At 47.9% G+C, this 55,927-nt stretch carries 60 protein-coding genes (2 of these 60 running past the window's edge); 33 read left to right on the plus strand and 27 right to left on the minus strand.

Features of this window, described 5'->3' with window-relative positions; translation table 11 throughout:
• On the minus strand, positions 1-1,804 hold the 5' portion of the coding sequence (locus tag IEV19_RS04590) for a phosphoenolpyruvate carboxylase (RefSeq protein WP_188369496.1). Its footprint begins 746 nt before the window's first position; 1,804 of the gene's 2,550 nt are visible here — the first part of the coding sequence; the start codon lies at positions 1,802-1,804; the stop codon falls past the left edge of the window.
• 268 nt (positions 1,805-2,072) lie between these two features.
• A complete protein-coding gene (locus tag IEV19_RS04595; protein WP_188369497.1) occupies positions 2,073-2,732 on the minus strand; it encodes a uracil-DNA glycosylase family protein in 660 nt (219 codons plus the stop codon).
• 113 nt (positions 2,733-2,845) lie between these two features.
• Here IEV19_RS04595 and IEV19_RS04600 point away from each other — a divergent pair, with 113 nt between their 5' ends.
• The gene (locus IEV19_RS04600) at positions 2,846-2,974 is read left to right on the plus strand and encodes a 30S ribosomal protein THX (protein ID WP_188369498.1); all 129 of its coding nucleotides are present in this window, start codon (positions 2,846-2,848) and stop codon (positions 2,972-2,974) included.
• Here IEV19_RS04600 and IEV19_RS04605 read toward each other — a convergent pair.
• The 4 genes from IEV19_RS04605 to IEV19_RS04620 form a co-directional block, all read right to left on the minus strand.
• Positions 2,971-3,336, minus strand: coding sequence for a hypothetical protein (locus tag IEV19_RS04605; protein WP_188369499.1), 366 nt, complete (start codon positions 3,334-3,336; stop codon positions 2,971-2,973). The two genes, IEV19_RS04600 and IEV19_RS04605, sit on opposite strands and share 4 nt — an antisense overlap.
• A gap of 49 nt (positions 3,337-3,385) precedes the next feature.
• Positions 3,386-4,147, minus strand: a complete 762-nt coding sequence (gene yaaA / locus IEV19_RS04610) for a peroxide stress protein YaaA (protein WP_188369500.1) — start codon at positions 4,145-4,147, stop codon at positions 3,386-3,388.
• Between the two features lie 93 nt (positions 4,148-4,240).
• Positions 4,241-5,281 (minus strand): RluA family pseudouridine synthase, encoded by a 1,041-nt coding sequence (locus IEV19_RS04615; RefSeq protein ID WP_188369501.1) that lies wholly within the window; start codon positions 5,279-5,281, stop codon positions 4,241-4,243.
• The gene (locus IEV19_RS04620) at positions 5,271-5,858 is read right to left on the minus strand and encodes a PASTA domain-containing protein (RefSeq protein ID WP_188369502.1); all 588 of its coding nucleotides are present in this window, start codon (positions 5,856-5,858) and stop codon (positions 5,271-5,273) included. The genes IEV19_RS04615 and IEV19_RS04620 overlap by 11 nt, the downstream gene beginning before the upstream one ends.
• Positions 5,859-5,965: 107 nt before the next feature.
• Here IEV19_RS04620 and IEV19_RS04625 point away from each other — a divergent pair, with 107 nt between their 5' ends.
• The 4 genes from IEV19_RS04625 to IEV19_RS04640 all read left to right on the plus strand — a co-directional run bounded on the left by IEV19_RS04625 (position 5,966) and on the right by IEV19_RS04640 (position 10,619).
• Positions 5,966-6,946, plus strand: a complete 981-nt coding sequence (locus tag IEV19_RS04625) for a D-alanine--D-alanine ligase (RefSeq protein ID WP_188369503.1) — start codon at positions 5,966-5,968, stop codon at positions 6,944-6,946.
• 26 nt (positions 6,947-6,972) lie between these two features.
• A complete protein-coding gene (gene coaD, locus IEV19_RS04630; RefSeq protein WP_188369504.1) occupies positions 6,973-7,425 on the plus strand; it encodes a pantetheine-phosphate adenylyltransferase in 453 nt (150 codons plus the stop codon).
• A 148-nt stretch (positions 7,426-7,573) separates the two neighbouring features.
• Entirely contained in the window at positions 7,574-10,228 is a 2,655-nt protein-coding gene (locus tag IEV19_RS04635) for a PAS domain S-box protein (RefSeq protein WP_229732482.1), read from the plus strand.
• Positions 10,215-10,619 carry a response regulator gene (locus tag IEV19_RS04640; RefSeq protein ID WP_188369505.1) on the plus strand — a complete coding sequence of 135 codons (405 nt, stop codon included), beginning with the start codon at positions 10,215-10,217 and terminating at the stop codon, positions 10,617-10,619. Before IEV19_RS04635 ends, IEV19_RS04640 begins: the two co-directional genes overlap by 14 nt.
• On the opposite strand, the gene IEV19_RS04645 is transcribed toward IEV19_RS04640, so the two are convergent.
• Positions 10,616-11,215 (minus strand): NUDIX hydrolase, encoded by a 600-nt coding sequence (locus IEV19_RS04645; RefSeq protein WP_188369506.1) that lies wholly within the window; start codon positions 11,213-11,215, stop codon positions 10,616-10,618. The genes IEV19_RS04640 and IEV19_RS04645 overlap by 4 nt on opposite strands.
• Positions 11,216-11,222: 7 nt before the next feature.
• Here IEV19_RS04645 and pyrE point away from each other — a divergent pair, with 7 nt between their 5' ends.
• Together pyrE and IEV19_RS04655 are read left to right on the plus strand one after the other, a co-directional pair.
• Positions 11,223-11,864, plus strand: coding sequence for an orotate phosphoribosyltransferase (gene pyrE / locus IEV19_RS04650; RefSeq protein WP_188369507.1), 642 nt, complete (start codon positions 11,223-11,225; stop codon positions 11,862-11,864).
• 4 nt (positions 11,865-11,868) lie between these two features.
• The gene (locus IEV19_RS04655; RefSeq protein ID WP_188369508.1) at positions 11,869-12,261 is read left to right on the plus strand and encodes an SRPBCC family protein; all 393 of its coding nucleotides are present in this window, start codon (positions 11,869-11,871) and stop codon (positions 12,259-12,261) included.
• Positions 12,262-12,276: 15 nt separating this feature from the next.
• On the opposite strand, the gene IEV19_RS04660 is transcribed toward IEV19_RS04655, so the two are convergent.
• Positions 12,277-12,999, minus strand: a complete 723-nt coding sequence (locus IEV19_RS04660; RefSeq protein WP_188369509.1) for a biotin--[acetyl-CoA-carboxylase] ligase — start codon at positions 12,997-12,999, stop codon at positions 12,277-12,279.
• 96 nt (positions 13,000-13,095) lie between these two features.
• Between IEV19_RS04660 and rsfS the strand changes: the two genes are divergently transcribed.
• Genes rsfS through IEV19_RS04690 form a run of 6 tightly spaced genes read left to right on the plus strand, consistent with a single transcriptional unit; the run spans position 13,096 to position 17,930 of the window.
• Complete coding sequence (gene rsfS, locus IEV19_RS04665) at positions 13,096-13,473, plus strand: ribosome silencing factor (protein WP_188369510.1); 378 nt, start codon at positions 13,096-13,098, stop codon at positions 13,471-13,473.
• A 3-nt stretch (positions 13,474-13,476) separates the two neighbouring features.
• Positions 13,477-15,543, plus strand: a complete 2,067-nt coding sequence (gene ftsH, locus IEV19_RS04670; RefSeq protein ID WP_188369511.1) for an ATP-dependent zinc metalloprotease FtsH — start codon at positions 13,477-13,479, stop codon at positions 15,541-15,543.
• A gap of 53 nt (positions 15,544-15,596) precedes the next feature.
• Entirely contained in the window at positions 15,597-16,211 is a 615-nt protein-coding gene (locus IEV19_RS04675) for an LUD domain-containing protein (protein WP_188369512.1), read from the plus strand.
• Between the two features lies 1 nt (position 16,212).
• Entirely contained in the window at positions 16,213-17,013 is an 801-nt protein-coding gene (locus IEV19_RS04680) for a phosphatidate cytidylyltransferase (protein WP_188369513.1), read from the plus strand.
• Positions 17,003-17,674 (plus strand): phosphatidylserine decarboxylase family protein, encoded by a 672-nt coding sequence (locus tag IEV19_RS04685; protein WP_188369514.1) that lies wholly within the window; start codon positions 17,003-17,005, stop codon positions 17,672-17,674. The genes IEV19_RS04680 and IEV19_RS04685 overlap by 11 nt, the downstream gene beginning before the upstream one ends.
• Positions 17,661-17,930, plus strand: a complete 270-nt coding sequence (locus tag IEV19_RS04690; RefSeq protein WP_188370734.1) for an acyl-CoA-binding protein — start codon at positions 17,661-17,663, stop codon at positions 17,928-17,930. Before IEV19_RS04685 ends, IEV19_RS04690 begins: the two co-directional genes overlap by 14 nt.
• Positions 17,931-17,932: 2 nt before the next feature.
• On the opposite strand, the gene IEV19_RS04695 is transcribed toward IEV19_RS04690, so the two are convergent.
• The 4 genes from IEV19_RS04695 to IEV19_RS04710 form a co-directional block, all read right to left on the minus strand.
• Positions 17,933-18,700 (minus strand): creatininase family protein, encoded by a 768-nt coding sequence (locus tag IEV19_RS04695; protein ID WP_188369515.1) that lies wholly within the window; start codon positions 18,698-18,700, stop codon positions 17,933-17,935.
• 5 nt (positions 18,701-18,705) lie between these two features.
• Positions 18,706-19,974 carry a sterol desaturase family protein gene (locus tag IEV19_RS04700; RefSeq protein ID WP_188369516.1) on the minus strand — a complete coding sequence of 423 codons (1,269 nt, stop codon included), beginning with the start codon at positions 19,972-19,974 and terminating at the stop codon, positions 18,706-18,708.
• A 68-nt stretch (positions 19,975-20,042) separates the two neighbouring features.
• The gene (locus IEV19_RS04705) at positions 20,043-20,759 is read right to left on the minus strand and encodes a response regulator transcription factor (protein ID WP_188369517.1); all 717 of its coding nucleotides are present in this window, start codon (positions 20,757-20,759) and stop codon (positions 20,043-20,045) included.
• A complete protein-coding gene (locus tag IEV19_RS04710) occupies positions 20,752-22,020 on the minus strand; it encodes a sensor histidine kinase (protein ID WP_188369518.1) in 1,269 nt (422 codons plus the stop codon). The genes IEV19_RS04705 and IEV19_RS04710 overlap by 8 nt, the downstream gene beginning before the upstream one ends.
• Positions 22,021-22,280: 260 nt before the next feature.
• On the opposite strand from IEV19_RS04710, the gene IEV19_RS04715 reads away from it, so the two are divergent.
• Positions 22,281-22,724 (plus strand): doxx family protein, encoded by a 444-nt coding sequence (locus IEV19_RS04715; RefSeq protein ID WP_188369519.1) that lies wholly within the window; start codon positions 22,281-22,283, stop codon positions 22,722-22,724.
• Here IEV19_RS04715 and IEV19_RS04720 read toward each other — a convergent pair.
• The 3 genes from IEV19_RS04720 to IEV19_RS04730 form a co-directional block, all read right to left on the minus strand.
• A complete protein-coding gene (locus IEV19_RS04720) occupies positions 22,717-23,307 on the minus strand; it encodes a hypothetical protein (RefSeq protein ID WP_188369520.1) in 591 nt (196 codons plus the stop codon). The two genes, IEV19_RS04715 and IEV19_RS04720, sit on opposite strands and share 8 nt — an antisense overlap.
• A gap of 73 nt (positions 23,308-23,380) precedes the next feature.
• Complete coding sequence (locus IEV19_RS04725; protein WP_188369521.1) at positions 23,381-24,040, minus strand: leucine-rich repeat domain-containing protein; 660 nt, start codon at positions 24,038-24,040, stop codon at positions 23,381-23,383.
• Positions 24,041-24,114: 74 nt separating this feature from the next.
• The gene (locus tag IEV19_RS04730) at positions 24,115-26,751 is read right to left on the minus strand and encodes a valine--tRNA ligase (RefSeq protein ID WP_188369522.1); all 2,637 of its coding nucleotides are present in this window, start codon (positions 26,749-26,751) and stop codon (positions 24,115-24,117) included.
• Between the two features lie 192 nt (positions 26,752-26,943).
• On the opposite strand from IEV19_RS04730, the gene IEV19_RS04735 reads away from it, so the two are divergent.
• Positions 26,944-27,330, plus strand: coding sequence for a DUF1573 domain-containing protein (locus IEV19_RS04735; protein WP_188369523.1), 387 nt, complete (start codon positions 26,944-26,946; stop codon positions 27,328-27,330).
• A 40-nt stretch (positions 27,331-27,370) separates the two neighbouring features.
• On the opposite strand, the gene IEV19_RS04740 is transcribed toward IEV19_RS04735, so the two are convergent.
• Positions 27,371-28,714: an aspartyl protease family protein gene (locus IEV19_RS04740; RefSeq protein ID WP_188369524.1), complete on the minus strand. Its 1,344-nt coding sequence runs from the start codon at positions 28,712-28,714 to the stop codon at positions 27,371-27,373.
• A gap of 147 nt (positions 28,715-28,861) precedes the next feature.
• Between IEV19_RS04740 and IEV19_RS04745 the strand changes: the two genes are divergently transcribed.
• From IEV19_RS04745 to IEV19_RS04785, 9 genes are all read left to right on the plus strand, one after another.
• On the plus strand, positions 28,862-30,055 hold the full coding sequence (locus IEV19_RS04745; RefSeq protein ID WP_188369525.1) for a pyridoxal phosphate-dependent aminotransferase: 1,194 nt from the start codon (positions 28,862-28,864) through the stop codon (positions 30,053-30,055).
• Complete coding sequence (murB, locus tag IEV19_RS04750; RefSeq protein WP_188369526.1) at positions 30,052-31,065, plus strand: UDP-N-acetylmuramate dehydrogenase; 1,014 nt, start codon at positions 30,052-30,054, stop codon at positions 31,063-31,065. The genes IEV19_RS04745 and murB overlap by 4 nt, the downstream gene beginning before the upstream one ends.
• A 228-nt stretch (positions 31,066-31,293) precedes the next feature.
• The gene (locus tag IEV19_RS04755) at positions 31,294-31,860 is read left to right on the plus strand and encodes an RNA polymerase sigma factor (RefSeq protein WP_188369527.1); all 567 of its coding nucleotides are present in this window, start codon (positions 31,294-31,296) and stop codon (positions 31,858-31,860) included.
• A complete protein-coding gene (locus IEV19_RS04760) occupies positions 31,857-32,615 on the plus strand; it encodes an anti-sigma factor (protein WP_188369528.1) in 759 nt (252 codons plus the stop codon). Before IEV19_RS04755 ends, IEV19_RS04760 begins: the two co-directional genes overlap by 4 nt.
• Positions 32,616-32,690: 75 nt before the next feature.
• The gene (locus IEV19_RS04765) at positions 32,691-32,894 is read left to right on the plus strand and encodes a membrane or secreted protein (protein ID WP_188369529.1); all 204 of its coding nucleotides are present in this window, start codon (positions 32,691-32,693) and stop codon (positions 32,892-32,894) included.
• A gap of 45 nt (positions 32,895-32,939) precedes the next feature.
• Positions 32,940-33,503, plus strand: coding sequence for an RNA polymerase sigma factor (locus IEV19_RS04770; protein ID WP_188369530.1), 564 nt, complete (start codon positions 32,940-32,942; stop codon positions 33,501-33,503).
• Between the two features lie 62 nt (positions 33,504-33,565).
• A complete protein-coding gene (gene lipA, locus IEV19_RS04775) occupies positions 33,566-34,441 on the plus strand; it encodes a lipoyl synthase (RefSeq protein ID WP_188369531.1) in 876 nt (291 codons plus the stop codon).
• Positions 34,442-34,495: 54 nt separating this feature from the next.
• On the plus strand, positions 34,496-35,506 hold the full coding sequence (gap, locus tag IEV19_RS04780) for a type I glyceraldehyde-3-phosphate dehydrogenase (protein WP_188369532.1): 1,011 nt from the start codon (positions 34,496-34,498) through the stop codon (positions 35,504-35,506).
• 32 nt (positions 35,507-35,538) lie between these two features.
• A complete protein-coding gene (locus IEV19_RS04785; protein ID WP_188369533.1) occupies positions 35,539-37,728 on the plus strand; it encodes an ATP-binding protein in 2,190 nt (729 codons plus the stop codon).
• Here IEV19_RS04785 and lpxK read toward each other — a convergent pair.
• A complete protein-coding gene (gene lpxK, locus IEV19_RS04790) occupies positions 37,723-38,715 on the minus strand; it encodes a tetraacyldisaccharide 4'-kinase (protein WP_188369534.1) in 993 nt (330 codons plus the stop codon). The genes IEV19_RS04785 and lpxK overlap by 6 nt on opposite strands.
• Before the next feature lie 47 nt (positions 38,716-38,762).
• Between lpxK and IEV19_RS04795 the strand changes: the two genes are divergently transcribed.
• From IEV19_RS04795 to IEV19_RS04805, 3 genes are all read left to right on the plus strand, one after another.
• A complete protein-coding gene (locus IEV19_RS04795; RefSeq protein ID WP_188369535.1) occupies positions 38,763-39,857 on the plus strand; it encodes a Nif3-like dinuclear metal center hexameric protein in 1,095 nt (364 codons plus the stop codon).
• A 3-nt stretch (positions 39,858-39,860) separates the two neighbouring features.
• The gene (locus IEV19_RS04800; protein ID WP_188369536.1) at positions 39,861-40,640 is read left to right on the plus strand and encodes a zinc ribbon domain-containing protein; all 780 of its coding nucleotides are present in this window, start codon (positions 39,861-39,863) and stop codon (positions 40,638-40,640) included.
• 100 nt (positions 40,641-40,740) lie between these two features.
• The gene (locus IEV19_RS04805) at positions 40,741-41,121 is read left to right on the plus strand and encodes a DUF4174 domain-containing protein (protein ID WP_188369537.1); all 381 of its coding nucleotides are present in this window, start codon (positions 40,741-40,743) and stop codon (positions 41,119-41,121) included.
• Here the strand turns inward: IEV19_RS04805 and IEV19_RS04810 are convergent.
• Positions 41,118-42,479: an FAD-dependent oxidoreductase gene (locus IEV19_RS04810; RefSeq protein WP_188369538.1), complete on the minus strand. Its 1,362-nt coding sequence runs from the start codon at positions 42,477-42,479 to the stop codon at positions 41,118-41,120. The two genes, IEV19_RS04805 and IEV19_RS04810, sit on opposite strands and share 4 nt — an antisense overlap.
• A 128-nt stretch (positions 42,480-42,607) precedes the next feature.
• Here IEV19_RS04810 and IEV19_RS04815 point away from each other — a divergent pair, with 128 nt between their 5' ends.
• From IEV19_RS04815 to IEV19_RS04830, 4 genes are read left to right on the plus strand one after another with little or no spacing between them, the layout of a single operon-like run.
• Complete coding sequence (locus IEV19_RS04815) at positions 42,608-43,252, plus strand: flavin reductase family protein (RefSeq protein WP_188369539.1); 645 nt, start codon at positions 42,608-42,610, stop codon at positions 43,250-43,252.
• Complete coding sequence (locus IEV19_RS04820) at positions 43,242-43,397, plus strand: DUF2256 domain-containing protein (protein WP_188369540.1); 156 nt, start codon at positions 43,242-43,244, stop codon at positions 43,395-43,397. Before IEV19_RS04815 ends, IEV19_RS04820 begins: the two co-directional genes overlap by 11 nt.
• Positions 43,394-44,710: a DASH family cryptochrome gene (locus tag IEV19_RS04825; protein WP_188369541.1), complete on the plus strand. Its 1,317-nt coding sequence runs from the start codon at positions 43,394-43,396 to the stop codon at positions 44,708-44,710. The genes IEV19_RS04820 and IEV19_RS04825 overlap by 4 nt, the downstream gene beginning before the upstream one ends.
• A 13-nt stretch (positions 44,711-44,723) precedes the next feature.
• Positions 44,724-46,256: a cryptochrome/photolyase family protein gene (locus tag IEV19_RS04830; protein ID WP_188369542.1), complete on the plus strand. Its 1,533-nt coding sequence runs from the start codon at positions 44,724-44,726 to the stop codon at positions 46,254-46,256.
• A 129-nt stretch (positions 46,257-46,385) separates the two neighbouring features.
• Here the strand turns inward: IEV19_RS04830 and IEV19_RS04835 are convergent, their stop codons facing one another.
• Positions 46,386-46,934: a ClpP family protease gene (locus IEV19_RS04835; RefSeq protein WP_188369543.1), complete on the minus strand. Its 549-nt coding sequence runs from the start codon at positions 46,932-46,934 to the stop codon at positions 46,386-46,388.
• Positions 46,935-47,159: 225 nt separating this feature from the next.
• On the opposite strand from IEV19_RS04835, the gene IEV19_RS04840 reads away from it, so the two are divergent.
• Positions 47,160-47,828, plus strand: a complete 669-nt coding sequence (locus IEV19_RS04840; protein ID WP_188369544.1) for a hypothetical protein — start codon at positions 47,160-47,162, stop codon at positions 47,826-47,828.
• A gap of 2 nt (positions 47,829-47,830) precedes the next feature.
• On the opposite strand, the gene IEV19_RS04845 is transcribed toward IEV19_RS04840, so the two are convergent.
• From IEV19_RS04845 to IEV19_RS04855, 3 genes are read right to left on the minus strand one after another with little or no spacing between them, the layout of a single operon-like run.
• Positions 47,831-48,988 carry an MFS transporter gene (locus tag IEV19_RS04845; RefSeq protein WP_188369545.1) on the minus strand — a complete coding sequence of 386 codons (1,158 nt, stop codon included), beginning with the start codon at positions 48,986-48,988 and terminating at the stop codon, positions 47,831-47,833.
• A gap of 24 nt (positions 48,989-49,012) precedes the next feature.
• Positions 49,013-50,281, minus strand: coding sequence for a kynureninase (kynU, locus tag IEV19_RS04850; protein WP_188369546.1), 1,269 nt, complete (start codon positions 50,279-50,281; stop codon positions 49,013-49,015).
• Positions 50,282-50,330: 49 nt separating this feature from the next.
• Entirely contained in the window at positions 50,331-50,810 is a 480-nt protein-coding gene (locus tag IEV19_RS04855) for a GNAT family N-acetyltransferase (protein ID WP_188369547.1), read from the minus strand.
• Between the two features lie 65 nt (positions 50,811-50,875).
• Between IEV19_RS04855 and IEV19_RS04860 the strand changes: the two genes are divergently transcribed.
• Positions 50,876-51,517: an O-methyltransferase gene (locus tag IEV19_RS04860; protein WP_188369548.1), complete on the plus strand. Its 642-nt coding sequence runs from the start codon at positions 50,876-50,878 to the stop codon at positions 51,515-51,517.
• On the opposite strand, the gene IEV19_RS04865 is transcribed toward IEV19_RS04860, so the two are convergent.
• The 5 genes from IEV19_RS04865 to IEV19_RS04885 form a co-directional block, all read right to left on the minus strand.
• Positions 51,471-52,055: a phosphatase PAP2 family protein gene (locus IEV19_RS04865; protein WP_188369549.1), complete on the minus strand. Its 585-nt coding sequence runs from the start codon at positions 52,053-52,055 to the stop codon at positions 51,471-51,473. The two genes, IEV19_RS04860 and IEV19_RS04865, sit on opposite strands and share 47 nt — an antisense overlap.
• Before the next feature lie 8 nt (positions 52,056-52,063).
• The gene (locus tag IEV19_RS04870; protein ID WP_188369550.1) at positions 52,064-52,345 is read right to left on the minus strand and encodes a Sec-independent protein translocase subunit TatA/TatB; all 282 of its coding nucleotides are present in this window, start codon (positions 52,343-52,345) and stop codon (positions 52,064-52,066) included.
• Positions 52,346-52,438: 93 nt separating this feature from the next.
• On the minus strand, positions 52,439-54,748 hold the full coding sequence (locus tag IEV19_RS04875; protein WP_188369551.1) for a M1 family metallopeptidase: 2,310 nt from the start codon (positions 54,746-54,748) through the stop codon (positions 52,439-52,441).
• Between the two features lie 72 nt (positions 54,749-54,820).
• Complete coding sequence (locus tag IEV19_RS04880) at positions 54,821-55,339, minus strand: DUF6702 family protein (protein ID WP_229732483.1); 519 nt, start codon at positions 55,337-55,339, stop codon at positions 54,821-54,823.
• 25 nt (positions 55,340-55,364) lie between these two features.
• Positions 55,365-55,927, minus strand: the 3' portion of a protein-coding gene (locus tag IEV19_RS04885) for a carboxypeptidase-like regulatory domain-containing protein (protein WP_188369552.1). Its footprint extends 241 nt past the window's final position; 563 of the gene's 804 nt are visible here — the last part of the coding sequence; its start codon lies beyond the right edge, outside the window; it ends in the stop codon at positions 55,365-55,367.

The raw sequence follows: 55,927 nt of genomic DNA on the forward strand, positions 1-55,927 counted from the left end.
CCGAGTTGTGGATAAACTGCTCCTTGGTGCCGTAGGTACTGGTAATGGTCTGCCCCTGTATGGTCAGCTGTATCTCATTGTTGGCGATCTCCCGGGTCTGGGCTGCATAAAACCTGTGGGTTTTACCACCTCCCCTTGCAGGCGGTCCTCCCCTGCCGTCGAAAAAGATGGCCTTATACCCGTGTTTTGAGCACACTTTTGAAAGCGTTTCCTTGGTCTTGAAGATCGACCAGTTGGCCCGCAGATAACCTCCATCCTTGGTCCCGTCAGAGAAGCCCAGCATCATGGTCTGTTTCAGATCCCTTCTTTTCAGGTGAGCTTTGTACTCCGGGAGGGAAAAGAGGGTGGTCATGATCTTTTCGGACCGGTCCATTCCCTTCATGGTCTCGAAAAGGGGCACAATATCAAAGCTTATATCCTCCGGCTTATATCCGCACCAGCGGAAGAGGGCATATACAAAAAGGACGGAAAAGATGTCCTCGGAATTACTGATGATGTATCGGTTGCAGCCCTCATCACCATTTTTCTCTTTGATGGCGCTAAGCTGTTTGATGTTTTTAATGGTGTCCCTGTGGATCTCATCCTCAAAGTCGGCCTCGTTCAGGGCGATTTGCTCTTTAAGCAGGATTCTGGTGAGTTCCTTCTCCGTCAATTCCGACAGGGAGGATGAGATCTTGCCTGCCTTGAACAGGGCTTTTTCCACCAGCTGGTAGTGTTTGCTGTGGTCCTGCCTGATATCGAGTATGGCGAAATGTGTCCTGAAGATCTTCACCTTATCGATCAGCTTCTCCAGATCATTCCCGTAGAGATTCTTGTATTGGGTCCTGATGGTCTCCTGAATCTCTTCCAGGGGGGTGATGATCTCCTCAAAACTCAGCGCCTTTTCCAGGTCGAACATAGCCACATAAAGCTTGTCGAGCAGGGCGTTCAGGGGTTCATTCACTCCTTTGAAGGTGAGTTTTTTGCGCAGCGCTTTCAACTCATTGTAATAACACTTCATCAGGGTCACGCGGAGTTCATCGGCCACGCTGCGGGTGATCTCTGCGGTTACATAGGGGTTCCCGTCCCGGTCACCACCGGGCCAGAATCCCAGTTTCAGGATGTTGTAATTCTCAAATTTTTCCTGGCGGACATGGCGCTTTATATGGGAATACAGATCTCCCACAGCATCGTAATAGATATGTCTGAGGATATAGATTATATTCCTGGCCTCCTCAAGGGGGGTGGGTTTTTTAGCGTTGATCAAAGAGGTAAGTCCCAGCTGCTGCAAGACCAGGTCGATGTCATTGATCTTGTCATCCAGGATCAGCCTTCTCAGCTCGTCTATAATATCCAGAACGGCCGGGGTATAGAATTGCGTGGGATGCGCGGTAAGTACGATACGGGCACTGAAATTCTCCAGTTGTCGCGAAATGGTTTTCCAGTTCCTGGATGTATCGACCATCTGGAAATAATCCCTGATCGTCCTGGAGGTACTGAATTCCTGTAGTCTTGGGAATGCGGCATCCTCCACGCTGTCATACAGGACTACCTGACGTTCCACGTACTGTATGATCTTGAACATGAAGTCGATCCGCTCCTGTTCTGTGGGAAGTTGAGCATAATATTCGAAGAAATGGTCCATGATCTCCCGGGGATTTCTGCCCGAGCTCAATCCCTGCTGGCATTGCTGGAACAGAAGCGGGATCATCACCCCGATGTTCTCCATATTCTGATAGGGAAGGTTCAGGAACAGGCTGTTGTACACGTAGAACTTGTTGGTAACCAGTTTCTTGAACTCCTCTAAACGTTTTGTGTTTGGCATATTGGTTTGCTGTTAATCGATCAACCCTCATTTTTCATGAGGATATCACCCGGTAAAGGTCCGCATTTATCTGTTTGGAGGCGGCCCTAATCGAGCTAAATAACAAAATAACGCATCCTGACAACAAAACCAACAGCCTTCACAACACAAATTATTTTTCTCTCCTATCCTGTTCTATATTGCAGGTGTAAATCAAGAAAACAAATTTTCATTTTCACATAGTGTTCTCGTGAAAGGGCCCTGTTCAAAAAGCAGGGCTCTTTTTTTTTCAGAAAAAGGGTCGGTACTGCATCACCCTGAAATCGATGGTGGTGAATGTCGGATCCTGTGCTTTTCTTTCCTTGTAAGCCGTCATACTGCCTAGAGCCCGGTTGGCTGAGCCGGATGGAGCTGTAAGGGAAACGGTCCTCAGGGTTCTGTCTTGTTTCCCGAGTTTAAATTCATGGATCCTCGGAACTTCCTTGACAATTGGCTTAAGAGCTATTCCATGGGCCTTCAAATGTTTCCGGAAGAGATATTCAGGACCGTTGAGACTGTTCCCTCCTGTAAAGAGTATCGTCCTGATACGGGTGTATTCCTCAAGGTATTCAATCATATCCCGAAGCTCAATGTCTTTCATCCCCAGGTCGGAAGCGTCTATCTTGTCCCGCCTTGCCCTGGCTACCACATCGCATATGGCGATCTTTCGGTCTCTTAAAAACCGCTTGCGTTCTTCAACGGCCTTCTCAGTGGTCTCGAAGGTAAGGCCCAGATCGAAGATCCGGTCGAGGATGGGCCAGAGCTGCCCGTCCCTGCTGCCATAGCAAAAGTCCACATCTCCAGGCAATAATGCCCCCGTAGTAAATCTGGGTGGAGGCAGCGTCCCCACAATTAACTTGGTGGCCTCGGGAAAGAGGAAGGGCGGATACGGATGCGTATGCAAAAACAAGGCAGGGATTTTGAACGGGAAAGGTACTCTTTATCCTTTACCTGTTCAAGTAGAATTCCTTCTGAACTTGTCCTTTAAGCCCGCATTGCTTATCTTAAAGAAAACTTTTTACCATGGGAAAAGGAGATAAAAGCAGTAAGCGAGGAAAGATCGCCAATAAGTCCTACGGCGTAAGAAGGCGCAGAAAAATCAAGAAGCGGCCGACGGTTGAGGAAAAGGTCAGCATCAAAGGGAAGACCTAGTCGATCACAAATTCCAGGGTCACCTCCCCTTCCTCCGTAATGTTGAGGTCATACGTATAGAGGCCGATGGGTAATTCTTCCTCCCCTACAAAGTCGATGGGCTGAAGCACAAAGGTCTCCTCCCCTGAGGTGATCTCGATGTAATTGTATCTATACGCCAATTCGTACTCCTGGTAATCCGAAAAAGCATCTGTTCCCACGTTCTCGTAGACGTGTTCTTCACTTTCCACCAAGACGCGGTCAAATATCCTGGAACTGGAATTCTTAATTCGGATGTTGACAGAGGTGAGATCGTCGTCCCTGTCTGAACAGGAGACTGTCATGACTGCAAAAGTGACCAGTAGAAGGATTGCTTTTCTCATGGGGACGCGATATGATGTTTTATACTAAAACGCAGACTTCCCCTAAATATTACCGGACAAAGACGGGTTGGTTCTCTTTCAGGGTGTGCTCCCTGCTGAACTGGTAACCGTCTTCTGCAAATCCGCGAATGTCATCCAGGGTGCTCGCCCCTGTCTCAAGGATGTACCTCACCATAGAACCCCTGGCCTTTTTGGCAAAGAAGCTGATCACTTTTAGTTTGTCATTCTTCCAATCCTTAAATACAGGTGTGATGATTTCGGCCTTTAGTTTCTTTGAATCCAAGGCTGAGAAATATTCATTGCTCGCCAGGTTCACCAGGATTTCCCCATCTTCCATTTCCTCGTTCAAAGCCGAGGTAAGGGTGCCTTTCCAAAAGTCGTACAGATTTTTCTTCCGACCGATCTTCAGGCTCGTTCCCATTTCAAGGCGGTAGGGCTGGATCAGGTCGAGTGGCTTCAGGATCCCATAGAGCCCCGATAAGATACGAAGCTTATCCTGTGCGGCTGTGAGTTTATCCTCGGGCAGGGTATAGGCATCCAGACCCACGTATACATCCCCGCTGAAGGCATACAGGGCCGGCCGGGCATTTTCAGGGGTAAAGGGAAGACTGAATTGCTGGTTGCGCTCCCAGTTGAGTTCTGCCAGTTGAGTGGAGATATCCATTAGGCTCATCAGGGCTTTGGGTTTTTTCCTGATCAGGACCTTATTTACCTTCTGAGTTTCCTCCAAAAAAGCGGGTATAGTGTATTTCTCTGTAGGCAATTTTGTATCAAAGTCGAGCGACTTCGCCGGTGATATCACGATCTTCATAACAGGCAATTTTAAGCGAAAATAGGAAGGAATCTTCCAATAAAGGAATCTCTTCCTTAGTTGTTTTCAATATTGATATTGAAGGGACTTATACTATTGAGTGTGGCGCGCATACTGTCTCCATTTGTCTATGCAGGCGGCCATATCTTCCGGTATCTCGGAGTCGAATTGCATCCGTTTGCCGGTCACAGGATGGTCAAAACCGAGGGTCTTGGCGTGCAGGGCCTGCCGGGGCAGGATCTTAAAACAGTTCTCCACAAATTGTTTGTACTTGGTGAAGGTCGTCCCTTTCAGAATCTTTTCCCCTCCGTAACGTTCATCGTTAAAGAGGGTGTGCCCGAGGTATTTCATATGTACCCGGATCTGGTGCGTGCGCCCGGTCTCCAGTTCGCAATTCACTAAAGTTACATATCCCAGCCGTTCCAAAACGCGATAGTGTGTAATGGCTTCCTTTCCCTGATCCCCTTCAGGAAAGACCTGCATTTGCAACCTGTTCTTGGGGTTTCTTCCGATATGCCCTTCTATGGTGCCTTCGTCCTCCTCTACGCTGCCCCAAACCAGGGCGACATACTGGCGGTCACTCGTCTTTTCGTAGAACTGCCTGGCCAGATGGGCCATGGCCTCATCCGTCTTGGCAATCACCAGAAGCCCCGAAGTATCCTTGTCAATCCTGTGCACCAGACCGGGTCTGCCGCTCGAATTCTCGGGAAGGTCTTTGATGTGGTAAGCCAGGGCGTTCACCAGGGTACCGGAATAATTTCCATGACCCGGGTGAACAACCATCCCCGCGGGTTTATTTACAACCAGGAGCGCATCGTCCTCGTAGATGATATCCAGGGGTATATCCTCAGGGGTGAGGAGGAATTCGTAAGGGGGATGTTCAAAAAGCACCCGTACCTCGTCCCCTGCCTTCACGCGGTAGTTTTGTTTGACGACTTTGTTGTTGACCCAGATATTCCCTCCTTTGGCGGCTTGCTGTATCTTATTCCGGGTGGCGTTCTCGATAAAATTCATCAGGAATTTGTCGACCCTCAGAGGTTCCTGTCCTTTCCCGGCGACAAATCGGTAGTGTTCAAAGAGGTCGTCTTCTCCCGGATCTGAAGCCGAATTGGGATCTGAAAACTTACTGGGCATCGGCCTTGATCCTTGCCTGTCCGGGGATGTTCCCATTCCCGCAGATCAGTTCTATCTTGGAAGTCTTGGGGAGTTTGTCTCCCGGCTGTATGTTTTTGCCTTTAAACCTGGCGTAATACACCATGTCCTTCCCAAGTTCATTGATGTAGGTTACCCGTTCCACATCGAGCCCGACGGCACGCAACATAGAGGTGGCGTTCCTTTGGGTGACCTGCACAATATTGGGCACCGTGACCTCCTTATAACCAGAGGGGTTGATGGTCACGTAGATCTTCCTGTTCTCCTTCACAAAATTCCCGGCCGGAGGATTCTGCTCTATGACCGAAAATCGGGGATACTCCGGATCGTAATTGGCAGAGTCGAGCACTTCAAAACGAAGATTGGCCTTATCGATGGTTTCCCGCATCTCCATTACCGACATTCGTTTTACATCGGGAACCTCCACCAGTTCACCGTGGTTTGTGGAGACCTTCAGCCACTGCAAGGTGAGCCAGGAGATCACCAACAGGGCGACAAGGGCGAGGCCGAGGTTGATCAGGAAGGTCTTACTGCGGAGAAAACTTAAAAAATTCCTCATAAAGTTTTGGGTAACGCCAGGCAAAGATAGGAAACGGAATGCTTTTTTCTTTACTTTGAGCGGGTTATAAGAACGGTTTACGGAATGCAAAACAACCAATCACCACTATGAAAAGGAATATCGCCATCATCATGGGAGGTTATTCCAGCGAGTACCAGATTTCCATCCTAAGCGGTCAGAATGTTTTTAAGCACCTGGACCGGTCGAGATTCAATCCCTACCGGGTACTCATATCTACGGAGAAATGGGTTTGCCTGGATGACAGGGACGCGGAATATCCGGTAGACCGTTCCGATTTTACTACCACTATTCAAGGCAAGAAAATCAAATTTCACTGTGTTTTCAATGCCATCCACGGTACCCCAGGGGAAGACGGACTAATGCAGGCTTATTTTGAACTGCTGGGCATCCCCCAGACCTCCTGCGACTATTATCAGGCAGCCCTCACCTTCAACAAGAGGGACCTGCTGAGCGTACTCAAACCCTATGGCATTAGGACGGCCGTTTCTTATTATCTCAACGCAGGCGATACTATAGAAGAAGACAAGATCCTTGAAAAGGTGGGACTCCCCTGCTTTGTAAAGGCCAACAGGGCGGGGAGCAGTTTCGGGATTACCAAGGTCATGAAAAAGGAAGAACTGTTGAGGGGAATAGAACACGCCTTTAAGGAAGACGAACAGATCATTATAGAATCCTTCCTCGACGGGACAGAAGTATCTGTTGGCGTAATCACCTACAAAGGGGAAACGCTGGTCCTGCCGATCACCGAGATCGTGAGTGAGAACGACTTTTTTGACTATGAGGCCAAGTATCAGGGGAAGTCCCAGGAGATCACCCCGGCCCGGATCTCCGCAGATGAAAAGTCCCGTGTGGAAGAGACGGCACGTCTCGCCTATGAGGTCCTGGGCATGAAGGGATATTCCCGCAGTGAGTTCATCCTGATCGATGGCGTGCCCCACATGTTGGAGATGAATACGACCCCCGGGCTTACCGAACAAAGTATCCTGCCACAACAGGCCAGGGCTGCCGGTATATCCCTCTCCGATTTATTCGCCAGTGCCGTAGACGAAGCCTTAAAGCAAAATTAAGTACCTTTGATCAAGTACGACGGACTATGAAACGCGCCATTTTTCCGGGTTCTTTTGATCCCATCACCCTGGGTCATTACGACATCATCGAAAGGGGTATCCAACTCTTCGACGAGATCATCATTGCGATCGGCACCAATGCAGATAAATCCTATATGTTCTCCGAGGAACAGAGAAAGGATTTTATAACCAGGGCGTTTGCAGGGCATACAAAGGTAAAGGTGGATACTTACGAGGGACTGACCATCGATTTTTGTAAGCAAGTAAAGGCCCAGTTCATCCTGAGAGGTTTGCGGAATCCGGCCGATTTCGAGTTCGAGAAAGCCATTGCCCATACCAACAGGAAATTATCGGGTATCGAAACCGTCTTTTTACTGACCTCTTCAGGCAAATCCTACATCAGCTCTTCCATCGTCCGTGATGTGATCCGCAATGGTGGCGACTACACTTCCCTGGTTCCGGATACCGTAAGGTTCTGAAACTCCTTTTTTCTTGTGCCGATAGCGAATGGAAAAGGAATTTTCTTTTTGTAAGTTTTTTCTTACTTTAGTGAGGTATTTACCTACTACCATTGAAAAAGTATACACACACAACGAGTTTAGGGGTATTCACAACAATCATTGAGGAATGTTGAATTATACGGATATTTTAGTAGGAAATTACGACAGAATGTTGCGTGGAACCCCTACAGTGACCTTTGACTACCTCGTAAAACAGTTGCCGACGGCAACTGCTTTTATTAATAAAAAATACGAAGTAGTCTATGTCTCTGACAGATGGATCAATGATTTTGACTTTACCCGGAAAGAGGTCATAGGACGTACTCTTAAAGATGTTTTTGGCGAGGTGACCCGCGAATGGGAAAAGGTTCTCAAGGATTGTCTCAAAGGGATTTCCCATGAAGTCAGCCTTCACCAGCATACAGATGAATTCGGTAACCACCGCTGGTTCGAATGGACCAATACCCCCTGGTATGATGAAAAGGAGAATATCATTGGTGTGATCCTGCAGACCGAAGATGTCACCTACCGCATACGCACGGAGATACAGGCCAAAAAACTCGAAAACCTCCTCGACAGCAAGTCGGAGATCACCAATATTGGCAGTTGGGAGTACGATGTGGAACGCAAACACCTGACGTGGTGTGAGATCACCAAGAAACTTCACGAGGTGGTCCCTACCTACGAACCCAATATAGACACGGCCATCAACTTTTACAAAGAAGGATACAGCAGGAATGCCATCGCCCTTGCCGTAGACAAGGCTATTCAGGATGGTGTCCCCTATGAAGTGAATTGCCAGATTATCACTGCCAAGGGTAATGAGATCACAGTGATCACTACGGGCAAACCCATCTTTAAAAAAGGAAAATTAATCGGGCTTATAGGCACCTTCCGTGATATCACCCCCAGCCTGGAGCACGAGAAGAAAGCCAAAAGACAGGAACGTCACTTTAAAAGCATCTTCAATTCTTCCTACCAGTTCACCGGGATATTGGATACGCAGGGCACCTTCCTCGAGATCAATGAAACCGCCCTCACATTCTCCGGTCTGAAGGAGGAAGATGTCATCGGAAAGAAATTCTGGGATGCCTATTGGTGGCCCATACCCGATTATGTTAAGGATGGACTGAAACAAGTGGTGAAGACAGCGGCCGAAGGTGAATTCATGAGGAGTGAGATCGTAGTGCTGGACAAGGATAAGAATCCGATCCCTGTAGATTTCAGCATCAAACCCATCTACGACGAGAATAAAAAGATCTTCTCCCTGCTGGCCGAAGGTAGGATGATTAAGGAAATGGTTGCGGCCAGACGTAAACTCAAGGAAAGCGAGCAAAAGTTCCGCGCGCTTTATGAGCTCTCCCCTATCAGCTATATTCTGAGCGATTTTGACACGGGGGAGATCCTCGACTTTAATACTTCCTTTGAGCAGACTACGGGTTATACCCGCAAATCCCTGGGCTCTCTCAAGGTGCAGGACATCCTCGTTACCGGATCCAAAACTCAGTTACTGAGGATCAGGAAGGAAATAGAATCCAACCAGGCATTCGGACCCGAAGAACAACAGTACATTAAAAAGGACGGTACCAAATTCCCCGTGCTGGTCAGCGGTTCTCTGGTAGGGAACAAAAAGGGCCGGAAATTACTTTGGTCCACTGCCCAGGATATATCGGAGAGCAAACAATCAGAAGCACGGTTGCGGGAAGAAAAGAAACTCCTCAGGACCCTGATCGACAACCTGCCCCTCAATGTCTTTATCAAGGACCTCGAATCCAACAAGGTCCTGGTCAACAAAGCCGAACTCGATTATGTAGGCCTGAAGGAGGAGGACGTTATCGGCAAAAACGATTATGACTTCTATGATGAGGAATCTGCCGAGATCTCGAGAAAAGAGGATTTGGAAGTGATGCGATCCAGGAAGCCCATGCTGAGGAAGGAAACTATCAGTGTGAAGAAGGATGGAAGCATGACCTCTTTCCTGACTTCCAAAATCCCGCTGATGGACGAGGAGAAGAAGGTAAAAGGCCTCATCGGGATCAGCCTGGATATCAGCGATCTCAAGCAGAAAGAGGAAGAGTTACACGACCTGATCAACGTCACCTCGGTACAGAATAAGAAACTGGTCAACTTCGCACATATCGTGTCCCACAATCTGAGATCGCACACGGCCAATTTTTCCATGCTGCTCGACTTCCTCGTAAGTGAGACGGATGTGGAAGAGAAAAACAGGATCATCAAGATGTTGATGGAAGCCTCGGACAACCTCCTGGAGACCCTGGAGAACCTCAACGAAGTTGTAGCGATCAGTACCAACATCAACCTCGATAAAAAGCCGGTCAACCTGTACGAAAAGATCCGTGCCGTGGAACAGAACCTCACGGCCTATCTCAAGAACAACAATGCCCTCATCATCAATGACGTGGATGAAGACCTTATGATTAAAGCCGTCCCTGCTTACGCCGAGAGCATTCTTATGAACTTTATCACCAATGCCATTAAATACAAGAACCCCATGCGCAAGCCGGTAGTCCGGCTGAGTGCGGAAAGGAAGGATGAGTATACTGTCCTGAGCATTAAGGACAACGGCCTGGGAATAGACCTGAAGGAACACGGGGAGAAACTTTTCGGGATGTACAAGACCTTCCACAAAAATCCGGAAGCGAGGGGTATCGGGCTGTATATCACCAAGAATCAGGTCGAAGCCATGAACGGGAAGATAACCGTTGAGAGTGCCGTGGGGAAAGGAACTACTTTTAAAATATTCTTCAATGAGCAAAATTAAAAGTGTATGCATCATTGATGACGATCCCATCACGGTCTTTGGGATCAAGAAAATGTTGAGCATGCTCGACCTGGCAGAAGATATCAAAACCTACGTCAACGGGAAGGAAGCCATAGATGACATCAGCAAGATGGTAGACAGCGGTGAGACCATCCCTCAGGTGATTTTCCTGGACATCAATATGCCCATCATGGACGGGTGGCAATTCCTTGAGAAATTCCTGGACCTGAATGTGGAAGGCAAGGTCAGGATCAACATCGTCACCTCTTCTATAGACGCCTACGACAGACAGCAATGGGAACGATTCAAAGGGCTGACCAGTCACCTGATCGACTTTAAGAACAAACCTATAAGAAAGAATGACATCCTGGAGATCACCAGGGTGGCCTAGTGGAAATTATCGATCTCGAAAAGGCTGCGGATATTCGTATAGGAATTTTCCAGTGCTTTTTTGATCTTTTTAGGCCCTTTCCATTTCACCTTCTCAATATTCTCGCTTTTTTGCCCCACGAGCTTCCCTTTGTAGGAGGTCTTCATAGCATACCAGTGCACTTCCTTAAGCCCGTAGCTGCCTTTCCTTTTGTAGACGTGATAGGTGGTTTTGAGGAAGTTCTCGATTTTCAGGCCCTTGACCCCTGTTTCTTCCGTTACTTCCCTGATCGCGCACTCCTCAATGGTCTCTCCCTTGTCCATCATGCCTTTGGGTAGATCCCATTTATCATTTCGGTAAATGAAAAGGACTTTACCTTCCTTGTTGGTGACCACCCCTCCTGCAGCCACTTCCAGGGGAATTTTCTTGGTGAATTTCTTCAGGATTTCCTCGTGGTTGGGATGGTAGATATAGGCAGCAGGCAGCTTCTTTTTAGCCAGTGCGTCTATTGCCGTATTGATCGCTGTGCCATTCAGGGGAAAGTATTCTCCGTTCACGGTCTCTGATAATTTGTTCGTCAATATCAGAGGAGCGTCATTAACAAAAACTTTATACATTTGTGCAATGATTTTGGATAAGCATACGGCCAGTAAAACGGCTGAACTCCTGTTGCAAATTAATGCAATTAAGTTGAGACCCGAAAATCCTTTCAAATGGGCCTCGGGCTGGAATTCGCCCATCTATTGTGACAACCGTATCCTCCTGTCATTTCCGGTAATTCGAAACTATATCAAGGAGGAGATGGCCAAACAGGTGGAGGAGCTCTATGGAAAACCCGATGTCATTGCGGGCGTAGCTACAGGCGCCATAGGAATAGGAGTGCTGGTCGCAGAATACCTGGGGCTTCCTTTTATCTATGTCAGGCCCGAAGCCAAGTCTCACGGAAGGCAGAATCAGATCGAAGGTTTGCTGGAACCGGACCAGACGGTCGTGGTAATCGAAGATCTCATCAGCACAGGGAAGAGCAGCCTGAATGCGGTGGATGCCCTCTTAAAGGGCGGTGCCAGGGTTAAGGGGATGGTGGCCATTTTTACCTATGGATTCGAAACAGCCCGACTTAATTTCGAGGAAAAAGAAGTAGAACTCCATACTCTGAGTGATTATCAAACCCTCGTGGAACTGGCCTCAGACACTCATTATATCAAAGAAGAACAACTCAACACCCTCATGGAGTGGAGAAAAGACCCCGCTCTGTGGAAACCCTGATCCCATGCATATAGAAACCCCTACAAAGATCATCGCAAAGAGCAAGGAAGAAGTTTACAATTTCCTCACCGACCTGCAGAATTTTGAGAAACTGATGCCGGAATCCATCGACAAATTCGAGATCCTTGATGAGGATACCTTTCTCTTCGCCCTGAGCGGCATGCCTCAGATCGTCCTCAAGAGGAAGGAGCAGATCCCACATGAAAAAGTGGTCCTGGGAGCGGCCAGCGATAAACTTCCGTTTACCCTCAGTGCCCTGATCGAGGAAAAGGATGCGGGGACAAGCGAAGTAACCCTGAGTTTTGAAGGAGAATTCAATGCCATGATGGCCATGATGATCAAAGGCCCCATTACCAATTTTATTGGCACCCTTTCAGAAAACCTGACCAGGATCTGATTTCATTCTACCTTTTTACAGCTTGAAGACAATCTCCTTCATCCCGAAAGAGCACTGACTTCCGTCTATTTCCAAAATAAGCTTCCCGGCTTGGGTTACGCCCCTTATCACGCCCTTCACCAAATTCCCATCGACCTTGAACTCTGCTTCCCTGTCCTTGAGGAAAAGATTAGAATCGTACATCTTTGGGACCTCCTCATCGGTGTCGGACAGCCGAACAAGTCCATCCCTGAGAGAATTCAAAACGACATCCAGTACTGAATCCAGATCGTATTCTGTCCCCGTTATCTGAGAAAAGGAGGCTGCATGAGGAAGACCACTAAACGAAGCCTGGTTGATATTGATCCCGATCCCGATCACTGCCTGGACTATAGAGTTACCTTTGATGGTATTTTCGATAAGGATGCCACAGATCTTTTTATGACCTGACATTATGTCGTTAGGCCATTTAATGGACAGATCAGGTATTCCGAACCTGCCAAAAGCATCGATCAATGCCAGGGATACCGCCTGGGATATCAGAAATCCACGGCTTGCTTCCAGGGCATCAAAATACTTCAATACACTAAAGGTCAGGTTCTTACCCGGTTCAGAAATCCATTGTGCCCCTGCCTGCCCCCTGCCCTTGAGTTGGGCATCCGTCACTAAAACGGTAAGGTCCTCCAGCTCAGTTTCGGCCAGCATCCTCTTTAAATGAAGATTGGTTGAATCCGTGGCACCGACTTTGATGATTATCATAGGAAATATCGTCCCTTTTGGCTCTACAATGTTATGTTAAATACTAGGGTCGAAAAAATAAAAAAATAATAACTTTGTATAAACTAAATCATTTGGATGCAGAAAGGAAAGGCTAGCGCAGATGAGTTAATCGCTTTAATATTACAAGGAATAGAAGAAGTTAAAGGGCTTGAAATCAATCTACTCGACCTCAGAGACATAGAAAATACCGTTTGCGACTACTTTGTCTTATGTAATGGCACCTCCAACACGCATGTCAATGCGATCGTAAATTCAATCCAAAAAACGGTTAGTAAAGGTATACAGGATAAACCCTGGCATGTGGAAGGTTCCGACAATGCCGAATGGGTGCTTTTGGATTACGTCAATGTCGTTGTACACGTGTTTCAGAAACAGGTACGCGAATTCTACGATATTGAGGGACTATGGGGCGACGCGAAGGTGACCATGGTAGAAAGCAGTTTTAATCAATAAAAAATGGCTAAGGAAAATAACAATAACACCCCTCAGAAAAAACCAAAGTTCAGTTCGTGGTGGATCTACGGACTGATCGCGGTTTTGCTGATCGGATTTAATTTTTTTGGAAGCGGAGGTATGGGAACCACCCGTAAAACCACCACTTCCGAATTGCAGCAATACCTCAGGGCTGGCGATATCGCCAAGATCCTGATCATTACCAATACAAATCAGGCCAAGGTGTTCCTGACGGAAGAAGCGCTGACAAAGGACGTTCACAAGGATGTCGCGAATAAACCCTTTTTCCCCACGACGGCTGAGATCCCCCAATACGTGCTGGATTACGGAGACCTTCAGATCTTCCAGAACGAAATCACCGAGATTAAAAAGGAAAATTCCCTGAACACCATTGTGGAGTTCGACAAGGAATCCAACATCTTTTTTGACCTGCTGATCACCATCCTTCCCTTTGTCCTTATCATAGGACTCTGGATCTACCTCATGAGGAGGATGTCCGGAGGAGGGGCCGGTGGAGCCGGTGGGCAGATCTTCAATATCGGTAAGTCCAAGGCAAAACTCTTTGACGAGAAAACAGATACGCGCACTTCCTTCAAGGATGTGGCAGGGCTGGAAGGTGCTAAAGAGGAGATTGAAGAGATCGTGGAATTCCTGAAAAATCCTGACAAATACACTTCCCTGGGAGGTAAGATCCCCAAAGGTGCTCTGTTGGTAGGTCCTCCCGGGACCGGAAAAACTCTCCTGGCCAAAGCGGTGGCAGGGGAAGCCAAGGTACCCTTCTTCTCCCTTTCCGGGTCTGACTTCGTCGAGATGTTCGTCGGTGTGGGAGCGTCCAGGGTAAGAGATCTTTTTAAACAGGCCAAGGATAAAGCTCCGGCTATCATCTTTATAGACGAGATAGACGCCATAGGACGGGCCAGGGGAAAGAACAACTTTACAGGTTCCAATGACGAACGGGAAAACACCCTGAACCAGTTACTCACTGAGATGGATGGTTTTGGGACGAACACCAATGTGATTGTACTCGCAGCCACAAACCGCGCAGATGTGCTCGACAAGGCCCTGATGCGTGCAGGAAGGTTCGATCGGCAGATCTACGTCGACCTGCCAGACATACGGGAGCGAAAAGAGATCTTTGAGGTCCACCTGAGACCCATCAAAACGGCTGAGACACTCGATCTGGACTTCCTCGCCCGTCAGACTCCCGGATTCTCCGGAGCAGATATCGCAAACGTCTGTAATGAAGCTGCTTTGATCGCTGCCAGGAAAGAGAAAAAGGCCGTGACCAAACAGGATTTCCTGGATGCAGTCGACCGTATTGTTGGCGGACTCGAGAAGAAAAATAAGATCATCACCAAAGAAGAGAAAAGAACGATCGCCTACCACGAGGCTGGCCACGCCACGGTAAGCTGGATGCTGGAACACGCGGCACCCCTCGTGAAAGTGACCATCGTTCCAAGGGGACAGTCCCTGGGTTCAGCGTGGTACCTGCCCGAGGAACGCCTGATTGTCCGACCCGAACAGATGAAGGATGAAATGTGTGCCACTCTGGGTGGACGTGCTGCCGAAAAGGTCATTTTTGACAAGATCTCAACCGGGGCCCTCAGCGATCTGGAGAAGGTAACTAAACAGGCTCGTGCCATGGTGACCATTTACGGCCTCAACGATACTATCGGAAATCTCACCTACTACGATTCATCCGGTCAGAGCGAATACGGTTTTACAAAACCCTACAGCGAGGAGACCGCCCAAAAGATCGATGAGGAGATCTCAAAACTCATTGAAGAACAGTACGCCAGGGCTGTGGATGTGTTGGAAAAGAACAAGGACAAGCTAACCGAACTGGCCGAACGACTGCTCGAGAAAGAAGTCATCTTCAAGGAAGATCTCGAAAAGATATTCGGAAAACGGCCTTTCGAAAAAAAGTTCGACAAAAAGGGACAGGAGATCTCCAGCAATGAAGAGAAGCCAGAGGACAAGGATAAACCGGTGAGTGAAAAGGAATCTTCTAAGGAAGGGAAATCCGCCGAGGTGAAGAAGGAGGAAGAACTGACCAAGGATAATAAATAATTCTCGCGTTACGTTCTAGAAATGAGTACATTCGATCAGATTTAAATCGACCTATGGGACTATTTTCCAGTTTATTTGGAGGAGGTAAAAAAAAGAAGGTTTCCAAGGAAACCGTCGAAACCCGTGGTGTCCATATGCCTGATCTCAATCTTCCCGTAGACGAAAAATTCACCATTCATTTCAAAAAGAACGGCGGCAAATTCCTTTACTGTGATTCTTTCGAGGAGGTATCAGAAGCCATGAAGAACATCGTAGAGGAAAATCACTGGGAAGAAACGCCCTTTTTTGTGATGGACCCGAGGCTGGAAGAAAAGTTCTCAAAAGAAAAGATCACCTTTACCAATAAGGCCAGTGCAAGCGAGGTTTTCTTCACCACCTGTGAGCACCTCATCGCCCAGAACGGATCTATTCTGGTGTGTTCCAATCAGCTGAAGGAAAAAAAGCTGAGCGAACTCCCCGAAAATGTCATTGTCTTCGCCACCACAAGTCAGCTCGTTGAAAGCATTGGCGAAGGTTTAAAAGCCATCAAAAAAAAATACAGGCAGGGCATTCCTGCAAATATCACCACCATCAAGCACTTTCAGGCCACCAATGAAAATGCCGATGATTTTCTAACCTACGGAAGCAGTTCCAAGCACTTGTACCTCTTACTTCTGGAAGATTTATAGGATGAAGGAACTTCTCAGGCGTTTACTTACGGGGGTGGTTTATGTAATTCTGCTGCTCTCGGCCGTCTTCCTGAGTTCCGATGCCTTTGATTTCCTTTTTATGGTCTTCGGTCTGGCATGCCTTTACGAGTACAAAAAACTGGTCAGATTAAGAGGGTACTACATTTTTGCAGCTTATCTGGGATTGTGGTGGCTCTTCATCTATATCATCAGGGACGCGGTGCTGATCAACATCCTGATGTTCCTTTCCATAACCGTGAACATCGTCCTGATCTATTTCCTCTTCTCCCAAAAAAAATTCTACCGGGTCTATGAAAAATTTGTGATCGGACTCTTTTATATTGGAGGAGGTTGTATTTTTCTGACCATGATCCCGTATAAGGATGACGCTTTTGCCAAAATGCTGATCATGGGGATCTTTATCCTGATTTGGGTAAACGACTCATTCGCCTACCTGGTGGGTAAATCCATAGGACGCACCAAACTCTTTCCGTCGGTATCTCCCAAAAAGACTATAGAGGGCACCGTGGGTGGATTTATCTTCACTTTGATCGCCGCCTATGTGCTGTCACAGTACGAACCCATCATAAAGCCTGTTGAATGGATAATCCTCGCCTCCGTGATCGTGATCACGGGAAGCCTGGGAGATCTCGTGGAATCCAAACTCAAGAGACTGGCCCAGGTCAAAGACAGCGGTGCCATTTTACCGGGTCACGGAGGGATGCTGGATCGACTGGATAGTCTTATATTTGCAGCACCATTCGCCTATTTGGTACTAAATATTTTTACCTATGTTTCATAGAGAGGGGCAAAAAATCATCCTCCTGACTTTTTTCCTGGTCGTGGTCGCCGTGGTGCTGGCCGACTTTTATGTACTGACAGACTGGATAAGGATCACCGTTCAGATTCTCTCTATACTCATCCTGGTGTCCATCCTTCAATTCTTCAGGAATCCCAAGAGGATTTCCAATAAGAATTTCAATGAGATCCACGCCCCGGTAGATGGAAAAGTGGTGGTGATAGAACGGGTAATGGAAACGGAATATTTTAAGGAGGAAAGGCTGCAAATTTCCATCTTTATGTCTCCGGTAAACGTCCACGTGACGCGCTACCCTGCCAGCGGGGTAATTAAATATTCAAAATACCATCCGGGTAAGTACCTGGTGGCCTGGCACCCGAAGTCGAGTGAGGAGAACGAACGTACAACCGTGGTGATTCGCACCCCCAAATTTGGTGATATCCTCTACCGCCAGATCGCGGGCGCTATGGCAAGGCGTATCGTAAATTACGCTGAAGAAGGCGAAAGCGTACAGCAGGGAGAAGAGAGTGGTTTTATTAAATTCGGTTCCAGAGTGGATGTATTCCTGCCATTAAATGCGCTGGTAGCCGTGAAACTCAACCAGAAAGTGAAAGGAGCCATCACCTGCCTGGCCTCATTAAACACTTATGATGAAGAAGGATGACCTGAAAACAGAATTTCAGAAGGCTGTTTCCTTCATCAGCAATTACACGGACCCCCTGGCTCCGGATCTGTTGCTGAAACTCTATGCCTATTACAAGATCGCCAACCAGAATTTTGACAATCCCGGCAGCAAGACTCCCCTGATCAATGCCTTTAAAGCCAATGCTCTTATCCAGGCCCGGAACCTTCAACCGGAGGAGGCTATGGAAAAATATATCATTCTGGTAAAAAAGGAATTCGGAATCAACTCCTTCTGAGTTCAGGTGTACATATCATCGATATCCGCCTTGCACAACTCATAAAACAGATTTCCCATCTCAGCACTTACATCCCTGAAAAGCCTTTCTCCCTTTTCTTTACTCGCTTTGGAAGGATCGCCCACTCCCGTGTCTTCGGAAATCTGTGACCACCTCCTCTCAGCCCAGGCCCATCCCTCTGAGAACGCTTTGATCCTGAACTTTTTAGCAGCACCCTTTCCCCAGAACTTCTTTTCAAGGACCAGATCCGGCCTGAAATAAAGCATGAGGCTGGTCTCCCTTTCATCTGCATGGTCTCCTTTCTCTTCTATATACTCAGGATCACCGATCACCTTGAACCAATGGGAAACACAGAGAAACATCTCGGGAAATTCAAGGCCCAATTCCCTGACAAGGGCTTTAAAATTATTGCCTCCATGGCTGTTGAAGATCAGCAGTTTGCGAACCCCCTGCCGTTTCAAAACGGTGATCACGTCTCTCAGGATCGCCATCTGGGTAGTAGGATTCAGGTTGATGTCCAGGTAGATATCAGCCTGTCCGGTATTCACCCCAAAGGGGATCACAGGCAGAACAATAGGCCTGGCTCCACGATCCCAGGCAAGCCTGGCCGCTTCTGCCGCCATCAATTCCGCCTCGAAAATATCAGTGCCATAGGGTAAATGGTAATTATGGGCTTCGGTTGCCCCCCAGGGCAACACAGCCAGTTCAAAATCGGCGTCCTTTAAAGAATGCCAGTTCGTCTCCGCCAGGATATAGGGTCTTATCGCCATAGGCTTTACATCGCGATTTGTCGTTTCGTTTCACTTCGCTCCACAAAAGTAAAATAGAAGCCTGCCAAAGCAGTGATACCGAAATAGAAGCCCACCACCGTGCTCCCGTAGGCCCAGTAGGTATCAATTCCGAACCAATCACCAGTGATCCCTATCAGGGCCATTCCGGCGATACTCCTGAACAATTCTACAAGAAAAGCGAACCTCTGTCGGTCCATCAGACTGGTATACCCAAAAATCCCCAGGAAAACAAAAGCTCCGAAAAGCAACAACCCATCGAACCCTATCTCTGAATAATTGTAGAACATAAAAAGGGTCAGGGCAAGGGTACTGAGCATCTGGAAGACAGCGTAACCCTTGAACCAGGGTGAGGCCGGTGTTTCGTAACGTTTGAACGCATAGACATCCTTTATGGTCTCTACAGGGTACCGTTCCCGGACATCGGCCGGCCTCCATCCTGTCGGCATAAACCAGATACGCAATTTATCCTTCAGGCTTCGTGTGTGCCATGCGTCGAGGATCAGCCTCCACAGATGTTGAAAATTGATCAGGATCGGGTTCCACGTATGGGCGGGCTTCAAGACCCCGTATTGGGGTGGTACCTCCTCCAATTCTTCCTGGAACGTGCCAAACCAGCGATCCCAGACACAGAGTACCTGACCGAGATTCTTGTCTATATACTCAGGATTGATGGCATGATGGACCCGGTGTTGAGAAGGGGTTACTATGATATACTCCAGCCATCCCATCTTGCCGATATGCCGGGTGTGATACCAGAACTGGGCGAAGAGGTGAACAGGAGCGATCACTGCTATCACTTCAGCAGGTACGCCGAGGAGAGCGGCCGGAATCAGGAAGAGGGGGAAATAACCGAGCAAATTCGAGATGGATTGTCTGAGCGCACAGGCCAGGTTGAATTCCTCACTGCTGTGGTGGATGACATGCTGGTTCCAGAAAAAATTGACATGGTGACTCAGCCGATGGTTCCAGTAGCCTGCAAAGTCAATAGCCAGGAAGGCTGTCAGCCACACCCCCCAGGTCGCTTTGATCTCGGCAATGGACAGGTTTTCAAGCAGGAACGGATAGCTCACAAGGATCACTCCCAGGCCTAATGAATCCTTAACGATATTGGTAAGGCCTGAACTGATGCTGCTCACCGTATCCATAACCTTGTGCTGTTGGTCCTTGACGAAATGCCCGTACAGGATCTCGATCAGCAGAAGGAGAATGAAGAAAGGAATAGCGTACAGGAGCGCTTTGGCATAGGTTTCCATAGTACTGGCAACAACTGTGATCCGGCCTTAAAGATACTCTATTTCAACGAAATGCTCGTGGGTTTGGGTCAGGTATCCGACTGCCTGATCCGGAGGATAAATCCCTGGCCGTGGACGTTTTCAATGCGGATATCCTCATCTTTCTCCAGGTATTTCCGGAGATGGGTAATGAATACATTGAGGCTTTTCTGTTTAAAATAGTCGTGGCTGCCCCACAGAGCCATGAGTATATCCCGGTGTGCTGCCAGCCTGTTGATGCGGGAAGAAAGAAAGGTGAGCAATTCGTTCTCCCTCGAGGTGAGATGGATGACCTCTTCGTCAAAATGGAGTTCCTGGTTGAGGGGATTAAAGGTGTATTTGCCCAGTCTTCGGACCTCATTGGATATTTCCTCCTGGTCCGGTTCCCCTCCCTTAATGTGTGACAACAGGGCCTCGATCCTGACCACCAGCTCTTCTTCGTCTATGGGCTTTTTGAGATAATCTACAGCGCCCAGGGAAAAACCCTTAAGAACATCTACCTTGAGCGATTTGGCCGTGAGGAAGATAAAGGGGAGGTCGGGGTACTGGCTTTTGATGTTCCGCGCCAGGGAGAACCCGTCCATCTCAGGCATCATGATATCCAGAATCGCAAGATCGTAGACATCCTCGTTCAGTTTTGCAAGAGCCTTCTTCCCGTCTGATGCCCAGAAGACATAAAATCCCTTTAACTGCAAGTACTCAGTCAAAAGATATCCCAGGGAGGTATCATCCTCAACAAGCAGAATCCGTGGTAATTTATCAGCCATGGGTCAGCGGAATTTGGATTGAGACAAGGGTACCTTCCCCCAGTTTGCTCTGCAGATTGATCTTTCCTTTCATGGCATCTATGACTTTTTTGACATAACTAAGTCCAAGGCCGTAACCCTTTACCTTGTGAATATCCCCTTCCCCCACCCGAAAGTATTTCTTAAAGATGCGTTTTTGATCTTCGGGACTTATGCCCCGGCCATTGTCCTGTATCCTGATGACAAGATAGCCATTTTCACGGGTAGCCCGAAGGCTGATCACCGGATCATCCGAATATTTTTTGGCATTGTCCAGCAGGTTGTTGATAGCATTCTCTAGGTGAAAGACCTCCGTCCTGATCACGTAGGCTCCTTCCTCTAATTCATAGGTAAAATCGACGTCTTCCAGAGATACCAGGGTGCTGAAATCCTGACAGAGTTGTTTCAGTGCAGGGCGAAAATCGGTATCTGATAGGTTGAAGATGTCCTTTCCGGATTCCATCCGTGCCAGATCAAGTACACGGTCAATGTGTCCTGAGAGTCGATCTGTCTGTTGCCTGATGATCTCCAGGACGGGTTTCTGATCCTCGGTAGCCTTTTGACTCAGGAGTTTGCTGGCAAGGCCGATAGAGAATACAGGTGTTTTCAGTTCGTGTGTGAGGTTGTTGATAAATTCATTGGTATGGGTGATCAGGTTCCTCTGCCAGTAATAGGTTCTCAGGATCCAGATGATCACCGCCACGATACCGAGCAGGAAGAGGAGGCTCGGCAGGATAAGCCCGTTGAGTTGAAAAAGGAAATACGAGCGCAGATCCCTGAACTTCAATTCAAGGATCAGTCGCTCCCCCAGCAAATCAGGAAGATATCCCTGTAGAAGGATTGGGTATTTCACCTCCCTTGCCCGGTCGGAAAAGGTTCTTGTCGACTTGAGGTAATAGGAGGTGTCCTTGGAGAATAATTCATAACTGAATTCGGCTTCAATCCCGTTCCTCACCAGGCGTTCGGTCAGAAAATCATTTAGAAAGAATCTGGAGGCATCCTGTACGCTGTCTATGCTGAGTGTGAAATAGGTAGAGTCTCGCTGTAAAGCTTTCCCTAGGAGGAAGGTCATCTGATCCCGGTTGGTAAGGTCATCCCGTATCTCGTCTCCTGCCGCCACAAGGTTTTTGCTGAACTGTACCCGCGCCAGGCTCAGACCGATCTCCAGGTACCTGTACTGTACGATGGAGAGGCCGATTACGGAAATTAAAAAAACCCCTATGTAAATGTTCCTCTTATTCAAACTTCCATTAATGAGTTAAAAATATCATTTTACCATGACTACTTTGCCAGTGCTTAAGGCGATTAACCTTTCGTTAATCTTTCTTACCGAACCCTTAATCCCATCAAGGGCTTAAACCTACTACTTTAGCATAAAGGTAAAGAGTTAATACCTTCCATAGTTTAGTTAGTTAAAATTCAAGTTTCTATAAAAAGCTAACCTCCCCGGTTAGCTTTTTTTGTAAGTCACTTATTAGTTAAATAAGTCCTAATCCGGAATTCATGAATAAAATCGGTCTAAAAAAGAGGGTAAAAGGTCGCTTCTCCTTCCTTTCATGTTCACTGGGGATTGTATACCTGTGGTTCGGGGCTCTGAAGTTCTTCCCAGGTGTAAGTCCGGCCGAAGAGCTGGCATCTGAAACCATCGCCCTGTTAACCTTCGATCTGCTGGATACCCGACTGTCGCTCGTACTTCTGGCTATATGGGAATGTGCCCTGGGGTTGTTCCTGCTGTTCAATGTATTGCGCAGGATTACTGTCCCTTTTGCCATGTTTCACATCCTACTGACCTTCTCACCCCTGATTTTACTGCCAGCTGAGGTATTTACGGCAGGCCCGTTAATACTAACCCTGACAGGACAGTATATAATAAAGAATTTCATCATTGTGGCCGTCCTTTTCACCCTGTGGGATACCCGCAAGGTTAATCCCGTAACCACTAGTTGAAGGGGCCCACCATAATGTGAGCCCGGTGCGTGCCGGGATCCATCAACCAGGGCATTCCCGGAGCATGTGGCTTATCAGGAAGCCCTGTGGATTCCGTAGTCGCAAAAGGGGTGTAGATCACGTATCTGAATTTCCCATTTTCAAGTTGCCCGGTCGTCGGGTCATAATCCTCATCCTTCCCAAAATACACATAAAGCATACTGGGTTCCTTAGGCATGGCTAGTTTACCGGAGGCGATCTCCTGCCCCCGTATAGCCGTTCGCTCCTCCTGGGATTTTCCCTCGGCATTGAGTTCCCTGCCGCGGGCCATGAAAGGTTCGAGTCTTTTGCTATAGCAACTTACGCTGATTCCCTCCCTGTTCGGATTGTCGGCTATACAGACCATATTGTTGGTCCCTTCCCTGAGAAGGATGAACTCCCCACCGGCATTGTATCCGTAAACCATGGCACCCGCCCGCTCTTCTTGCGGCAGGGGAAGGGTAGCTGTGATGATCTGGATCTCTACTGGTAAGATCTCCGGCGCTTTTTCTTGGGCAGGAGAAATAAGAGGAAACAAAAGCAGGAAAAGGAAGAGAGTTCTCATGGCCGTATATCTTTCCCTAAAGATAAGAAACTACCTGATATACAGGGAATTCAATCAGCCCTGAATTAAGTGCTTAATTGCAAGTGAGAGCGTATTCATCTTCCGGATCCTTTGTCCACTGAGAAGGGATATCGTTTAGGATCTCCTCGTTCACTTTTATACAGGTAAGGGGATTGTTCTCCACAGCGAACGTATTGAGCTGCAGACTGTTCGGGATAGCAGAAAGGTCGATGGCTCCCAGGGTATTGTCCTTGATGTCGATCAATTGCAGGGCCGGACTGTCTGATATATCGAGTTGGGTCAGGTTATTACCCGGAACCGACAACTTTTCGAGGACGGACAGGTTGCTGATATTGATACTGGTAAGCGCATTATTCTCCACATAGACAAATTTCAGGGCAGTGTTGGAGGATAGGTTCAGGGTGCTGATCTGGTTGTCATTTACCCAAAGGTTATCCAGCATGGCGAAGTCTGCAATGCCATCCAAGCTGGTAATGCCCTTGTCATTCATGACCAGGGAGGTAACAATTTCGACATTCTCGGTGAGAACGGACCCATCAACGACATCATCAATCCCCAGCTCCACAAGTACCTGTTCAAAAGCCGCGTCGGCAATACTCGTCCTGGATTTTACGATGATATTAGGCTCGCCGGACCCGGAATCCCCGTCATTCGAACATGAGATTATAGCAAAACTTAGAAAAAATAGAAGTAAACAAAGGAGCTTTTTCATAACAGCATTTTCGGTAAATATATCACAACCGATTGAAAATGTGCACCTTATTTGGATTTTCTTAGGAAAACAGCTCAGGAAGCCGAAAGGCTGGCCAGGCTTTTCTCAAGGGTCTCAATCTTCTCCCTGGCATCGGAAGCTTTTTTCCTTTCGAGGGCGACCACTGCTTCCGGTGCATTGTTCACAAAGCGCTCGTTAGACAGCTTCTTTTCCACTGATTTTAAAAATCCACGGGTGTAAGTCAGTTCTTCTTGGATTTTCTGAACCTCAGCCTCCAAGTCTACCGCACCGGTCACGGGGATAAAGAATTCATTGCTTTTCACCCTGAAGGAAAGAGCGCCGTCCGGGGCTGACTCCACAGAGGTGATTTTTTTGATATTGCCCAGCTTTTCTATGACCGAATCCCATTTGGCCGAAACCTCCTGAACCCTTATCTGCTGCAGTTCCAGGGCCTCTTTCTGGGGAATGTTCTTTTCCTTTCGGATCGTGCGAATCCCCGATATTACCTCGGTAGTAAAGGAAAATTCTTCCAGGATCTCCTTGTCGACAGCCATAGACTCCGGCCAGGAGGCAATAACCAGAGCTTCCTCAGGAGAGCGCTCGCTCATACACTGCCAGACTTCCTCGGTCAGGAAGGGCATGAAGGGGTGTAATAATTTCAGGTTCTCCTCGAAGAAACCGATGACAGATGCATAGGTTTTCTCGTCTATAGGTTGCTGGTAGGCCGGTTTGACGATCTCCAGAAACCAGGAACAAAAATCATCCCAGATCAGTTTGTAAATGGCCATCAGGGCATCTGAGATGCGGTATTTGGAAAAATGGTCGTTGACTTCCTCAAGGGTTGAGCTCAATTTATTTCCATACCACTGAATTCCTACAGCTGCAGCCTCAGGCTGTGGCAGCTCCTTCACTTCCCATCCCTTGACCAGTCGGAAGGCATTCCAGATCTTATTCGCAAAATTCTTTCCCTGCTGGCAAAGCGACTCGTCAAAGAGGAGGTCGTTTCCTGCCGGGGCACTGAGCAGAAGACCCACACGGACGCCGTCGGCTCCGTAGTTCTCGATGAGTTTAAGGGCGTCAGGAGAATTCCCCAGTTGCTTCGACATCTTTCTCCTTTCCTTGTCCCGCACCAGACCAGTGAAATATACATTCTCAAAGGGTCTCGCATCCCTGAATTCATAGCCCGCCACGATCATACGAGCCACCCAGAAGAAAATGATATCCGGCGCCGTCACCAGGTCGTTGGTAGGGTAATAGTACTTCACCTCTTCATTATCGGGATCCAGGATCCCCCCGAACACACTTATCGGCCATAACCAGGAAGAAAACCAGGTATCGAGGACATCCTCGTCCTGCTTCAGGTCTTCAGGCTTCAGGGCAGGATTGCCGCTTTTCAGTCTGGCCTCCTTCAGCGCCTCTTCCGGTGACTCAGCCACCACAACCTCCCTGTATCCTTCCCCAAAATAGTAGGCAGGGATCTGCTGTCCCCACCACAGTTGACGGGAGATATTCCAGTCGCGGATATTCTCCATCCAGACCTTGTATATATTTTCAAACTTTTTCGGAAAGAATCGCACTTCCCCGGTATCGACCACGGCTTTTAACGCCGGTTTCACCAGTTCCTCCATGCTGAGAAACCACTGGTCCAGCAGACGGGGTTCAATGATAGCCTTGGTTCGCTCAGAAGTGCCCACCTTGTTATTATAGGTCTCCACCTTTTCCAGAGCACCGATCTCCTTGAGTTCTTTTACGATCTCCTTCCGGACCTCAAACCGGTCCTTGCCTTTGTAATGGAGCCCGTAGTCATTGAGAGTGGCATCTTCGTTAAAGATATCTATGGTCTCAAGCCCGTGTTTTTCGCCCAGCTTCCAGTCGTTCTCATCATGGGCCGGGGTTACTTTCAGACAGCCGGTACCGAACTCTATGTCGACATACTCATCTTCAATGATCGGGATCACTCTGTTGCATACCGGAACTACAGCCTTCTTACCCCTGAGATGGTCGAAACGCTCGTCCTCCGGATGGATACAGATTGCCGTATCCCCAAGAATGGTCTCCGGCCGGGTAGTAGCAATAGTCAGCGTTTCAGAACTTCCTTCCACGGCGTATTTCAGATAGAACAGTTGTCCCTGTTTCTCCTCGTAGATCACTTCCTCATCCGAAAGAGTGGTCTTGGCTTCAGGGTCCCAGTTCACCATCCGGTATCCCTTGTAGATCAACCCTTTCTTGTACAGATCTACAAAAACGCGGATCACGGAGGCCGACATGTCTTCATCCATAGTGAACTTGGTCCTGTCCCAATCGCAGGAGCAACCGAGTTTCTTGAGTTGTTCCAGGATTACTCCCCCGTAGTTGTGCGTCCACTCCCAGGCGTGTTCCAGAAACTCCTCCCTGGTGAGATCGGCTTTGCGGATCCCTTCCTCCCTTAATTTGGCGACGACCTTGGCCTCGGTGGCAATGGAGGCGTGGTCCATCCCCGGAACCCAGCAGGCATTGCGGCCCTGGAGTCGGGCCTTTCTGATGAGTACATCCTGTAAGGTATTGTTGAGCATATGCCCCATATGAAGTACCCCGGTCACGTTGGGCGGGGGGATCACGATGGTAAATGGCTCCCTGTTATCGGGTACTGAATGGAAGTATTTATGCTCCAACCAGTAAGCATACCACTTGTCTTCTATGGCAACAGGATCGTATTTTGAAGGGATATTCATCTTTGGTATGATTCTTGACAAATATGGGGTGAAATGGCGGAATTATAAGGGTTTTACGGATATTGACCTTAATTCGATTAAAATCCGTCAATGAAATACGAAACAAAAATAAGTAACGTTAGTAGATAACAAAAGAATTTTGGATGTAACTGCAAATATGCTACATTTGAGATTCACTCTAAAAGTTAAGTGATGAAAAAACTAGTTTTATTATTGTTTGTTGGCCTCATGGCCTTAAGCGTACACGCTCAGGAAAAGACGGCCAAAATACAGTTCAAAACTGAGACTGTGGATTACGGAGTGATCCAGAAAGGTAGTGACGGGATTCGTGTATTTGAGTTTACCAATACGGGAGATGCTCCATTGATCATCTCCAAGGTGAGTTCAAGCTGTGGATGTACTATCCCCAAAAAACCTGAAGAGCCTATCATGCCAGGCAGCACAGGTGAAATTCAGGTAAAATATGACACCAACAGGGTTGGCCCTATCAGGAAGGCCATTACCGTCATCTCGAATGCAGACACCCCGACCAAGGTGCTGAAAATCAAAGGCGAGGTTAAGCCTATTGACGGGAAATAATCCATTTTAAAATATAACAAGAAAGACCCTGGCAGATTTGTCAGGGTTTTTTTTCGAATACATCCCTAAGGGTAAAGGAAAAGAGCAGGTCTGAGTTGTATCTTTCGATCAGCAGCCGGACCTTCTTGCCTTTCTTTTCGTTGATCATGTTCAGGACCTCCTGCAGCTTGTATTTATGGATGCTTTTTCCATTGACGGCCAGGATCACATCCCCTTCCCGAAGCCCGGCTTCGTCTGCAGGGCTGCCGGCCCTTATCCCGGATACAATGATCTCGGGGACCAGGCTGAGGCGGGTTCTGTTTTCCATCAGGATCTGCACATCCCCGAATGCCCGTTCATCATTCTTCACAACGCCCCGACTGTCGGTAATACGCTCTGCGATGTACCGTACCCCGTTGTGCTGCAATTCTAGTCCGCTCATATTAAAGCGAAAAGGATCGTTAAAAAAACTGTTCTTTCGCAGGTTAACCACTCCATCCCGGTAATTAAACACGATATTGAAGCGTCGCAGGATCTCACCTCCCACCGTGCCATTCCTGTCTCCATGGTCTTTTATGCTGCTAAATGAAAACATGTCAGGGAAAGCGGCTTTGGCATCATTGAGGACAAAATCTCCGAGTTGCACCTTGCTTACCAGAGTTCTCTTGCCGAAAATACTGCCATTCAATCCCTTTCCGAGATAATCCACATAGTGTTTTTCGGGAATGGATATACCCTTCTCCAGGTCCTGGAACAACCATACGGCATCACTGCTGCCGGTGTCCATCAGGAGTTTTACGGGAACATCCTTCAGATTTTCAAAGCTCACAAGCCCTTCTACATAAGCCTTGCGGTCTTCTATAGTGATAGGGATCGAATGTGATTTTCCGCTTTTGTCCCCCCTGTAGTGCTCGGGGTCGTGAAATCTTATCGACTTCCTTCCGTAGTTCACCTCCACAATAAAATCTCTGAAAAGGTCGAATCCGATGATCCCGTGAACGGGTATACCCAGGGTTGGGGAGAAATTGATATCTCTGTCGAGCACCACAAAAAGCTGTTGTTTATTGTTGGTGATCTTCTTGATCCTGAAACTGTTCCCTTGTGAATTGAGGGCTTTGATGGGCTCCCCTGCCCCCAGTCCGTTGATGGTGATCTCGGAGACGTTCCTGAGTTCGATAGAATCCTGATCGGAAAGGTTGAAAAGGATGGGTTTGCTCACCCCTGAATCCAGAATAAAATTCAGTTTGGCTCCATTGACCTCCAGGGGCATGACGATCAGGTTATTGATGAGCTGGAAACTGACTTTCTGGGATTTGGTCCCTTCAGGCAATTGAAATTTTTGTGCCATTCCGCTGTAGGAAATGCACCAAAGAAGGATCACACCTGTCAGGACCCGGAATCTCATTCGCCTAATACATTGATTTACACTCCTTAAGATACAAATTATATCAATGGGTTGCCTCAGATTTAACATTCTGTAAATTCCTGAAGATTAGTCCAAACCTGTTGTTTTGTCCGCTAGTATTTCCCATTTTTGCGGAAAATTAGGTCGATGCCAGTAATTTCCAAAAAGGGGCAGGCCATGCCCGAATCCCCAATCCGTAAATTGGTCCCATTCGCAGAAGAAGCCAAAGAAAGGGGGGTGGATGTGATCCACCTCAACATAGGTCAGCCCGATATCAAAACACCCCAGGTCGCCCTGGATGCAGTGAGGAATAATGATGTAGAGGTACTCTCCTACAGCAGAACGGAAGGCACTGATCAGTACCGGAAGAAAGTGGCTGCCTATTACGCCAAACACGATGTAAAAGTTTCCCATAAGGACATCATAGTGACAACAGGCGGATCTGAAGCCCTCGCCTTCGTAATGGGCAGCATAGCTGATGCCGGTGACGAAGTGATCATCCCGGAGCCTTTTTACGCCAACTACAACGGATTTGCGGTGGCTGCCGGGGTAAAGGTGGTTCCCATAGTCTCTGATATAGAAGACAATTTTGCCCTGCCCCCCATAGAAGAGTTCGAAAAGTCCATCACCCCGAGAACCCGGGCCATCCTGATCTGCAATCCCGGAAACCCAACGGGCTATTTGTACACGAAGGAGGAGATCAAAAAACTTTCGGCCCTTGTAAAAAAACACGACCTTTTCCTGGTGGCGGATGAGGTATACAGGGAATTTGCATATGACGGTCTGCAGCATTATTCCATCCTGCAGGAGCCGGGACTGGAGGAGCACAGTATTGTGGTAGATTCTGTCTCCAAAAGATACAGTATGTGTGGTGCCCGTATCGGTTTCCTGGTCACCCGCAACCGGGCTGTGATCACTACGGCCCTGAAATTCGCCCAGGCCAGGCTATCCCCACCGACCTATGCGCAGATCGCCAGTGAAGCTGCCCTCGAAACACCCCAGAGTTACTTCGACGAGGTCATAGAGGAATACACAGAGAGGAGAAATATCCTGCTCAGGGAACTTTCACGCATAGAAGGGATAAGGGTGGCAAGGCCACAGGGAGCTTTCTATTGCATGGTGGAATTGCCTGTGAAAGACGCAGACGAATTTGCCCAGTGGTTGCTTGAAAAATTCCAGCTAGACGGGCAAACGGTCATGGTGGCACCGGCCGGCGGGTTTTATGCCACAGAGGGACTGGGCAAGAACCAGATCAGGATTGCTTATGTCCTCGAGAAGGACCGGCTCATCAGGGCGGTTGACATCCTCAAGGAAGCCCTTAAACAATATCCCTCAGCGTGAAAATACAGGAAAACGTTTCCCTGAAGCCCTACAATACCTTTGGCATTGATGCCAAGGCACGTTTCTTTGTCCATGTGACCTCGGAGGAGGAGCTCGTGTGGGTCCTGGAACAGAAAAAGTATCCGGAGAAACTGATACTCGGAGGCGGCAGCAATATGCTGCTGACAGGAGATATTGATGCACTCGTCATTCATATCGGAATGATGGGCAAAGAGGTGCTGGAAGAAGATGGAAAACATACACTGATCAGGATCATGGCCGGTGAGAACTGGCATGATCTGGTGCTATGGACCCTGGAGAGAAACCTGGGCGGACTCGAAAACCTGTCACTCATTCCGGGGAGTGTGGGAAGTGCTCCCATCCAGAATATCGGCGCTTACGGGGTGGAGCTGAAAGACAGTTTTGTCAATTGTGAGGCCGTGGAGGTCGCCACGGGTGAAAAACATGTATTCTCCCTCGAAGACTGCCGATTCGGATACCGGGAATCCTTCTTTAAGCAGGAGGGTAAGGGCAAGTTTGTAATTACTTCCGTGACGCTGAAGCTCACTTCCGGGGAACATCAGCTTAGAACCGAATATGGAACCATAGCCGATGAACTGAAGGAAGCAGGGGTATTGCATCCTTCGATCACAGATATTTCAAATGCCGTTATCCGGATCAGACAGCGAAAATTACCCGATCCAGCTGTGCTGGGCAACAGTGGAAGTTTTTTTAAAAACCCGGTCGTAGATAAGGGTAAATTGGAAGAAATTCAGCAGAAATACGAGCATGTTCCCTTCTACAGCATGTCGGAAAAGGAGGTAAAAATCCCTGCAGCCTGGCTCATTGATACCTGCGGATTCAAAGGGATGAGGCTTGGCGATGCCGGGGTACATCAGCATCAGGCCCTTGTCCTGGTCAATTACGGAAATGCCAGCGGAGGGGAGATACTCAACCTGGCGACAAAGATCCAAAAAGAGGTACGGGATACGTTCGGCATCTCCATCGAACCGGAAGTAAACATACTGTAGACTTACTCCTGTATCCATAAAATAACCCCCGAACAAAGACTGCCGGGGGCTATTTCAAACCAAACTAACCAAAAACCAAATGCGCAATAACCAGTCGCACATTTGTCTAATTAAATGCCAGATTCCATAGAGTTAAGAATCAATTTAATAAATTAGCATTCTCACTATATACGCAAAAAATGACTGTTTTGGATGCCCCTGGAGTCGTTTTTTTATCTCACCACGCCCATGAGCATACTCCTTGAGAAACACATTGTAGAGCTACTGCAGGAGCGGGATGAAAAGGCGATATCCCTCCTTTACGACCATTACGGGGATACCCTCTACGGTGTAGCCTTTAAGGTGGTCAAGGACGAAGAACTCGCCCAGGATGTCGTGCAGGAGAGTTTTGTGAAGATCTGGAGGAAGTCGGACACCTATGACCCGACCAAAGCCAAACTCTTCACCTGGCTTTTCAGGATTATCCGGAACACGGCTATTGATAAGCTCAGGAGTCTGCAAACAAAATCCGACAAGGAGATCCAACTAGACGTTTCCAACGTATATAAGGTAGGTGTTGACGACATCAGGCCCGAATTCCTGGACGTCAGGGAAAACCTCGGAAAGATAGAGCAAAAGTACCAGGAGGTACTGGACGCACTCTTCTTTCAGGGTATGACGCAGCAGGAGGCCAGTGATGAACTGAATATCCCTTTGGGTACGATCAAATCACGACTTAAGATCGGCCTGAGAGAACTCGGTAAGATCTACGGAAATTCCTTGGTGATGTTGATCCTCTTAATTCTGAAGTCATGAAAGATAAAATTAGACTCTTTTTGGAATCCGACCTTCTGGAGAAGTACCTCCTGGGAGCGACCTCGAGGGAAGAAACCTCCAGGGTGGAACGATATATCGTCATGTATCCCGAAGTGAGGAAGCAGTTTGAGGAATTACAGGAAAACCTGGAAGCCTATGCCAAATTGCATGCCCTGCCCTCCCCGGAAGGACTTAAGGCGAAGATCTTGCAAAGGATCCGTAAAGAAGACCGTGGGAGAAGGAAGATCAGAAGGTTTGCCATTGCCGCCAGTGTGGCTGCGTTTGTATTTGCAGGCTCTTCTTATTTCTTCTGGAACCAGAACCAGTCCCTGCAGGATGAAAATATCATGGTGAACAACCGTATCCAGAACCTGGAAGCGGATATGAAACAGCAATTGGAGGATGTTCGCAATCAATTTATCGTTCTGAACAACCCTCAGACCAGGAAATACTACGTTAATGGCAATGACAAAGCCCGGGATCTGAAGGCAGTCGCTTATGTAAATCCGGTCAAGAAACTGTCTTATATCAACGTGAGAAACCTCCCTAACCTGCCGGAAGACCAGTGCTATCAGATGTGGGCCGAAGTAAACGGAGAAATGGTGAATCTGGGGATCATGAAGAAGATCGAGGATAAGGATAAACTGCTCGCCCTCCCCTACGGAGAAAATGCGATCAGCTATATCACCATCGAACCCGAAGGAGGAAATACCAGCCCGACAGTTCAGAATATCGTGGCTAATATTTCCTATTAGGTTATAAAATATTTTCAAAGACACAGCCCCCTACCCCGGGGGCTTATTTTTTGTATCTTTGCACAAATCCAAATCATGAAGTTAGTATTACTCACTATCGGCCTTCTGGCCCTTGCTTTTGCAGGGATCGCTATCAAGATCTGGACTCAGAAAGACGGAAAATTCGCAGGCACCTGTGCCAGTCAGAGTCCTTTCCTCAACAAAGGTGGGGAACCCTGTGGGATGTGTGGCAAACTTCCTGATGAGCAGGAATGCAGAAAGGAAGTCACCAACGTGTGATCAGATCCCGCTCAGAATAATTCCCCGATATTCTAAAGCATCATTTTGAATACAACTCCCGAGCAACTTAAGGAGACCATTCACAAAGCCAAGGAGGGCAACCAGATGGCTTTCAGTTCCTTATTGGATCGCTTCTGGAATGAAGTGTACAATTTTCAGCTCGGCAGGACGAAAAACGAGAACGATGCAGAGGACATTACCATTCAAACATTCTCCAGGGCCTTCGACAAGATCCAAACCTTCGATGAAGCCTATGAATTCAAGACCTGGCTATTTACTATCTCAAAGAATATCCATGTTGACCTCCTGAGGAAAAGGAAGAGAAATATTCTGGAACAAAGCAGTCCCGGCAATTCGGATGCGATAAAAAAAGTCCTGGATGACGCTCCCACAGCAGAGGACCAACTCATAAAGGACCAAAACCTGGCCAGTCTTCTCGGCCATATCAGAAACCTGAAGCCGCACTACCGGGAGGTGATCAATCTGCGGTATTTTCAGGAATTGTCCTATGCTGCCATCGCAGAAGAACTGGGTGAGCCCATCAACAATGTAAAGGTAAAACTCCTCCGCGCTAAAAAGCTGCTTGCCGAGCTTATCAAAGGGAAGTAGATCAGGTTAAGCAGGCGCTTTAAGCCTTGGTTTTTGTTCGTATATTTGCACAAATTTGTTTTATGAAAGAGGAAGGAACGGCCACCATGGCTCCCCCTAAAGGAAAACCGAAATGGCTGAGGGTTAAACTGCCTACCGGAAAGAAATACACCCAATTGAGGGGTCTGGTAGACAAATACAACCTTCATACTATCTGCACCTCCGGCAGCTGTCCCAATATGGGTGAATGCTGGGGCGAAGGAACGGCTACTTTTATGATCCTCGGAAATATCTGTACCCGCTCTTGCGGATTCTGTGGTGTGAAGACGGGCCGACCGGAACAGGTAGACTGGGAGGAACCCGAAAAAGTGGCCAGGTCCATCAAGATCATGGGGATCAAACATGCCGTGATCACCTCTGTAGACAGGGACGACCTCAAGGATATGGGCTCCATCATCTGGGCGGAAACTGTCAAGGCCATAAGAAGAATGAATCCTGAGACCACCCTGGAGACCCTCATACCCGATTTTCAGGGAATAGAGCAACACATGGACAGGATCGTGGCGGTTGCTCCGGAGGTAGTTTCCCACAATATGGAAACGGTCAGGAGGCTTACCCGTGAAGTGAGGATTCAGGCGAAATACGATCGCAGCCTGTCTGTTTTGAGGTATCTGAAGGAGCAGGGGGTAAACCGGACCAAATCGGGAATCATGCTCGGCTTAGGGGAACTGGAGGAAGAGGTGATAGAGACCATGAAAGACCTGAGAGAAGCCAAGGTAGATGTAGTGACTATCGGGCAGTACCTGCAGCCTTCAAAAAAACATCTACCCGTCAAAGAATTCATAACCCCGGAACAATTTGCGAAATACGAGTCTCTGGGACTTGAAATGGGCTTCAGGCACGTAGAAAGCGGTGCACTGGTGCGCTCTTCCTACAAGGCTCACAAGCATATACACTGAGAACAGGGAGTAAGACATTATCCCAGCTTCGGGTTCTGACCTAGTATTAATCCTATGAAAGAAATACGTGTAGGGATCAACGGCTTTGGCCGTATCGGAAGGACCTTCTTTCGACTCCTGCAGGAACATCCGGGCATCCGGGTTACAGCTATCAATGACCTCGCAGACCCCAAAACCCTGGGGCATTTGCTTAAATATGACAGTATTCACGGCCCTTTTACAGGAACGGTTGAAGCAGGCCACAACAGCCTGACAGTGAACCAGAAAACCGTGTCTATGACCTCAGAGGAAAGTCCTGATCGCATTCCATGGGCTGATTCCGGGGTGGATATTGTAGTGGAAGCCACCGGTAAGTTCAAAACCCAAAAGGCACTTGAGGGGCACCTGAAGAACGGGGCCAGGAAGGTGATCCTGTCAGTCCCCCCGGACGATCCCGGAATCAAAATGATCGTATACGGAGTCAACCACCATCTGATCAATGAGGAGGATGATATCATCTCCAATGCCTCCTGTACCACGAACAATGCCGCGCCTATGATCAAGGTACTGGACGATCATTGGGGGGTGGAACAGGCCTATATCACTACGGTGCATTCCTACACATCGGACCAAAGCCTTCACGACCGCCCGCACCGTGATCTCAGGCGGGCCCGTGGCGCCAGCCAGTCTATTATTCCAACGACTACCGGGGCAGCCAAAGCACTGACGAGTATTTTCCCCGAGCTTGCCCATGCCATAGGGGGTTGTGGCATTCGCGTTCCCGTACCTAACGGGTCTCTGACCGATATTACCCTGAACGTGAAAAAGGACACTTCTATTCAGGAAATTAATGATACATTTGAGCAGGTTGCTGAAAATGAGCTAAAAAACGTACTTTTTTATACGAAAGACCCTATAGTTTCTATCGATATAAACAATAGTTGCTATTCCTGTACGTTTGATTCTATGATGACTTCCGTGCTGGGGAAGATGGTGAAAGTGATAGGATGGTATGACAATGAAACGGGATACAGCAGCAGGATCATCGACGTGATAGAATTATTGGATCGAAAAGGATTTATTTGACAGGTTACAGACCAAATACAAAGAGATGGACAATGCTGATATTAATCATATCGGCTTTTGTCGTTTTTCCCTTGCGATCACAGGAACCTAGCGCGGTAGATCAGACTCTGGATGAGTACATAAGACAAGTGGTCACCTTGCGCAACCAGAACGAGATCGACAAGGCATTTGAAGTTCTGGACCAGGCCCAGCAATTCGCCGAATCCTCCCTGTACGAAAAAGGCATGATCTCCTGTTATCATCGCTTCGCCTTGTTAAATCTGATTCGGGGCGACAGGGATAAGGCAGAATTCTACAAGGCCAGGGCCGACAAAATGCTCGAAACCTTCAGATCTTATCCCTCCGGGGAAGGGTTTTCCAACTTTGTAGAAGCCAAATTGCTCTTTGATTCGGATCTCAATTTCAGGGCTTTACAAGCCTTGATTGATGCAAAAGAGCTCAGCAATGACCGCAACCTGTTGAACAATATGGTCTTGCTGGAAGGCATGATCTATATGCGTATTGAAGATTATGAGAAGGCCTCTGTAAGCTTTAACGCCCTCCTGGTGAATTCAGACCCCATAGAAAAAGATTACCTGGTCACTAAAGCTAACCTGGGTCTCGCTGAATTAAATATAAAGACAGAAAATTATCCCGAAAGCATCAAGAATGGGTTGAATGCCCTCAATCTGGCGACTGCCAACAGATTTCCTGTTGAAATCCTTCAGGCCAATGAATTTTTAGCATTGGCCTACGAGAAAGATGAGCAGTATAAAAATGCCCTGCAGTACAAGGAAAATATTCTGGCAGTAAGGGATTCATTTTTTACGCTGGACAAGGTAAAGGTGGAGACCAATAAGGCCGACAAACTGGCCATGGATGATGCACAGGCAGAGCTCTCCAGACAGGATCAACGGATTGAGGAATTAAGTGAGTCTGCGAACCGATCTGAGATCACCGCTATTCTCACCTCGGCCTTCCTGACCATTATTTCCCTTTTGGCCGTATCCCTCTATAGGAATAACCAGATCAAGCTCAAGACCAACGATCTGCTGCAGACGAAAAACAAAGAGCTGCAGGCGGCCAGGGATGCCGCCGTACAGGCCATGGAGGCCAAGACCAACTTCCTGTCTACCGTAAGCCACGAATTGAGAACGCCTTTATACGCTGTAACCGGTCTCACTCACCTCCTTCTGGAGGAAAATCCGGCAGAGCATCAGAAGGAACACCTGAAATCGCTGAAATTCTCCGGGGATTACCTTCTGAACTTTATCAACGACATTTTACAGATCAACAAGATTGATGCAGATAAGCTTGAACCTGCCCATATAGAATTCTATCTTAAAAAGATCATCAGCGAGGTCCTGGATTCCCTCCAACAGAGTGCGAAGGAAAAGAATACCAAGCTCATCATGGATTACGATGATAAGATTCCACAACACCTGATGAGCGACCCGCTGAAACTTTCCCAGATCCTTATAAACCTAGTCGGTAACTCGATCAAATTCACCAAGAACGGGGAAGTAAGGGTGATCGCAAAACTACTGAAGAAAGAAGATGAGGATGTCACCGTTTTATTTGAAGTAAGGGATAACGGTATCGGTATTACCCCGGAACAACAGAAACATATTTTTGACAGTTTTGAACAGGGATCCATTCAGATCAATCGGGAATACGGAGGAACGGGTCTGGGCCTTACCATTGTGAAGAGCCTGCTGGGACTATTCGACAGTGAGATTCATCTCAGTAGCGAAATAGGAAAAGGAAGTTCCTTCTACTTTGAGCTGGTCATGAAATCCAAAGACAGCATCGTAGACGATATTCCATTTGAAATCGAACAGAAGGAATACGACCTTAACGGTCTGCATGTGCTCATAGTGGAAGACAATAAGATCAACCAGGTGATCACCAAGAAAATGCTGGCCAAAAGAGGAGTGGGATGCGATATTGCGGAGAACGGAATGGAAGCCATCGACAAGGCCAATAAAAACCAGTATGACGGGATTCTAATGGATATCCACATGCCGGGCATAAGCGGGGTGGAAGCAACAATAGAGATCCGTAAATTCGACAGGCAAACGCCTATCATCGCCCTGACGGCCATCTCACTGGATGACAGCCTGGAGTCATTTTACGCTGCCGGTTGTAACGATGTGGTCACAAAACCCTTCAAACCCGAGGTCTTCTACCAGAAAATTGGGGAGAATTTCCTGGAACCCAAACAGAAGAAATCAGCTTCATAGATCCTTCAACAGGGAAATCAACTGCTCTTTGCCGCCATTGAGGAATTTGTGTTCCACAGGAAGATAATACGCCTGAGGGACCCTCCCATTGAGTCGCGTGAAGTCCTTTTCAGTAGTCAGGATCCTACCAACTTCGTTAAATCTGCTGATCTCCTCTTCCGTAAAAAAGTGATGATCGGGAAAGTTCATATGCCTAACCCGGATTCCTGAGAGTGAGAGATATGCGAGCAGCGGAGCCGGATCGGCAATAGCAGTAACCAGGACCACTTCCTCCTTCCCCATTTCAGAAAGACTGATTGAGCCCTTAATCCCTATGGCCTGATCCCCGTAGGCCAGGGAACTGAAAAGCACCGATTGGGAAGGCAAGGGTCTCAGTTTTTTCAGGATCCTTACCTGTTCCTGATTATCGAGTTCAGCCGGGCATTTGGTCACGACGATCACCCGGGCACGCCTTGCCTGTCTCTTGTGGTCCCTGAGATTCCCTGTCGGCAGGTACCAGTCGTCTGCATAGAGGCGGGAATAAGAGGTCAACAGAATGTTGAAGCGGGCCTTAATACGCCTATGCTGGAAGGCATCGTCAAGGAGGATCAGATCCGGGGAGACAACCTTATCTAGCTGGCGGATGCCTTCCCGACGGTCTGCCTCCACTGCTACCGTCACATTGGTGAATTTCCTGCTGATCTGCAGGGGTTCATCTCCTGTATTTTCGGGATCGGAATCCGGATGTACTATCAGAAATCCCCTGGATTTCCTCCTGTACCCTCTGCTCAGGACCGCCAGTTTATTTTCCTTGGGGAGGTTCTTTATGATCCATTCGATCATGGGGGTTTTACCGGTTCCTCCCACACTCAGATTCCCTACACAGATGGTCGGTGTTTCGGGGGACACAGAATTAAGGACCCCAATATCATAGCAAAGATTTCTCAGGTAGACCGCGAAACCGTACAAGAGGGAGAAGGGGAATGCTATTTTTCTGAGCACTTGCATCGGAACGAAAATATAATATTTTATCTTTGGACCTCTGCCTTTTAATCATGATTGTACGAGAAGTTGCCGACATACTTGAGGAGCTTTGTCCTCTGGGCCTCGCTGAGGATTTTGACAATGTCGGTCTGCTGGTCGGAGACTACCAAAGGGAGGTAAGGGGTATCCTGGTGACCCTGGATGCACTCGAAGAAGTAGTAGACGAAGCCATTGCCAAAGACCTCAACCTCATTGTGACCTTCCACCCTATCGTATTTAAGGGACTGAAAAAGATCACGGGAAAGACTTATGTCGAAAGAACGGTCATCAAGGCCATAGAGCATAAGATAAATATCTTCAGTGTACATACGGCCCTTGACAACGTTATGCAGGGCGTAAATGGAAAGATCTGCGAGGTTCTGGGAATACGCGATCCCCAGATCCTGATCCCAAAGACAGGTACAGTCAAAAAACTGGTCACCTATGTTCCCACTGAGGCGGCAGAACAGGTCAAAGAAGCCCTCTTTGCTGCAGGGGGAGGAAATATCGGGAATTACAGCCATTGCAGCTTTTCCATACCCGGAAAGGGCAGTTTCAGGCCTGAAAGCGGAAGCCAGCCTACCCTGGGAAAAAAGGGGGAAACAGAAATTACCGAAGAGATCCAGGTACATATGACTTTTCCGGCCCGACTTGAGAAAAAACTTATCAGAACCCTGTTTGAAAGCCATCCGTACGAGGAAGTAGCATACGAAATTACCACTCTGGACAACGCCCACCAGCTGGAAGGGATGGGAATGATAGGAAACTTGGATAATCCTGTTGCAGAAAAGGATTTCCTGAAGTGGGTCAGAGAGAAAATGCACACCGGGGTTATCAGGCATTCTCAATTTCGCGGTAAATCCGTGCAACGCATAGCAGTGCTCGGGGGTAGCGGAGGATTCGCCATTGCAGCTGCCAGGTCGCACGGGGCGGATGTCTTTCTGACATCAGACCTGAAGTACCACCAGTTTTTTGAAGCAGAAAAGGAGATGCTGCTAGCCGATATCGGGCATTACGAATCGGAACAATACACAAAAAACCTTCTGGCAGAATATCTTACGAAAAAAATCCCTAATTTTGCAATCGCTTTATCGGAAAGCAAAACCAATCCCATTAAGTATTTTTAGTATATGGCAGCAAAGAAAGAAGCTACAGTGGAAGATAAATTAAGGGCTCTTTACGACCTCCAATTGATCGATTCCCGTGTGGATGAGATCCGCAATGTAAGAGGGGAACTTCCCCTGGAGGTAGAGGACCTCGAAGATGAGGTACTGGGATTAAAGACCCGTATGGACAAGCTTAAAACTGATCTGGAAACGATCAACTATGAGATTACGGCCAAAAAGAACCTGATCGATGAATCCAAGGCGTTGATCAAAAAATATGCAGAACAGCAGAAAAATGTGAGGAACAGCAGGGAATTCAACTCCCTGGCCAAGGAGGTAGAATATCAGGAACTGGAGATACAGCTTGCAGAAAAGAACATCAGGGAATTCAAGGCACAGATCGAACAAAAGAAAGAGGTGATTGCCGAGACCAAGGAAAAACTCGCAGAGAGGGAAACTCACCTGAAACACAAGAAAAGTGAGCTCGATGCTATCCTCGCAGAGACCGAAAAAGAAGAAAAGGCCCTTTTAGAGCAATCGGACATCTTTGAAAAGCAGATTGAAGAAAGGCTGGTAAAGGCCTATAAGCGAATCCGTTCCAACGTGAAGAACGGCCTGGCTGTGGTCCCCATCGAAAGAGGGGCCTCCGGAGGTTCTTTCTTTACCATTCCCCCACAGGTACAGGTAGAGATCGCTTCCAGGAAGAAGATCATCACCGATGAACACAGTGGAAGAATTCTTGTCGACCCTGTTCTGGCAGAGGAAGAACAGGAAAAAATGCACAAGATGTTCGACAAGATCTAAGATATTTAATACCTACTATAAGCCATCTCAAAAGGATGGCTTTTTTTATACCTTGTATCCTGAAATGAAACCCTTTGTCCTTATCTTTTTGTTATTGTGTATGCCTAAAAACTCACTTGCTCAGGAACTCAGGGATTTTCGGTGGAAGAACCGTCTCCTGTTGCTATGTGAGAATGGGGAAAACCTAGAGCAAAGTCAAAAGCAGATGGACTTGTTTAAGGACTTTGCCCAGGAAATGGAAGACCGAAAGCTTCTGCTCCTTTTTTCCAGCGATGGACAGTTGCTTGATGTCAATCGAAACCTGCTGACCAAAAATACAGCCCTGCCTCTCAGTTTAGGGTTTACAGGGGTTATTCTCATCGGTCTTGACGGGACTGTAAAATGGGAGTCAGGATTCTACGCCGATCCGTCGGAGGTCTTCAGGGTGATCGACAGCATGCCTATGAGGAGGGCAGAGATAAAGAATAAATACCAGCCTTAAGCTTTGGCTTTTTTCTTTTTGAGGAGCTGCAACATAAGGTCTTCTACCGCCTCACTGTTCCATTGACCCTCTATCTCCGGAATTTTCATCACCTCTTTCATGATCCCTTCCTGGAAGTCTCCTATAGCCAGAGCCTCGGCATAGGATCGGTCTGAGAATGTAACCCGTGAATAGGTGGGTTCCCACAATTCAGGGTGCTTTGCGGCAAACCACTTCTCGATCTTCTTCTGAAGCAGAAAATCGGGATCTGCCGTTTTGCTGCTCATCTCCAGGAAATTCCTGTAGCTGAGCTCGGCGATGGCATCCGCGTTGGGTTTGCGTTCTTGCTGGAAGGTCTGAAAGACAGCTTCCCAGTCATCCCCAAATCGATCCATGATCTTGTCCAGGCAGTATATGTCCTCAAAACCTGCATTCATTCCCTGCCCGTAAAAGGGTACAATGGCATGGGCTGAATCTCCTACCAAAGCTACCTTGTCCCAGTAGGTCCAGGGATAACACTTCATAGTCACCATGGCACTGGTCGGGTTCTTAAAGAAGTCGTGGGTGAGGTTTTCAATATCCTGCATCACATTCGGGAAGTAGGTCGTGAAGAATTTAGTGGCCTCTTTCTTGGTGGTGATCTTCTCAAAAGATACTTCCCCTTCAAAGGGCAGGAACAGGGTGCATGTAAAACTGCCATCCAGGTTGGGCATGGCGATAAACATAAATCTGCCCCTGGGCCAGATGTGGAACGAGTGCTTGTCCAGCTTATGGGTCCCGTCCTCATTCGGGGGTATGGTCAGCTCTTTATAGCCTACATCCAGGAAATCCTGGGAATAATCAAAGCGGCTCCTCCTCTGCATTTTGTGCCTGACCCTGGAAAAGGCTCCATCGCACCCAAAGATATGGTCGTACCGGTATTCCTTCCATTCCCCTTTCTCGGTCTCTCCAGTATAGAGAGTTGCCGTCGGCAGGTCGACGTCCCATACCTTTTCCTCAAATCTGAAGACCGCACCAGCTTCCTCAGCAAGGTCGATCATCTTCCTGTTGAGTACCCCTCGGGAGATGGACCAGATCGCTTCTCCTTCCTTTCCGTATTTCTGGTAGTATTGGGTTTTGCCCAGGACGTGCATGGCGCGCTTGTCCAGCGGAATAGCCAATTTTTTGATCTCTTCCTCCAGATCGACCTCACGGAGGGACTTCCATCCCCTGTCACTCATGGCGAGGTTGATGGACCTTCCTGAAAATTCGATGGTACGTATATCGGGACGGCGATCGAAGACAGTAATGTCATGTCCTCTCCGACGGAGATAGATGGCCAGAAGAGAGCCAACAAGACCTGATCCTACTATCGCAATGTTCTTGGGGGTTTGAGTCATACCTATCCCAAAGGAATACTTTTAAAACGTAAAAGTAAGAAATATTACGTACAGGGTTCCCGGAATTTATTATACCCTTAACGATGTTTTGTTTAACTATTAATTAATTTTGCTAAACAAAATGAGTCATGCCATATTTCGATAAAAACAAGATAGAGGAATTGCCCTCCCGTTACAGGGCAAACTTCATTAACAGTATCTCCGGGTACAAGTCATGTAACCTTATCGGAACCCGGTCTAGCAAGGGAGTTGCCAATCTGGCGATCTTCAATTCTGTTATTCACATAGGCAGTTCGCCGGCCATGCTCGGCTTTGTGCTCCGGCCATTGACGGTCAGGAGGGACACTTTCAATAATATTCGGGAAATGGGTAAATTCACCGTAAACCAGGTTACCTCCGTGATGGTTGAACAGTCTCACCAGACCTCAGCTAAATACGGACAGGAGATCTCAGAGTTTGATGCCGTTGGCCTGACCGAGGAATATATCGAACCTTTTGAAGTACCTTATGTTGCTGAGAGTGCCCTGAAAATAGGCTGCAGTTACAAGAACCATTATCACATAGAGGAAAACGGGTGCCTGTTGGTGATAGGTTCTGTCGAGCATATATACCTCCCTGAGGGTGTTCAGGACCCTGATGGATTCGTACACCTCGAACAATTGAATACCGTGGCAGGCATGGGGATAGATGGTTATGCCCTGCCGAAATACCTCGGGAGACTGTCCTATGCCAGGCCGGAGTCTAACACAGGCCTTTTGAAACATGGCTCATAAAAAGTCCTTTTTGCCAACAAAGACCTGTGCCCATTGTGGTCGTCCTTACAGCTGGAGGAAAAAATGGGAAAAGAACTGGGATGAAGTACGATATTGCAGTGAACGATGCCGCAGAGAATCAAAAAAAAGTAAATCCGGAATATGAATACTTCCAACAAGAAATACAACAACCTGCTTTGGTTTCGGAACGACCTGAGGGTAGCTGACAACCTCTCTCTCTTAAAAGCCTGCAGGGAAGAGCGTGTCCTGGCCGTTTATTGCCTGGACCCTGCACTATTCGAGCCCGGGGAATTCGGTTTTAGGCGGATGGAGAAATTCCGGGCCAGATTCCTGTTGGAAAGCCTGGAAGATCTCAGGTCGAACCTGACGGCATTGAACATAAGCCTGTTGGTCTATTTCCGACCCGCCGAGGAAATTATCCCCGCCCTGGTCAGCAAGTATTCTATTCAAAAAATCTTCCTTCAGAAGGAATGGACAAGGGATGAGACTGTAGAGTTGAAAAAGGTGCAGGGCAAGTGCCCGCCGGAGACAGAATTCGTCGAAAGCTACGACCAGTTCCTCTTTCATCCTGACGACATTCCATTCAGGGAATTCAATAGTATTCCAGAGGTGTTCACTCAATTCAGGAAGGCCTGTGAAAAATCTGTCAAGGTGAGACCCCTAACCCAAATCCCTGAATCCAAGCCTGAGAGCAACCTCCTTCCTGAGAGCACTCCCCTGCCCTCTCTTGAAGACCTAGGGTTTGCTCCTTTTGAGATCCATCCTCACTCAGCATTTCCCTTCTCAGGTGGTGAAAGTGCAGGTGGGAAAAGGATACAGGAATACTTCTGGGAAACGGGGAAACTGGCCTACTACAAAAAGACCAGGAACGGCCTGGTAGGAAAGGATTACAGTTCCAAACTCTCTCCCTGGCTCGCCAATGGAAGTCTCTCAGCCAAAACAGTATACTGGGAAGTTAAACGTTTTGAGAAGGAGGTGAAAAAGAATCAAGATACCTACTGGCTCATCTTTGAGCTCATCTGGAGGGACTACTTCAAATACGTGTCCTTGAAACACGGAGACCGAATTTTTCATTTAGGCGGCATTCTCAGGAAGGAATACTCCTGGGGAAATTCTGAGGCCGCAAAAAAGGACTGGATCCAAGGTCGGACTTCCGAACCGTTTGTGAATGCCAACATGGTTGAGCTTGCCAGTACCGGATGGATGAGCAACAGGGGCAGACAGAACGTAGCCTCTTACTGGGCCAAAGAACTGGAACAGGACTGGAGGATAGGGGCTTCCTATTTTGAAGCTATGCTACTCGATTACGACGTGCACAGCAATTGGGGTAACTGGATGTACAACAGTGGGGTAGGAAATGATCCGCGGGACAGGAAATTCAATATCCAGCGGCAGGCCAACCAATACGATCCTAACGGAAAATTCCAAAATCGATGGTTGCAGACAAGCCTGTTTTAAGTTTTAGATAGACATGAAAACATTAAGACTCATCCTGGGCGATCAGCTCAACCTGCAACATTCCTGGTTCCGGGAAGTGGACCCCGATTGTGTATACCTCATGGCGGAGATGCGACAGGAAACGGATTACGTAAAACACCACATCCAGAAGGTGGTCGCCTTTTTCCTTGCCATGCGTTCTTTCGCCAAGGCTCTTAAAAGTCAGGGGCACCAGGTGATCTATTACAAGATCGGGGATGAGAAAAACCCGCAAATTCTGGAGGAGCTTATCTCAAGAGAAATCGATACACAAGGTGCCGAAAAATTTGAATACCTCCTGCCGGATGAATACCGCTTAGACGAGCAACTTCAAAATATCACCAAATCCCTGAAGATCGAGAGTTCACATAGCGACACAGAACACTTTCTTACTGATCGGAATACACTTAAGGATTTTTTTAAGGGCAAGAAACAGCTCGTCATGGAATCCTTCTACCGGATGATGCGTAAGAAATACAACATTATGATGGAAGGTGAGGAACCGGAGGGAGGACAATGGAACTACGACAAGAGCAACCGGAAGAAATGGAAAGGCGATCCCGCGATCCCTGAGGAACTGGATCTGCGAAAGGACGTAAGCGAGGTTTTGGAGGAAGTACACCAGGCGGGGATCCCTACTATCGGGAACATAGAACCTGAAAAGTTTAATTGGCCCACCACCCGCGAGGAGGGGCTGGAATTGCTGGACCATTTCAGGGAGAACCTGCTGGTTCATTTCGGGGATTTTCAGGATGCCTTGCATACCGATGAGAAATTTCTGTTCCATTCACGTCTTTCCTTTGCCATGAATGTAAAATTGATCTCTCCTAAAGAGGTGATAGATGCGGTCATCAAACAGTACCGGAAAAAAGAAAACGAGATCGATATCAGTCAGGTTGAAGGCTTTGTCCGCCAGATCCTGGGATGGAGGGAATTTATGAGGGGGATTTACTGGAAGGAAATGCCGGAGTACAAAGAGAAAAATGAACTCAGTAACCACCATCCTCTGCCAGATTTCTACTGGACAGGCAATACTGAGATGAATTGTTTAAAACACTCTATTAAACAGAGCCTGGATGAGGCCTATGCACACCACATACAGCGACTCATGATCACGGGGAATTTCGCCCTTCTCACCCAATGTGATCCCGACGAAGTGGATGCCTGGTACCTGGGCATCTATATCGACGCCATTGAATGGGTCGAGATCACTAATACGCGTGGGATGAGCCAGTTCGCAGACGGCGGTATTGTGGCGACAAAACCCTACGTAAGCAGTGCCAACTACATCAACAAAATGGGAAATTACTGCAGTGGCTGTACCTATGACCACAACAAGAAAACCACGGAGGACGCCTGTCCCTTCAACGCCCTGTACTGGAACTTCCTGGATGCTAAAAAAGAGGTGTTCAAAGACAACCCACGTATGGGGATGATGATGAACCTGCTGGCCAAAAAAGACGAAAAAGAAATGGACCAGATCCGTAAACGAGCCAAAAAGATCATCGAACATCCGGATCAGTTCTGATCCTCTTATCGGCACCCATCATCCAAATCGGATCCTTGGACGTATATATTGTGTTTTCCGCCTATGGCGTCCATATAAAAAAGTCCGGTTGCAACAGCACCGGACTTTCCTTTTCTCTTGAGTACCTGATTATTCCAGGATCCCGTCCACGATACCGTATTCTACAGATTCTTCTGCACCCATCCAGTAATCGCGATTAAAGTCTTTCATAACCTTTTCAACAGTCTGCCCACAATTCTCTGCCAGGATTTTAGCACCCAATTCCTTGGTCTTGATGATCTCCTTGGCCTGAATCTCAATATTGGAGGCCTGACCCCTTGCGCCTCCACTGGGCTGGTGGATCATGACCCGGGCGTGCGGCTGGATAAACCTCCTGCCTTTCTTGCCTACAGAAAGCAGGATGGATCCCATAGAAGCGGCCAGCCCGGTGCAAATAGTAGAGACCGGACTCTTCAGGGATTTGATGGTATCATAAATAGCAAACCCTGAGGTTACATAGCCCCCGGGGCTGTTGATATATAATTGTATTTCCTTATTATTTTGCATATCGAGGTACATCAACCTGTCAATGACGTGTTTGGCAGAATCATCATCGACCATACCCCACAGGAAGACTTTCCTCTCCTGCAACAGCTTCTCATCTATGGCCTCCTGAACCTTACCTTTTTTGGCGCTCATAATACATTTTGTTTGCCTTCAAAGGTACGCATTTACCCCCCATTCTGACAAGTCGGACCTTATCAAAAATACCTCCTATCAACCCCTTCTATTTCAGGAGTTTAGTTCGATTGTCTGAAAACCGACTTTATCTTCCATGCCTGAAAAATCCTCTGAGATTTGTTTCTCGAGACATGGAATAAGTGTATTTATACTACTAACCTGTTATATTTGAAAAAAATAAATATGAAAAAGCATCTCTACCTCCTTGTTTTTATCGTTTTGATGATCGGTTGCAAAAGCGAAACTAAAAAAGTAACTCCTGAAAAAGATCTTACCATTATCGAAAAGGTGGCCGCTGCACATGGTGTAGAGAACTGGAATAAGGTTAGAGAGATCCGGTTTACGTTTAATGTAGACAGGGACACCATGCATTTTGAAAGAACCTGGGTATGGGATACCAGATCTCAGGAGGTCACAGGCATTTCGAGAGGAGACACAGTAAAGTATAACCGAAGAAAGGTAGACAGCCTCTCACAAAAGGCAGATGGGGCTTTTATCAATGACAAATACTGGCTCCTCGCTCCCATCAACATAAGCTGGGACGAGGAAAACCTGACCTATTCCGTAGAGGAGAAAGTACCTGCTCCCATCAGTAATGATACCCTGACCAAATTGACCGTGGTTTACGGGAACGAGGGCGGATATACGCCCGGGGATGCCTATGATTTCTATCTGGGAGATAATTACCTCGTAAGGGAATGGGTGTTTAGAAGATCGAATAGTCCTGAACCATCAAGCGTGAGTACCTGGGAGGGGTATAAAGAGTTAAGCGGACTCAACATCTCCACCATGCATAAAAATAAGGACGGTAATTTTTCACTTTATTTTACAGATGTAGAGGTGCTGCAGTAGTGTCAGCTCTTCCTGCCCCTGTTTCTTCTCATCAGGAAGGTTGTAAAAAGCACCGCAATTACCCCCGTCAGTAAAACCGTAAAACTCGTATTCAGGGAATACTCCTCTGCCAGGAAACCCAATATGACCGGCCCCAGTAAAAACCCGGAGTATCCGGAGCCGGCGATAAATGCCACCCCTTGTGAAGATTCTACGCCTTTAACATTCCCACCTATTCGGAAAAGTTCTGGAATGATGACAGAAAATCCCAGTCCGGTTAAGCCAAAACCTGCGATGGCCAGGTAGGTATTCGCCCCAAGGACACAGAGGTAGCCGGCAATGGCAATGCAGGAACCCAAAGTAACAATTCTCACAGAACCTATACGGGCACTGATGGCATCTCCAAGAAATCGACCAAGGGTCATGGTGATCTGAAAACCCAGAAAACCTGCTCCCCAGAGGGCTTCGGGGGCCAGCGTCACTTCCTTGAGGAAGAGACCGCTCCAGTCGACGATGGCCCCTTCACTGGCCATAACCACGAATGAGACCACACCAAGCAGCAAAAGAGGTTTAAAATGCCTGAAACTGAAGGGTTCCTTCTCTATAGGCGCAGCTTTGATATGCATGTATTTCTTGGAAAAAATAAGATTGACGGAAAATACGAGGATCACCGCCGCCACCATATGCAGCATCCGGTTTTCAAAAACGAGGATAAGGAAGCTCCCGAGACCGGCCAGGACTCCACCCAGGCTAAAGAAGCCGTGAGAGGCAGACATAAAATTTTGGCGGTCCTCTTTTTCGATCTCTGTGACAAGGGTATTCATGGCAATGTCCAGAATCCCATTGGCCGAACCAAAGAAGAATAGCGACAGAGCCAGGGTAAGAAAACTATTGGCCATCAGGGGGAAAAGGGCGGTAAGGCAGAGCATCAGGATGCCATACCATGTGGCTTTACCCACCCCCAGGTAATTGACTATTCTCGAGGCGACGGGGAAAACAGTAAATACGCCGAAGGACAGAAAGAACAAGGCGATCCCGAGGGTTGCCTTGTCGATCCCGAGATCCTCCTTGACCATAGGAATATAGATGGCCCAGGTTCCGAAAAGGATATTCAGGCTGGCAAAAGCCCAGGCCGGTCCGAAATAACGGGGGTTAGACAGGATAAGTCGGAGTGACTTCATAGGCGCTCGAAAGATGGATCTGTGTTAGGTTTCCCGGATGCCTTTTTTAAGGATCTGACCGAATCGGTACATATCCTCAAAAGAGCAATAAAAGGGGGCCGGAGCTAAACGGATCACATTGGGTTCTCTCCAGTCAGTAATCACCCCGTGCTCCATGAGATAATCAAAGAGGGTACGACCTTCCCCGTGCAGAAAGACCGAAAGCTGAGTGCCTCTTTCTTTAGGGGTGATGATCTCAAAATTGCTGTCTACCTCCCTATCGATCTCTTTCAGGATGAATTCCAGGTAGTTTACGATCAGGTCCCGTTTAGCGATCAGGGCCGGCATACCTACCTCCTCGAACATTTCAAGGGAGGCCAGGTAAGGGGCAAGGGCTAGGACCGGGGCATTACTGACCTGCCATGCATCGGCATTTTCCATGGGGTCGAATTGGGGTTGCATCAGGAAACGCGTTTCTTTCTTGGTCCCCCACCAACCCTCGAACCTGGGAATGTCCGTCCTCCCGTGGTAGCGCTCATGTATGTAGACCCCCGAAGCATTTCCGGGTCCGCTGTTCATGTATTTATAGCTGCACCAGGCAGCGAAATCTGCATCCCATTCGTGCAGAGCGAGTTCAACATTACCAACCGCATGGGCCAGGTCCCACCCTACATAAGCTCCAACAGCCTTCCCCGCACGGGTAATTGTTTCCATATCGAACACCTGTCCGTTGTAATAATTCACCCCTCCCAGTAGTACCAGGGCAAGTTCGTCTCCCACCTCATCGATCTTAGCGAGGATGTCTTCCGTACGCCAATAGTGTTCCCCATCCCTTTTTTTAACCTCTACCAGGGTATCAGAGACATCGAGACCGTGAAACTTGATCTGGCTCTGGAACATATACTGATCCGATGGAAAGGCCTTTTCCTCACAAAGGATCTTATACCTTTTTTTCGTGGGACGATAAAAGGAGACCATCAGGAGATGGAGGTTTACCGTGAGCGTGTTCATCACTGTGATCTCGGAGGGCTTTGCCCCCACCACTTTTGACAAAGGAGCCGCGAGTCGCTCGTGATAATCCCACCATGGTTTATCTGCATAAAAGTGACCCTCTACTGCCAGCTGCCTCCAGTCCTCCATAATTTCTTCCACGTAGGCAGCAGTCCTTTTGGGCTGCAAACCCAGGGAATTGCCGGTAAAATAAATAACCTGTTTACCCTTTATGGAAGGAAAATGGAACTGTTCCCTGTAGGACGCCAGTGGGTCTGTAGCATCGAGTTGACGTGCGAATTCAGCAGTGTTTTCGAAGGTCATATCCATATTTTGCGCAAAAATACAACAAGCCGGGAGAACGAATCCTATCTTATTCCTGATCTTCGGTTGGGCGTGGCAGACGCATCTCGATCAGGTGTTTTTTAAATCCGGTCTTCTCATAGGCAGCAATCGCAGGTTCGTTCTCCTGGTAGACGGTCAATCTCACTTCCCTGAGTCCCTTGCTGTATGCCCAGCTCTTTAATTTTTCTATGATCATCCCATTAATGCCTTTACCGCGGTATTCCGGCAGGGTGTACATAAACCCAAGGTGGGCGTATTCCTCATGATCGAGATAAGGTCTGGCAGGTTTGGCCTTCCCGTAGCCCGAGCTCACCACCTGTCCGTCTGCCTCAGCAACGAGGACCAACACCTCCTGATCAGCAATAAAAGCCCCGATATCGTAATAATGCAATTCCCCCGGCCGGATGGTCGGGTCCATGGGCCTCTCGGCCTCGATGAGTTTTTTTTCGAACTGAAGAAGGACGGGCAGGTCTTCCCGAACGGCTTCTCTTATGGTGATTTTATCCATGTCCTGCACCTGTGGTTAGCCCGATGAAAGTAGACCAAAAAGGCTATTTTTGCAAAAACATCCCTATGCATTTTCTATCGGAGCAACTGCAAGGTTACATTACGGAGCATTCTGAGGATGAACCCGAGTACCTCCGGGCACTGAGCAGGGAAACCCACCTCAAGGTACTGCAACCGCGGATGATCACCGGGCATTACCAGGGCAGGGTTCTCAGTATGCTTTCAAAGATCATTGCTCCCAATCGTATTCTTGAGATAGGCACCTATACCGGCTACTCTGCCCTTTGTCTGGCAGAAGGACTTCGGCCCGGGGGGCAACTGCACACCATAGACATTAACGAGGAATTGGAGGAGATCCAAAACAGGTATTTCAGACTTTCAGGCTTTGGTGATCAGATTTATCAACACACAGGAGATGCACTGAAGATCATCCCTGAGCTAAAGCAGGAATTCGATCTGGTCTTTATCGACGCGGAAAAGAAGGAGTATTCGGCCTATTTTGAAGCTGTTCTGCCCAGGACTAGGAAGGGAGGGATCATCCTGTCTGACAATGTCTTGTGGTCCGGAAAGGTCGTTGAACCCCTAGACCCGGCAGACAAGGCCACAGATGCACTTTTAAAATACAATGACATGCTGAAGTCAGATCCCAGGGTGGAGACCGTCATGCTCCCGATCCGGGACGGCTTAACCCTGAGCCGCGTTCTATAAATTTTCGAAATCCCTGGTAGAATACCACAGCCATGAAGATGCCTACCATTGCCCCTGCGATCAGGTCGAGCGGGTAATGCACTCCGACGTAGATCCTGCTGAGTGAAAACAAAAAGGGCCAGATAAAGAACAGGAAAACCCAGGGAAGCTTTTTTCTTAGAAACAGGACCACCAGGGTGGTAATCGCAAAGGAATTGGCAGCATGTCCGGAGAAGAAACTGTAATCTTCGGGCCGGAGCAGCACGCGGATAATGCCTTTGAGTTCATGAGCGTTGTTAGGCCTTAGTCGGGCCACAAATTCCTTGGTGACGTACATCAGGGCCATTACACATCCAAAAAGCAACAGTGTGGTCAGGATCCTGGCCAGAGCCTCCTTTCTGGAGTATTTAAGTAGAAAGAGTAAGGCAAAAAGGGCAAAGAGCGGGATCCAGGAGGAAGTGTGGGTGACATATGCCCAGAAGGCGTCATATTCTTCGATACCCAGGCTGTTCAGAAAGATAAAGGTGTTGCGGTCCCATTCCAATAGTCTGTCCCACATCCGTAACCCTACTTTCTTTTGATGGTTCCGGAGACCTCTTCAATGTTCTTTTTAACCTGATTCATCTCCTTTTTGATATCTTCTGTGATACTGGCGTCGATCCCCTGCTTCTCAGCACTCTTTTTGATCTCCTGCTTTATATCTTCGGTGGCATCCTTTAACTGGCGCATTCCTTTTCCGAGCCCCTTGGCAATGCCCGGGATCTTGTCAGCACCGAAGACCATCACCACGATGAACATGATGAAGAAAATTTCTGCCCCGCTGATAAATAAGATAACTGATGAATGCATGATACAAATATAAGCAAGTTTGGAACCCTTTTATAAAATAAAAAAAGTCCCGCCAAAAAATGACGGGACCTGTAAATCCTATGGGATATAAGATTAATCTCCCTTGATACCTTCCTTGAATTGATTGAATTCAGAAGGAGATTCTTTCCTGGGCCAGCTGTTGTTGGTCACATCGATGTCTGCGGTCTCAGCCCTGGGATCCACTGTAATGGCTACAAGTTCTGCTTGGGTTGAGATAACCCGCCTCACTTCGGCATCATTCCTCCTCCAGATCTCCGGTGGGTAGGTTACCTGCTCGGTGCTCCCGTCTGCATAGGTATACTCCACGATCAACGGCATAGGGATTCCTCCCGGCTTGTCGAAGGTCACTTCGTAAAAGTACTTGGGCTCTTTGATCCTTGATCTTTCTTCAGCAGTGAGGTTGTCCATCATGAATTCTTTCAAAGGGGCCGAGATCTCACTGGGCGATTTACCCTTCAGGTCATTGTCTGCGTCGTCGCTGTTTTCTTCAACGAGATAAACCAGGGGCGGCAGGTCTGATTCTGTCATATTCCTGGCTGCCATGTAATCCCTCATTTCTTTTCCGGGCTTGTCACTCACCACATATTTCTTTACACCTTTTACCCCTATATCAACGTAATCCGTGGTGTAGAACCAACTCCTCCAGAACCAGTCGAGGTCCACAGCAGACGCATCTTCCATGGTACGGAAAAAGTCTTCGGGGGTTGGGTGCTTGAACATCCATCTCTGTGCATAGGTCTTAAAGGCGTGATCGAACAATTCTCTGCCCATCACAGTCTCCCTGAGGATATTCAGGGCCGTAGCGGGCTTGGCATAGGCGTTGGGGCCCAGCTGGTAGACATTTTCGGGATTAGACATGATAGGGGCAATCGTGCTTTGGTCGCCACTCATATAGGGGATGATCTTGGAAGGTTCTCCCCTTCTGGACGGATATTTGTCATTGGGTGCGATCACCTCGGGGTAGGCTTCTCCGAATTCCTGTTCGGCGAGGTACTGCATAAAAGTATCCAGACCTTCATCCATCCACCCCCACTGCCGCTCGTCGGAATTGACGATCATGGGGAAGAAATTGTGGCCTACCTCGTGAATGATCACGCTGATCATTCCGTATTTGGTACGGTCAGAATAGGACCCATCCTCGTTGGGCCTGCCGTAGTTCCAGCAGATCATGGGATATTCCATCCCCTGGTTCTTGGCGTGTACAGAGATAGCCTTGTGGTAAGGGTAGTCAAAAGTATGGGCTGAATAGGACTTTAGAGTGCTGGCCACCGCTTTGGTTGACAGTTCTTCCCAGAGAGGGTTTCCTTCTTTGGGGTAAAGGGATACGGCCATCACATCCCTGTTCCCTATCTTTACGGCCTGCATATCCCAGATAAACTTCCTGGAGGAAGCAAAGGCGTAATCCCTGACATTCTCAGCCCTGAACTTCCAGGTCTTCTTTTTCTCGGAAAAACCTTTTTCTGCGGCTTCAACCTCTTCCTGGGTTACGATAAGAACCGGCTTGTCATAGGATTTCTTAGCCACTTCGTACCGCTTCATCATGTCCTTAGTAAATACCTCCTTTCGGTTTAAAAGCTTTCCGGTGGCGTCAAGCACATGGTCTGCAGGCACTGTGATATTAACATCGTAATTTCCGAAAGGCAGGGCGAATTCACCACTCCCCCAGAACTGGTGATTCTGCCATCCTTCTACGTCGCTGTACACGGCCATCCGAGGGAAAAACTGGGCGATCACATAAGCCCGGTTGCCGTCCTTCTCAAAATACTCATATCCTGACCTTGCCCTGTCAACAGTATGATCAGGAATATTGTACCACCATTTAATGGAAAAAGATACCTTTTCACCTGTTTTCAAAGGTTCAGGAAGGTCTACCCTCATCATGGTCTGATTGATAGTGTATGGCAGGGGATTCCCGCCGGCATCCTTCACGTACTCAATACGAAATCCTCCGTCAAAACCTTCAGTCATATACGACTTGGCAAAAGAGCCTGTGGTATAAGCTACATTGACGCCATTACCGTTTCTGAGGGGCGATTTGGAATCCCTGGACCTTACATTCTGGTCGAGTTGCAACCACAGAAATTCAAGCGCATCCGGGGCGTTGTTGTGATAGGTGATAGTCTCCTCCCCATAGAGCCTGGCATTTTTATCATCGAGTTCGATATCCATTTTGTAATCGGCCTGTTGCTGGTAGTAGCTGGGGCCAGGGGTTCCTGAAGCCGACCTGTACATGTTGGGGGTGGCGAACTCCTGATACATCTGCCTGAATTTGTTCTGATTGGTGTGCCCGGGTTCCCTTTCCGTTTTAGTCTGCTCCTGTGCAAAGGAGAGAGCGGCAAAGAGAATGAGAATTGCCGAAGTGAAGCTTTTGAGTTGATCCATAAAAAAATGATGATTTTTAAAATTTTCCGGCGCGGAAAATAGGGTTTTCCGTGGAGATTGAAGGGGTACTTTTTAAAAGTTTAACATTCCTGAATTCTTTTCCCTGAGGAGGACAAAACTCTTCTTCAGATCCCCGAACCTGAAGTGGACGATATTCTTCTGTTCTTCGTACACATCCATAAGAACCTCGTTTTGTATCTCAATAGATTTGAGTCCATCAAGAGAAATATTCGGGATTTCTAAAAAAAGGATGAGAATGTCATTGTCAACTTTCTTTCCCAGAAAGTAAAAGGCAGTGGGCACACCGTTTACTCGGACCAGAAATTTGGAATTTAGATAGCGATCGATAAAATCATCGGCATCATCAACTTCCTCTGGTGTTCCCAGCAAGAGTTCCACATCATACCTCTCTAACAGCGCTTTTTCCAGGTCGTCTATAAAGACCCTGCTGGTGATCTGAATAGCCTGATCTGGGGCATAGTATTCAACCTGTGTCACGCTGACATAGAATTTATGGGCAGCGAATGCCAGGAGAAGAGGGCATAGGAATAAAAGGAGTAGCTTGGAGATATTCATCATCTTATCTTTCACAGGTCAATTCTCGTGCCATTTTTAGCTAGTCGAGTTGATTATTCTCCCGATAGGCCTTGCTTTTCACCAGCAGGAGATTCAGGATGGCGATGTGGTCGTCGGATGAGACGATCGAATCGAACTTCGAATCGACTTCACAGAAATACATAAAATCATCGATACGATCAGCCGGGATCCCCATACGAGATACAAAAATACTGTCGGGATAATAATTCCGCACTTCCTGAGTAAGGAGGTACTTCCTGTCTCGTGCCACTCTTCTCTTCAGCATTTTCGTCCGGCCTGTTATCATATTGATCAGAGGGTTGAAAGGCACGGCTGTGATCATCCCTAGGTGGAAAGGGCCCATGGACGCCTCCTTCAGCAGGCGTTCGCTTTGCATCATGGGTTTAACATAGGCATTGGGCAACCCCAGGGTAGAGGCCGTTACAACAGGTTCTGTCTTCATCTGCTGCATATCACGGACCAGGTCGCCCGACAGGTTAAAAGGCCTGACCACCACCTCATCGAGTTCGTTGACAAATTCTTCCAGGTTTACGTAGATAAACCTGCTTTCCAGCATCGAGGCCGAGAGAACCAGTTGTTTAC

Origin of the sequence: Muriicola marianensis, from assembly GCF_014638095.1 — a bacterium.
GTDB classification, from domain to species: Bacteria; Bacteroidota; Bacteroidia; order Flavobacteriales; family Flavobacteriaceae; genus Muriicola; species Muriicola marianensis.

What these genes read in the sequence shown, in the direction of transcription:
- IEV19_RS04840 (WP_188369544.1), top strand. Translation starts at nt 47,160, where the DNA reads ATGAAAAAGCATCTCTACCTCCTTGTTTTTATCGTTTTGATGATCGGT.
- IEV19_RS04815 (WP_188369539.1), top strand. Translation starts at nt 42,608, where the DNA reads ATGCCATATTTCGATAAAAACAAGATAGAGGAATTGCCCTCCCGTTAC.
- IEV19_RS04835 (WP_188369543.1), bottom strand. Translation starts at nt 46,934, where the DNA reads ATGAGCGCCAAAAAAGGTAAGGTTCAGGAGGCCATAGATGAGAAGCTG.
- IEV19_RS04655 (WP_188369508.1), top strand. Translation starts at nt 11,869, where the DNA reads ATGCATATAGAAACCCCTACAAAGATCATCGCAAAGAGCAAGGAAGAA.
- IEV19_RS04800 (WP_188369536.1), top strand. Translation starts at nt 39,861, where the DNA reads ATGGCAGCAAAGAAAGAAGCTACAGTGGAAGATAAATTAAGGGCTCTT.
- IEV19_RS04640 (WP_188369505.1), top strand. Translation starts at nt 10,215, where the DNA reads ATGAGCAAAATTAAAAGTGTATGCATCATTGATGACGATCCCATCACG.
- IEV19_RS04635 (WP_229732482.1), top strand. Translation starts at nt 7,574, where the DNA reads ATGTTGAATTATACGGATATTTTAGTAGGAAATTACGACAGAATGTTG.
- IEV19_RS04615 (WP_188369501.1), bottom strand. Translation starts at nt 5,281, where the DNA reads ATGCCCAGTAAGTTTTCAGATCCCAATTCGGCTTCAGATCCGGGAGAA.
- IEV19_RS04870 (WP_188369550.1), bottom strand. Translation starts at nt 52,345, where the DNA reads ATGCATTCATCAGTTATCTTATTTATCAGCGGGGCAGAAATTTTCTTC.
- IEV19_RS04740 (WP_188369524.1), bottom strand. Translation starts at nt 28,714, where the DNA reads ATGAGATTCCGGGTCCTGACAGGTGTGATCCTTCTTTGGTGCATTTCC.
- IEV19_RS04745 (WP_188369525.1), top strand. Translation starts at nt 28,862, where the DNA reads ATGCCAGTAATTTCCAAAAAGGGGCAGGCCATGCCCGAATCCCCAATC.
- IEV19_RS04725 (WP_188369521.1), bottom strand. Translation starts at nt 24,040, where the DNA reads ATGAAAAAGCTCCTTTGTTTACTTCTATTTTTTCTAAGTTTTGCTATA.
- ftsH (WP_188369511.1), top strand. Translation starts at nt 13,477, where the DNA reads ATGGCTAAGGAAAATAACAATAACACCCCTCAGAAAAAACCAAAGTTC.
- gap (WP_188369532.1), top strand. Translation starts at nt 34,496, where the DNA reads ATGAAAGAAATACGTGTAGGGATCAACGGCTTTGGCCGTATCGGAAGG.
- lpxK (WP_188369534.1), bottom strand. Translation starts at nt 38,715, where the DNA reads ATGCAAGTGCTCAGAAAAATAGCATTCCCCTTCTCCCTCTTGTACGGT.
- IEV19_RS04675 (WP_188369512.1), top strand. Translation starts at nt 15,597, where the DNA reads ATGGGACTATTTTCCAGTTTATTTGGAGGAGGTAAAAAAAAGAAGGTT.
- IEV19_RS04730 (WP_188369522.1), bottom strand. Translation starts at nt 26,751, where the DNA reads ATGAATATCCCTTCAAAATACGATCCTGTTGCCATAGAAGACAAGTGG.
- IEV19_RS04720 (WP_188369520.1), bottom strand. Translation starts at nt 23,307, where the DNA reads ATGAGAACTCTCTTCCTTTTCCTGCTTTTGTTTCCTCTTATTTCTCCT.
- IEV19_RS04855 (WP_188369547.1), bottom strand. Translation starts at nt 50,810, where the DNA reads ATGGATAAAATCACCATAAGAGAAGCCGTTCGGGAAGACCTGCCCGTC.
- lipA (WP_188369531.1), top strand. Translation starts at nt 33,566, where the DNA reads ATGAAAGAGGAAGGAACGGCCACCATGGCTCCCCCTAAAGGAAAACCG.
- IEV19_RS04645 (WP_188369506.1), bottom strand. Translation starts at nt 11,215, where the DNA reads ATGTATAAAGTTTTTGTTAATGACGCTCCTCTGATATTGACGAACAAA.
- IEV19_RS04735 (WP_188369523.1), top strand. Translation starts at nt 26,944, where the DNA reads ATGAAAAAACTAGTTTTATTATTGTTTGTTGGCCTCATGGCCTTAAGC.
- IEV19_RS04795 (WP_188369535.1), top strand. Translation starts at nt 38,763, where the DNA reads ATGATTGTACGAGAAGTTGCCGACATACTTGAGGAGCTTTGTCCTCTG.
- kynU (WP_188369546.1), bottom strand. Translation starts at nt 50,281, where the DNA reads ATGACCTTCGAAAACACTGCTGAATTCGCACGTCAACTCGATGCTACA.
- IEV19_RS04620 (WP_188369502.1), bottom strand. Translation starts at nt 5,858, where the DNA reads ATGAGGAATTTTTTAAGTTTTCTCCGCAGTAAGACCTTCCTGATCAAC.
- IEV19_RS04685 (WP_188369514.1), top strand. Translation starts at nt 17,003, where the DNA reads ATGTTTCATAGAGAGGGGCAAAAAATCATCCTCCTGACTTTTTTCCTG.
- IEV19_RS04755 (WP_188369527.1), top strand. Translation starts at nt 31,294, where the DNA reads ATGAGCATACTCCTTGAGAAACACATTGTAGAGCTACTGCAGGAGCGG.
- IEV19_RS04845 (WP_188369545.1), bottom strand. Translation starts at nt 48,988, where the DNA reads ATGAAGTCACTCCGACTTATCCTGTCTAACCCCCGTTATTTCGGACCG.
- IEV19_RS04820 (WP_188369540.1), top strand. Translation starts at nt 43,242, where the DNA reads ATGGCTCATAAAAAGTCCTTTTTGCCAACAAAGACCTGTGCCCATTGT.
- coaD (WP_188369504.1), top strand. Translation starts at nt 6,973, where the DNA reads ATGAAACGCGCCATTTTTCCGGGTTCTTTTGATCCCATCACCCTGGGT.
- IEV19_RS04680 (WP_188369513.1), top strand. Translation starts at nt 16,213, where the DNA reads ATGAAGGAACTTCTCAGGCGTTTACTTACGGGGGTGGTTTATGTAATT.
- IEV19_RS04695 (WP_188369515.1), bottom strand. Translation starts at nt 18,700, where the DNA reads ATGGCGATAAGACCCTATATCCTGGCGGAGACGAACTGGCATTCTTTA.
- yaaA (WP_188369500.1), bottom strand. Translation starts at nt 4,147, where the DNA reads ATGAAGATCGTGATATCACCGGCGAAGTCGCTCGACTTTGATACAAAA.
- IEV19_RS04825 (WP_188369541.1), top strand. Translation starts at nt 43,394, where the DNA reads ATGAATACTTCCAACAAGAAATACAACAACCTGCTTTGGTTTCGGAAC.
- IEV19_RS04810 (WP_188369538.1), bottom strand. Translation starts at nt 42,479, where the DNA reads ATGACTCAAACCCCCAAGAACATTGCGATAGTAGGATCAGGTCTTGTT.
- IEV19_RS04715 (WP_188369519.1), top strand. Translation starts at nt 22,281, where the DNA reads ATGAATAAAATCGGTCTAAAAAAGAGGGTAAAAGGTCGCTTCTCCTTC.
- IEV19_RS04830 (WP_188369542.1), top strand. Translation starts at nt 44,724, where the DNA reads ATGAAAACATTAAGACTCATCCTGGGCGATCAGCTCAACCTGCAACAT.
- IEV19_RS04605 (WP_188369499.1), bottom strand. Translation starts at nt 3,336, where the DNA reads ATGAGAAAAGCAATCCTTCTACTGGTCACTTTTGCAGTCATGACAGTC.
- IEV19_RS04600 (WP_188369498.1), top strand. Translation starts at nt 2,846, where the DNA reads ATGGGAAAAGGAGATAAAAGCAGTAAGCGAGGAAAGATCGCCAATAAG.
- IEV19_RS04760 (WP_188369528.1), top strand. Translation starts at nt 31,857, where the DNA reads ATGAAAGATAAAATTAGACTCTTTTTGGAATCCGACCTTCTGGAGAAG.
- IEV19_RS04875 (WP_188369551.1), bottom strand. Translation starts at nt 54,748, where the DNA reads ATGGATCAACTCAAAAGCTTCACTTCGGCAATTCTCATTCTCTTTGCC.
- IEV19_RS04705 (WP_188369517.1), bottom strand. Translation starts at nt 20,759, where the DNA reads ATGGCTGATAAATTACCACGGATTCTGCTTGTTGAGGATGATACCTCC.
- IEV19_RS04700 (WP_188369516.1), bottom strand. Translation starts at nt 19,974, where the DNA reads ATGGAAACCTATGCCAAAGCGCTCCTGTACGCTATTCCTTTCTTCATT.
- IEV19_RS04860 (WP_188369548.1), top strand. Translation starts at nt 50,876, where the DNA reads ATGCATTTTCTATCGGAGCAACTGCAAGGTTACATTACGGAGCATTCT.
- pyrE (WP_188369507.1), top strand. Translation starts at nt 11,223, where the DNA reads ATGATTTTGGATAAGCATACGGCCAGTAAAACGGCTGAACTCCTGTTG.
- IEV19_RS04625 (WP_188369503.1), top strand. Translation starts at nt 5,966, where the DNA reads ATGAAAAGGAATATCGCCATCATCATGGGAGGTTATTCCAGCGAGTAC.
- IEV19_RS04765 (WP_188369529.1), top strand. Translation starts at nt 32,691, where the DNA reads ATGAAGTTAGTATTACTCACTATCGGCCTTCTGGCCCTTGCTTTTGCA.
- IEV19_RS04785 (WP_188369533.1), top strand. Translation starts at nt 35,539, where the DNA reads ATGCTGATATTAATCATATCGGCTTTTGTCGTTTTTCCCTTGCGATCA.
- IEV19_RS04805 (WP_188369537.1), top strand. Translation starts at nt 40,741, where the DNA reads ATGCCTAAAAACTCACTTGCTCAGGAACTCAGGGATTTTCGGTGGAAG.
- IEV19_RS04660 (WP_188369509.1), bottom strand. Translation starts at nt 12,999, where the DNA reads ATGATAATCATCAAAGTCGGTGCCACGGATTCAACCAATCTTCATTTA.
- IEV19_RS04690 (WP_188370734.1), top strand. Translation starts at nt 17,661, where the DNA reads ATGAAGAAGGATGACCTGAAAACAGAATTTCAGAAGGCTGTTTCCTTC.
- IEV19_RS04865 (WP_188369549.1), bottom strand. Translation starts at nt 52,055, where the DNA reads ATGTGGGACAGACTATTGGAATGGGACCGCAACACCTTTATCTTTCTG.
- rsfS (WP_188369510.1), top strand. Translation starts at nt 13,096, where the DNA reads ATGCAGAAAGGAAAGGCTAGCGCAGATGAGTTAATCGCTTTAATATTA.